The organism is Butyrivibrio hungatei DSM 14810 (assembly GCF_900143205.1).
GTDB classification, from domain to species: domain Bacteria; phylum Bacillota; class Clostridia; order Lachnospirales; family Lachnospiraceae; genus Butyrivibrio; species Butyrivibrio hungatei.
Window position 1 is genome coordinate 1 of sequence record NZ_FRDH01000016.1, and the last position, 57,671, is coordinate 57,671.

At 41.2% G+C, this 57,671-nt stretch carries 47 protein-coding genes, 6 tRNA genes and 1 rRNA gene (1 of these 54 running past the window's edge); 51 read left to right on the top strand and 3 right to left on the bottom strand.

The features are described 5' to 3' along the window. The 19 genes from BUA02_RS14715 to BUA02_RS14805 all read left to right on the top strand — a co-directional run. Positions 1-291, top strand: a 23S ribosomal RNA gene (locus BUA02_RS14715); the annotation flags it as partial. 67 nt (positions 292-358) lie between these two features. Next, a tRNA-Asp gene (locus tag BUA02_RS14720) sits at positions 359-432 on the top strand. Positions 433-464: 32 nt separating this feature from the next. Continuing rightward, positions 465-537, top strand: a tRNA-Val gene (locus BUA02_RS14725). Between the two features lie 30 nt (positions 538-567). Further along, positions 568-640: transfer RNA gene (locus tag BUA02_RS14730), tRNA-Thr, on the top strand. Between the two features lie 6 nt (positions 641-646). After that, positions 647-728: transfer RNA gene (locus BUA02_RS14735), tRNA-Tyr, on the top strand. A 63-nt stretch (positions 729-791) separates the two neighbouring features. Next, positions 792-865, top strand: a tRNA-Met gene (locus BUA02_RS14740). A 6-nt stretch (positions 866-871) separates the two neighbouring features. Further along, positions 872-944: transfer RNA gene (locus tag BUA02_RS14745), tRNA-Phe, on the top strand. Between the two features lie 145 nt (positions 945-1,089). Continuing rightward, positions 1,090-1,683: an HD domain-containing protein gene (locus BUA02_RS14750; protein WP_242946520.1), complete on the top strand. Its 594-nt coding sequence runs from the start codon at positions 1,090-1,092 to the stop codon at positions 1,681-1,683. Positions 1,684-1,705: 22 nt separating this feature from the next. Further along, on the top strand, positions 1,706-3,109 hold the full coding sequence (locus BUA02_RS14755; protein WP_178297680.1) for an aminotransferase class I/II-fold pyridoxal phosphate-dependent enzyme: 1,404 nt from the start codon (positions 1,706-1,708) through the stop codon (positions 3,107-3,109). After that, entirely contained in the window at positions 3,091-4,500 is a 1,410-nt protein-coding gene (gene pyk, locus BUA02_RS14760; protein WP_072705535.1) for a pyruvate kinase, read from the top strand. The genes BUA02_RS14755 and pyk overlap by 19 nt, the downstream gene beginning before the upstream one ends. 8 nt (positions 4,501-4,508) lie before the next feature. Beyond that, on the top strand, positions 4,509-5,102 hold the full coding sequence (locus BUA02_RS14765) for a nucleoside/nucleotide kinase family protein (RefSeq protein ID WP_072705537.1): 594 nt from the start codon (positions 4,509-4,511) through the stop codon (positions 5,100-5,102). Between the two features lie 51 nt (positions 5,103-5,153). Then, the gene (locus tag BUA02_RS14770; protein ID WP_071174932.1) at positions 5,154-5,594 is read left to right on the top strand and encodes a YaaR family protein; all 441 of its coding nucleotides are present in this window, start codon (positions 5,154-5,156) and stop codon (positions 5,592-5,594) included. 10 nt (positions 5,595-5,604) lie between these two features. After that, complete coding sequence (locus BUA02_RS14775; protein ID WP_071174933.1) at positions 5,605-6,651, top strand: DNA polymerase III subunit; 1,047 nt, start codon at positions 5,605-5,607, stop codon at positions 6,649-6,651. Beyond that, positions 6,648-7,586 carry a PSP1 domain-containing protein gene (locus tag BUA02_RS14780; RefSeq protein WP_072705539.1) on the top strand — a complete coding sequence of 313 codons (939 nt, stop codon included), beginning with the start codon at positions 6,648-6,650 and terminating at the stop codon, positions 7,584-7,586. The genes BUA02_RS14775 and BUA02_RS14780 overlap by 4 nt, the downstream gene beginning before the upstream one ends. Continuing rightward, entirely contained in the window at positions 7,573-8,316 is a 744-nt protein-coding gene (locus tag BUA02_RS14785) for a tRNA1(Val) (adenine(37)-N6)-methyltransferase (protein ID WP_330393353.1), read from the top strand. The genes BUA02_RS14780 and BUA02_RS14785 overlap by 14 nt, the downstream gene beginning before the upstream one ends. After that, positions 8,316-9,167, top strand: a complete 852-nt coding sequence (rsmI, locus tag BUA02_RS14790) for a 16S rRNA (cytidine(1402)-2'-O)-methyltransferase (RefSeq protein WP_071174935.1) — start codon at positions 8,316-8,318, stop codon at positions 9,165-9,167. Before BUA02_RS14785 ends, rsmI begins: the two co-directional genes overlap by 1 nt. Positions 9,168-9,181: 14 nt before the next feature. Continuing rightward, positions 9,182-10,498: a glycoside hydrolase family 27 protein gene (locus BUA02_RS14795; RefSeq protein WP_072705541.1), complete on the top strand. Its 1,317-nt coding sequence runs from the start codon at positions 9,182-9,184 to the stop codon at positions 10,496-10,498. Positions 10,499-10,667: 169 nt separating this feature from the next. Further along, complete coding sequence (gene pckA / locus BUA02_RS14800) at positions 10,668-12,281, top strand: phosphoenolpyruvate carboxykinase (ATP) (protein ID WP_072705543.1); 1,614 nt, start codon at positions 10,668-10,670, stop codon at positions 12,279-12,281. Between the two features lie 57 nt (positions 12,282-12,338). Next, on the top strand, positions 12,339-12,995 hold the full coding sequence (locus BUA02_RS14805) for a hypothetical protein (protein ID WP_072705545.1): 657 nt from the start codon (positions 12,339-12,341) through the stop codon (positions 12,993-12,995). 50 nt (positions 12,996-13,045) lie between these two features. On the opposite strand, the gene BUA02_RS14810 is transcribed toward BUA02_RS14805, so the two are convergent. Further along, positions 13,046-14,413, bottom strand: coding sequence for an MFS transporter (locus BUA02_RS14810; protein WP_072705547.1), 1,368 nt, complete (start codon positions 14,411-14,413; stop codon positions 13,046-13,048). A gap of 128 nt (positions 14,414-14,541) precedes the next feature. Here BUA02_RS14810 and BUA02_RS14815 point away from each other — a divergent pair, with 128 nt between their 5' ends. The 3 genes from BUA02_RS14815 to BUA02_RS14825 all read left to right on the top strand — a co-directional run bounded on the left by BUA02_RS14815 (position 14,542) and on the right by BUA02_RS14825 (position 20,419). Beyond that, on the top strand, positions 14,542-17,703 hold the full coding sequence (locus tag BUA02_RS14815; RefSeq protein WP_072705549.1) for an alpha-mannosidase: 3,162 nt from the start codon (positions 14,542-14,544) through the stop codon (positions 17,701-17,703). 63 nt (positions 17,704-17,766) lie between these two features. Then, on the top strand, positions 17,767-18,558 hold the full coding sequence (locus BUA02_RS14820; protein ID WP_072705551.1) for a hypothetical protein: 792 nt from the start codon (positions 17,767-17,769) through the stop codon (positions 18,556-18,558). Positions 18,559-18,730: 172 nt separating this feature from the next. Next, on the top strand, positions 18,731-20,419 hold the full coding sequence (locus tag BUA02_RS14825; protein ID WP_072705553.1) for a CehA/McbA family metallohydrolase: 1,689 nt from the start codon (positions 18,731-18,733) through the stop codon (positions 20,417-20,419). Here BUA02_RS14825 and BUA02_RS14830 read toward each other — a convergent pair. Continuing rightward, the gene (locus BUA02_RS14830) at positions 20,406-21,311 is read right to left on the bottom strand and encodes a helix-turn-helix domain-containing protein (protein ID WP_071177375.1); all 906 of its coding nucleotides are present in this window, start codon (positions 21,309-21,311) and stop codon (positions 20,406-20,408) included. The genes BUA02_RS14825 and BUA02_RS14830 overlap by 14 nt on opposite strands. Positions 21,312-21,346: 35 nt before the next feature. On the opposite strand from BUA02_RS14830, the gene bglB reads away from it, so the two are divergent. The 19 genes from bglB to nagB all read left to right on the top strand — a co-directional run bounded on the left by bglB (position 21,347) and on the right by nagB (position 44,575). Next, positions 21,347-22,438 (top strand): beta-galactosidase BglB, encoded by a 1,092-nt coding sequence (gene bglB / locus BUA02_RS14835; protein ID WP_072705555.1) that lies wholly within the window; start codon positions 21,347-21,349, stop codon positions 22,436-22,438. A 16-nt stretch (positions 22,439-22,454) separates the two neighbouring features. Continuing rightward, entirely contained in the window at positions 22,455-23,381 is a 927-nt protein-coding gene (locus tag BUA02_RS14840; protein WP_072705557.1) for an ROK family protein, read from the top strand. A gap of 16 nt (positions 23,382-23,397) precedes the next feature. Continuing rightward, on the top strand, positions 23,398-25,062 hold the full coding sequence (locus BUA02_RS14845) for a hypothetical protein (protein WP_072705559.1): 1,665 nt from the start codon (positions 23,398-23,400) through the stop codon (positions 25,060-25,062). A gap of 46 nt (positions 25,063-25,108) precedes the next feature. After that, positions 25,109-26,125, top strand: a complete 1,017-nt coding sequence (gene iolC / locus BUA02_RS14850) for a 5-dehydro-2-deoxygluconokinase (RefSeq protein WP_072705561.1) — start codon at positions 25,109-25,111, stop codon at positions 26,123-26,125. A gap of 180 nt (positions 26,126-26,305) precedes the next feature. Continuing rightward, the gene (iolD, locus tag BUA02_RS14855; RefSeq protein ID WP_072705563.1) at positions 26,306-28,237 is read left to right on the top strand and encodes a 3D-(3,5/4)-trihydroxycyclohexane-1,2-dione acylhydrolase (decyclizing); all 1,932 of its coding nucleotides are present in this window, start codon (positions 26,306-26,308) and stop codon (positions 28,235-28,237) included. Positions 28,238-28,265: 28 nt separating this feature from the next. Continuing rightward, positions 28,266-29,045, top strand: coding sequence for a 5-deoxy-glucuronate isomerase (locus tag BUA02_RS14860; protein WP_072705608.1), 780 nt, complete (start codon positions 28,266-28,268; stop codon positions 29,043-29,045). Between the two features lie 32 nt (positions 29,046-29,077). Continuing rightward, positions 29,078-29,974: a myo-inosose-2 dehydratase gene (gene iolE, locus BUA02_RS14865; protein WP_072705565.1), complete on the top strand. Its 897-nt coding sequence runs from the start codon at positions 29,078-29,080 to the stop codon at positions 29,972-29,974. A gap of 294 nt (positions 29,975-30,268) precedes the next feature. Next, positions 30,269-31,279: an inositol 2-dehydrogenase gene (iolG, locus tag BUA02_RS14870; RefSeq protein WP_072705567.1), complete on the top strand. Its 1,011-nt coding sequence runs from the start codon at positions 30,269-30,271 to the stop codon at positions 31,277-31,279. Positions 31,280-31,293: 14 nt separating this feature from the next. Continuing rightward, entirely contained in the window at positions 31,294-32,448 is a 1,155-nt protein-coding gene (locus BUA02_RS14875; RefSeq protein WP_072705569.1) for an iron-containing alcohol dehydrogenase, read from the top strand. 131 nt (positions 32,449-32,579) lie between these two features. After that, entirely contained in the window at positions 32,580-34,655 is a 2,076-nt protein-coding gene (locus tag BUA02_RS14880; RefSeq protein ID WP_072705571.1) for an ABC transporter substrate-binding protein, read from the top strand. A gap of 104 nt (positions 34,656-34,759) precedes the next feature. Beyond that, entirely contained in the window at positions 34,760-35,848 is a 1,089-nt protein-coding gene (locus tag BUA02_RS14885; protein ID WP_071174953.1) for an ABC transporter permease, read from the top strand. Further along, on the top strand, positions 35,848-36,966 hold the full coding sequence (locus BUA02_RS14890) for an ABC transporter permease (protein ID WP_072705573.1): 1,119 nt from the start codon (positions 35,848-35,850) through the stop codon (positions 36,964-36,966). Before BUA02_RS14885 ends, BUA02_RS14890 begins: the two co-directional genes overlap by 1 nt. Positions 36,967-36,979: 13 nt before the next feature. Further along, positions 36,980-38,071, top strand: coding sequence for an ABC transporter ATP-binding protein (locus tag BUA02_RS14895; protein ID WP_071177376.1), 1,092 nt, complete (start codon positions 36,980-36,982; stop codon positions 38,069-38,071). Continuing rightward, complete coding sequence (locus BUA02_RS14900) at positions 38,058-39,065, top strand: ABC transporter ATP-binding protein (protein ID WP_072705575.1); 1,008 nt, start codon at positions 38,058-38,060, stop codon at positions 39,063-39,065. Before BUA02_RS14895 ends, BUA02_RS14900 begins: the two co-directional genes overlap by 14 nt. Before the next feature lie 258 nt (positions 39,066-39,323). Beyond that, a complete protein-coding gene (locus BUA02_RS14905; protein WP_071174956.1) occupies positions 39,324-40,241 on the top strand; it encodes an ABC transporter permease in 918 nt (305 codons plus the stop codon). Beyond that, a complete protein-coding gene (locus BUA02_RS14910) occupies positions 40,241-41,107 on the top strand; it encodes a carbohydrate ABC transporter permease (RefSeq protein ID WP_071174957.1) in 867 nt (288 codons plus the stop codon). The genes BUA02_RS14905 and BUA02_RS14910 overlap by 1 nt, the downstream gene beginning before the upstream one ends. Before the next feature lie 109 nt (positions 41,108-41,216). After that, entirely contained in the window at positions 41,217-42,836 is a 1,620-nt protein-coding gene (locus tag BUA02_RS14915; protein ID WP_072705577.1) for an extracellular solute-binding protein, read from the top strand. A gap of 138 nt (positions 42,837-42,974) precedes the next feature. Then, positions 42,975-43,853 carry an ROK family protein gene (locus tag BUA02_RS14920; RefSeq protein WP_072705579.1) on the top strand — a complete coding sequence of 293 codons (879 nt, stop codon included), beginning with the start codon at positions 42,975-42,977 and terminating at the stop codon, positions 43,851-43,853. Further along, the gene (gene nagB, locus BUA02_RS14925; protein WP_072705581.1) at positions 43,850-44,575 is read left to right on the top strand and encodes a glucosamine-6-phosphate deaminase; all 726 of its coding nucleotides are present in this window, start codon (positions 43,850-43,852) and stop codon (positions 44,573-44,575) included. The genes BUA02_RS14920 and nagB overlap by 4 nt, the downstream gene beginning before the upstream one ends. 74 nt (positions 44,576-44,649) lie before the next feature. Here the strand turns inward: nagB and BUA02_RS14930 are convergent, their stop codons facing one another. After that, positions 44,650-46,260 (bottom strand): CTP synthase, encoded by a 1,611-nt coding sequence (locus tag BUA02_RS14930; protein WP_072705582.1) that lies wholly within the window; start codon positions 46,258-46,260, stop codon positions 44,650-44,652. A 243-nt stretch (positions 46,261-46,503) separates the two neighbouring features. Here BUA02_RS14930 and ftsH point away from each other — a divergent pair, with 243 nt between their 5' ends. The 10 genes from ftsH to BUA02_RS14980 form a co-directional block, all read left to right on the top strand. Beyond that, the gene (gene ftsH / locus BUA02_RS14935) at positions 46,504-48,702 is read left to right on the top strand and encodes an ATP-dependent zinc metalloprotease FtsH (protein ID WP_072705584.1); all 2,199 of its coding nucleotides are present in this window, start codon (positions 46,504-46,506) and stop codon (positions 48,700-48,702) included. Between the two features lie 65 nt (positions 48,703-48,767). After that, complete coding sequence (gene uvrC / locus BUA02_RS14940) at positions 48,768-50,636, top strand: excinuclease ABC subunit UvrC (protein ID WP_072705586.1); 1,869 nt, start codon at positions 48,768-48,770, stop codon at positions 50,634-50,636. 55 nt (positions 50,637-50,691) lie between these two features. Beyond that, on the top strand, positions 50,692-51,639 hold the full coding sequence (hprK, locus tag BUA02_RS14945) for an HPr(Ser) kinase/phosphatase (RefSeq protein ID WP_071174964.1): 948 nt from the start codon (positions 50,692-50,694) through the stop codon (positions 51,637-51,639). 24 nt (positions 51,640-51,663) lie between these two features. After that, the gene (locus tag BUA02_RS14950; protein ID WP_072705588.1) at positions 51,664-52,599 is read left to right on the top strand and encodes an ROK family glucokinase; all 936 of its coding nucleotides are present in this window, start codon (positions 51,664-51,666) and stop codon (positions 52,597-52,599) included. A gap of 22 nt (positions 52,600-52,621) precedes the next feature. Then, positions 52,622-53,536, top strand: a complete 915-nt coding sequence (gene murB / locus BUA02_RS14955; protein WP_242946521.1) for a UDP-N-acetylmuramate dehydrogenase — start codon at positions 52,622-52,624, stop codon at positions 53,534-53,536. A gap of 215 nt (positions 53,537-53,751) precedes the next feature. Next, positions 53,752-54,627: an RNase adapter RapZ gene (rapZ, locus tag BUA02_RS14960; protein WP_071174967.1), complete on the top strand. Its 876-nt coding sequence runs from the start codon at positions 53,752-53,754 to the stop codon at positions 54,625-54,627. 15 nt (positions 54,628-54,642) lie between these two features. Beyond that, positions 54,643-55,566, top strand: coding sequence for a DNA-binding protein WhiA (gene whiA, locus BUA02_RS14965; protein WP_071174968.1), 924 nt, complete (start codon positions 54,643-54,645; stop codon positions 55,564-55,566). 12 nt (positions 55,567-55,578) lie between these two features. After that, entirely contained in the window at positions 55,579-55,839 is a 261-nt protein-coding gene (locus tag BUA02_RS14970; protein ID WP_071174969.1) for an HPr family phosphocarrier protein, read from the top strand. A gap of 294 nt (positions 55,840-56,133) precedes the next feature. Beyond that, complete coding sequence (locus BUA02_RS14975; protein WP_072705592.1) at positions 56,134-57,039, top strand: GNAT family N-acetyltransferase; 906 nt, start codon at positions 56,134-56,136, stop codon at positions 57,037-57,039. Between the two features lie 109 nt (positions 57,040-57,148). After that, positions 57,149-57,671, top strand: partial view of a Na/Pi cotransporter family protein gene (locus BUA02_RS14980; protein WP_072705594.1) — the start only. The gene runs 1,271 nt beyond the window's last position; 523 of the gene's 1,794 nt are visible here — the first part of the coding sequence; it begins with the start codon at positions 57,149-57,151; its stop codon lies off the right edge, out of view.

Genomic DNA, 57,671 nt, shown 5'->3' on the forward strand with positions numbered 1-57,671 from the left:
TCCCTATCCGGCGCGGGCGTAGGATATCTGAGAGGAGCTGTCCTTAGTACGAGAGGACCGGGATGGACGGACCGCTGGTGTATCAGCTGCATCGCCAGATGCATAAGGCTGGGTAGCCACGTCCGGAAGGGATAAACGCTGAAGGCATCTAAGCGTGAAGCCCCCCTCAAGATGAGATATCCCTGCTTCGGCAGTAAGACCCCTTGGAGAGTACGAGGTTAGATAGGCACAAGGTGTAAGCACGGTAACGTGTTCAGCTGATGTGTACTAATAGGTCGAGGGCTTATCCAAAACGCAAGTATAGGAAAATGGATTTAGATATCAGTGTTCGGTTTTGAAGGTACAAAACTTCAGTAATGGCCCGGTGGCTCAGCTGGTTAGAGCGCCGCCCTGTCACGGCGGAGGTCAGGGGTTCGAACCCCCTTCGGGTCGCTCAACTTCATATTGTTTGGTTTACTTAGAACGGGATCTTAGCTCAGCTGGGAGAGCATCTGCCTTACAAGCAGAGGGTCACAGGTTCGAGCCCTGTAGGTCCCATTTTTTCTACTAAACACAATTCGTGTGTAAGCCGATGTGGCTCAATTGGCAGAGCAGCTGATTTGTAATCAGCAGGTTAACGGTTCGAGTCCGCTCATCGGCTCTATATGGATGGCTTCCCGAGTGGCCAAAGGGGACAGACTGTAAATCTGCTGCAAATTGCTTCGGTGGTTCGAATCCACCGCCATCCATTTTTTTATTGCAAAAATGCAATAATCAAATAGGATTCGTACGGTGGTGCGGATTTATAATGACGCGGGGTGGAGCAGTCTGGAAGCTCGTCGGGCTCATAACCCGAAGGTCATAGGTTCAAATCCTGTCCCCGCTACTCTATGCCTAGATAGCTCAGTTGGTAGAGCAGAGGACTGAAAATCCTCGTGTCGTTGGTTCGATTCCGACTCTAGGCATCTTTTTTATTAATTCTTTACTCAGTAGGCGGAATTGTTTACTGAGTTTTTTTATGTTTTTTATACATTTTCCCTTGTTCTGTGGTAATATTATAAAAATTAGTCCACGTGGTGCTCAAAGCCACATAAGTAAAGGTAAAGAGTTATGATGCATTTAACTGGAGAAGATAAGAAGATTATCAAACAGGTCTTAGATATTAAAGACTATGATCCTGATACATTTGATCCAAGGATCTTAGATGAACTTGAGGAAGATGAAGAGTATCGTGGTATTCTTCATAAGCATGGGGCAGAGGTTCTTGGTTCTAAGAGCTATCAGAGATTAAAGACTTACATTCAGCATGGCAATGTAACAGTATTCGAGCATAGTATTCACGTTGCACTTTGTGCACTAAAGTTAAATAGAAAGCTTAAAGTAGGCTGTAAGGAAAGAGCATTGATAAGAGGAGCTCTTTTACATGACTATTTCTTGTATGATTGGCATGATAGTGATGCACCTGGAAATATACATCCAAAACTTCACGGATTTTATCATCCTGGTATAGCACTTAGAAATGCTTGCAGAGACTTTAAGTTATCACCAAGAGAAAAAGATATCATTGAGAAGCACATGTGGCCACTTACAATAAGACCGCCTCGTTGCAGAGAGGCATGGATAGTGTGTTTAGCAGATAAATATGCGTCTACGCTTGAAACATTGAAGCTTAAGAAAGGAAAGATTAAAGTTAACTATGCCTGATCTTTACCAGGAGTTAATTAGTTTGGCTGAAAGTGATATGTATCCCTTTCATATGCCAGGTCATAAAAGAAACTGCTTAAGCACCCCATTAGAGGGTGCTTTTCGTTGTGATATAACAGAAATAGATGGCTTTGATAATCTGCACGATGAGGACGGCATTATTCTTCAGGCAGAGGAAAGAGCTAACAGTCTTTATGGTGCTGATAAGACATATTTTCTTGTAAATGGTAGTACAAGTGGTGTTCTTTCAGCTGTTTCGTCAGCTGTTCATAAAGGAGGCACTGTATTAGCCGCAAGGGCTAGTCATAAATCTTTTTATCATGCAGCATATCTCAGAGATCTAGATATTCATTACTTACCCGATAATACAGAAAAAGAATTAAATATACCTGGAAGATATAGTGCTAAGGACGTTGAAAAGTGCTTAACAGATGATGTAGAGGCTGTATTTATAACTTCTCCAACCTATGAAGGCAAATGTTCAGATATTAGAGGAATAGCTGAGGCATGTCATAGAAGGGGAATTGCACTTATTGTTGATGAAGCTCATGGTGCGCACTTTGGCTTTGGAAAAGAATACACTGATGCAGAGGGTGGGTTTAATGCCTTACCTAATAGTGCTGTTTCAGAGGGAGCTGATCTGGTAATCCATAGCACTCATAAGACGCTTCCTTCAATGACTCAGACAGCACTTATTCATGTTCAGGGAAATATTGTTGATAAGGGACTTCTTAAGAGATTTTTAAGGATATATCAGTCTAGTAGCCCTTCATATGTACTTATGTCTTCAATTGATCTATGCATGAAGGAAATGGAAGAAAAGGGAGACGAATTCGTTAGAAATCTCCTTAAGTATAGAAACAAGATTCAGGAAGAAACTGCGTCTAATCAGCTGGTAAAAGTACTAGGGCATGATTACAATGAAGACGCCGCTAAAGTGCTGATTTCTGTAAAAGATACTTCAATGACAGGACAGCAGTTATATGATATACTTCGTGAGGAATATGCTTTACAGCTTGAAATGGCAGGCGAAAAATTTGCACTTGCTATTATTTCAGGCTGGGATACAGAAGAAGGTATAGATAGACTGATCAGGGCTATTAATGACCTAGAAAAAAAGGCTGTTAAGGAAGAAGCAAGCTCTAAATATAGGAAACTTGTGATGCCTTCTAAGGCTATGAAATTGAGTAAGGCCTGGGATAGCGAAAAAGAAGTTATCAAAATAGATGAAGCCGCAGGACATATAGCAGGTGAATTCATCAATCTGTATCCACCGGGAACACCGATAATTGCGCCTGGTGAAGTTTTTTCAAAAGAAATATTAGATACCATTAAGACTTATTTGGGTGAAGGCCTTAATGTTCAGGGGATTGTAGAGGATAATAAAGGAAATAAGGAAGGAATTATATGCGTAAGACAAAAATAATTTGTACTATTGGACCAGCAAGTGAGAGCGAGGAAAAGCTTCGCGAGATAATGCTTGCAGGTATGAACGTAGCTCGTTTTAACTTTTCACATGGATCACACGAGGAACATAAGAGAAAATATGACAGGATCAAGAAGCTTCGTGATGAGCTTGATCTTCCTGTTGCAGTTATGCTTGATACAAAGGGACCAGAGATTCGTTTAAAGGATTTTGAAGCTGGCAAAATTGAGCTTCAGGCAGGACAGAAGTTTACACTTACTTCTAGAGATGTTTTGGGAACACAGTCAGAAGTGGCTATTACATATAAGGAACTTACAAACGATTGCAAGAAGGGAATGACTATCCTTATCGATGATGGTCTCATTGAACTTGTAGTTGATGAAGTAACAGATACAGATATTGTCTGCACAGTAGTAAATGGTGGACCAGTTTCAGACAAAAAAGGAGTTAATGTTCCTGGAGCAGAGCTCACAATGCCATATTTAAGTGAGCAGGATAAGAGCGATATTATTTTCGGTTGTGAGCAGGGATTTGATTTTGTAGCAGCATCTTTTGTCAGAAACAAGGAAGATGTTGAGGCTATTCGTGAGCTCTTAAATGAAAAGAATAGCCAGATGAAGATAATTGCTAAGATTGAGAGTACACAGGGTATCAATAACCTTGAAGAGATATTAGATACAGCTGATGGAATCATGGTAGCAAGAGGTGATCTTGGTGTAGAAGTTCCATTTGAAGATGTACCAGTAGTTCAGAAGGAAATGATCAAGCTTGCAGAAGCAAAGGGAAAGTATGTTATTACAGCAACTCAGATGCTTGATTCTATGATCCATCATCCACGTCCAACACGTGCGGAAGTAACAGACGTAGCAAACGCTATATATGATGGAACAACAGCTATCATGCTTTCAGGAGAGACAGCTTCTGGTGATTATCCAGTTGAAGCCGTAAAGACAATGGCTCGTATTGCTGAGCGTACAGAGGCTGATATCGATTATGTTGGAAGACTTCACAAGAGAGACTATGTCCCAAGCGATATCACAACAGCTATTTCACATGCTACATGTAATATTGCAGCAGAAGTCAATGCTGATGCAATCCTTACAGTTACTATGTCTGGATTTACAGCAAGCATGGTATCTAGATACAAACCAAATTGCCAGATCATTGCATGCACAGTCAATCCAACAGTTTGCAGACAGGCAAATCTTATGTGGGGCACAATACCACTTCATATCAGACAGGAAGACACAGCTGATGAGCTTTTCAGGGAAGCTATCAATGCTGCTAAGAATGCAGGATATCTCAAGGCAGGAGATAAAGTTGTATTAACAGCAGGAGTTCCACTTGGAATACCAGGTAGAACAAATATGATAAGAGTAGAGGAATTATAAGGGGTAAAATGGGAAGAATATTTCTTTTGATGGGAAAGAGTACCTCTGGTAAAGATACGATTTACCGAGAACTTATAAAGAACGAGGAACTCAAGCTAAATAAGGTAATTCCATATACAACACGTCCTATGAGAGATGGGGAGACTGACGGAGTTCAGTATTTCTTCAAGGATGAGCAGGAATACCAGAATCTTAAGAAAAGCGGCAAGATAATAGAAGAAAGAACCTATCACACAAATTATGGCGAATGGAGATATTTCACTGTAGATGATGGTCAGATCGATCTATCTGCTGGAAATTATCTGGTGATAGGAACTTTGGAATCGTATTGCTACATTAGAGATTATTTTGGAAAAGAAAATGTGATTCCGCTTTTGATCGACGTAGACGCCAAGATAAGACTTCAAAGAGCTATGCACAGAGAGGACAAGCAGGAACATCCTAAATATGATGAAATGTGCAGACGCTTTTTGGCTGATGAAGAAGACTTCAGTGAAGACAAGATTGCTCAGGCAATGGTGCAAGACAGATTCAAGAATAATGGCAAAATAGACGATTGTATTAATGAAATAACTAGGTACATTATTCAGAAAATAGGATAAAATAAGTATAGGCGTCAAGTGACATAACGACATGGTTTGAGGGGTCAAATTATGGATATAAAGATCAATAATGTCGTACAGCCGACACAAACTGCAGCACCTGAGCAGGTCCAAGAGGCGAATGGAGATTTTAAGTTTGTTCTAACCAGCAAGCTGGAAGACACAAATCTTGCAGAGCGTCTCAATTTGATGATGCAGGATATTGTCCAGCAGGGTGAGAGAATATCCAAGAGAAATGACATCAAGGATATGCAGCGCTACAGAGTGCTTATAAAAGATTTTTTAAATGAAGTTGTCACAAGATCTCACGCCTTTTCAAGAGAGAATTTCCTTGATAGAAAGGGAAGACATAGAGTTTATGGAATCATCAGGCAAGTAGATGATGAGCTCGATGCTCTTGCTAAGGAACTTGTTAAAGATGAGAAGGACAATATTGGGATACTGGCCAAGATAGGTCAGATTGAAGGACTTTTGTTGGATATTTTTACTTAAGGGGAACGAAATGGCGGATTTTTCCGATATCATAGATCAAGTTCAGATGAAAGAGCACATGCAGAATGCGCTCAAGACAGATAAGGTGTCACATGCCTACATCATATCTGGTGAGAATGGTTCGGGAAAAGAGTTTATCGCACGTATATTTGCAAAAGCACTTCAATGCGAGAACAGACAGGACAAAAAAGGCTTTATCGATGGATGTGATGAATGTCCATCCTGTGTGAAAGCCTTAAGCGGAAGTCATCCAGATATCATTACTATTGGACATGAGAAACCAGGAAGTATTGGTGTTGATGATATAAGACATGGTCTTAGAGATGATGTAGTCATCAAGCCATATGAGAGCAAGTACAAGGTCTATATTATTCCAGAGGGCGAAAAAATGACTCCGGCAGCACAAAATGCGCTGCTTAAGACATTAGAGGAGCCACCTTCATACATTGTTATCATAATTCTTACTAATAATATCAATGCATTTCTCCCAACAATCATAAGTAGATGTATTGTTCTTCCTATGAAGCCAGCACAGGATGATTCTATCAAGAAATACCTGATGGAAGAATGTCATGTAGTGGATTACAAGGCTATGCTCTGCGCTTCTTTTGCAAGGGGAAATGTAGGCAAGGCCATAGATCTGGCTTCAAATGAGAAGTTTGAAAATCTAAAAGATAGTACAATTGAGCTGTTTGCAAAGCTTAAAAACCTTGAGATCCATGATATGATGGACCGGGTTCATGAAATACTTGCACCTTCTGATGAAGAAGATAAAGCAAGCAAAAAGAATATTGACCCCAAAAGTCTTGAAGACTTTATGGATGTTTTTATATTCTTATTTAGAGATATGCTGGTTTACAAAGCCACAGAGAACGAGGATCACTTGATTTTCTCTGATAAGATATCGTATATTAGAAGTGTTACAGAAAAATGTGATTATGAACAGATCGATCAGATGCTAAAGAATCTAGAGATAGCGAAAAATCGTATAGGTTCAAATGTTAATATAGATCTTGCATTGGAGCTTATGCTTCTTGCAATTAAGGAGAATTTATGACAAAAGTAATCGGCGTCAGATTTAGAACTGCCGGAAAGATATATTTCTTTTCACCAGGTAAGTATGTGATCAAAAAAGGCGATCACGTTATTGTAGAGACAGCTAGAGGTGTTGAATACGGAACAGTAGTAGGCGAGCCAAAAGAGGTTGAGGATGACGAGGTGGTTAAGCCACTTAAGCCAGTTCTCAGAACAGCCAGCACCAAAGATGATGAACAGGAGAAGGCTAACAGAGAGAAAGAAAAAGAAGCTTTCAGAGTTTGCCTTGAAAAGATCAAGAAGCATAATCTTGATATGAAGCTCATAGATGCAGAGTACACATTTGATAATAATAAGATCCTTTTCTACTTTACTGCTGATGGACGAATCGACTTTAGAGAATTGGTAAAAGACCTTGCGGCAGTATTCAAGACAAGGATCGAGCTTAGGCAGATTGGTGTTAGAGATGAGACCAAGATCATAGGTGGTTACGGAATCTGCGGCAGACCACTTTGCTGTCACTCTTATCTTTCAGATTTTGTGCCGGTATCAATCAAAATGGCCAAGGAGCAGAGCCTTTCACTTAATCCAACTAAGATTTCAGGTGTATGTGGAAGACTTATGTGCTGCCTCAAGAACGAAGAAGATGTTTATGAAGAGCTCAATCGCAAGATGCCTAGCGTTGGAGATATCTGTAAGGCCAATGACGGACTTGAAGGTGAGGTTTCAAGCGTAAATATCTTGAGACAGACTCTCAGAATCCTTGTAGATGTTGATGATGAGAAGGAAGTTCACGAGTACAAGCTCGAAGAGATAGAACAGATCAAAAAGAAACCAAAGAAAAAGAACCAAAACGGTGGCAAGAAAAATTCTCAAGAAGACGCTGAGATGAAAGAGCTTGAAAAACTTGAGAAGATCGAGAAACAGGAAGGAAAGTCAAAGCTTGGGGACAATTGATCTTAAAAGCGGAGAAAGACTGGATGATCTGCAGAGAAACGGATATAGGATCATACAGGATCCAGAAAAATTCTGTTTTGGTATGGATGCAGTTCTTTTGACAGGGTTTGCAACTGTTCCGGATGGTGGCAGTATGCTGGATTTGGGAACAGGAACAGGAATAATACCTATACTTATGGCAGCCAAGACCAAGGCAGATAGGATTGTAGGTCTTGAAATACAGGAAGAAAGCTCCGAGATGGCTGGTAGAAGTGTGATTCTAAATGACCTGCAGAACCGTGTAGAGATCATTCATGGAGATATTAAGGAGGCAGGCGATTTATTCGAGGCTGCCTCTTTTGATGTAGTAACATGCAATCCGCCATATATGATAGGTGGGCATGGCCTTAAAAATCCTGATGGACCTAAGGCCATAGCAAGACACGAGATATTATGCGATTTAGAGGATGTGGTTAAGGCAGCAGCAAGATGCCTTAAGCCTGGAGGCAAGTTCTATATGGTACACAGACCATTTAGGCTGTCAGAGATCATTGTCTTGATGCATGATTACAGGGTGGAGCCAAAAAGGATGAGGTTAGTATATCCTTTTGCCGATAAAGAGCCAAACATGGTCCTGATAGAAGGCGTTAGAGGCGGAAAGTCCAGAATGACAGTGGAAGCACCGCTTGTAGTCTATGAAAGTCAGGGCAAGTACACACAGGAAATATATGAGATATACGGGTATAAATAATGCAGGGAAAGTTATATTTGTGCGCAACTCCCATCGGAAATCTTGATGATATGACTTTTAGAGTATTAGAGACTCTAAGAAGTGTTGATCTGATAGCCGCTGAGGACACGAGAAACAGCATAAAACTGCTAAATCATTTCGATATCCACACTGAAATGACTAGCTATCATGAGTACAATAAATACGATAAGGCCAAGTGGCTTATCGAGAAAATGCTTGAGGGAACGAATGTTGCTCTCATAACTGATGCAGGAACACCAGCTATTTCAGATCCGGGAGAGGTTCTTGTCGCTGAATGTCACAAAAGCGGTATTACTGTAACATCACTTCCGGGACCAGCTGCTTGTATTACAGCGCTTACGCTTTCTGGTCTTCCAACCAGAAGATTTTGTTTTGAAGGTTTTTTACCATCTCTTGAAGACAAAAAAGATAGAAAAAGAATTCTTGAAGATTTGAAAGATGAGAGCAGGACTATGATTATATACGAGGCTCCTCATCACTTAAAACAGGTTCTAAATGACTTGTATGAAACGCTGGGAAATAGAAGAATTTCCATATGTAGGGAGCTTACCAAGAAATTTGAAGAGGTTAACCCTACAACATTGGAAGATGCCATCTCTTTTTATGGAGAAAATGAGCCAAGAGGCGAATATGTACTAGTTATCGAGGGGAAGAGCCTTAAGGAGCAGGACGAGGAAAAGAGATTATCCTGGCAGGAGATGAGCATTGAAGAGCATATGAAGTTTTATGAGGATGCGGGGGTTCCTCATAAAGACGCCATGAAGAAGGTTGCAGCCGACAGAGGAGTCGGAAAAAGAGAAATATATAAGGCACTATTAGAGAATGACTGAAGTTGGAGGTTTTTATGGGAGACAAGTATTATGTAGCAAAAAGGCCACCTATGGGATGGAACAGTTGGGATTGTTACGGAGCAAGCGTTACTGAAGAGATTCTTCTTGGAAATGCGCAGTATATGGCAGAGAATCTGGAAAGATTTGGCTGGGAGTACATCATCTGTGACATTCAGTGGTATGAACCACTGGCTGATAGCCATGAATATCACAAATTTACTGAGCTGGAGATGGATGAACATTCAAGACTTATTCCAGCGGTTAACAGATTTCCATCATCAGCTGGTGGAAAAGGCTTTAAGCCAATAGCAGACAAGATCCATGATATGGGGCTTAAGTTTGGTATTCACATCATGAGAGGTATTCCAAGACAGGCAGTTCACAGAAACACACCAATTTTGGGAACAGACGCTACAGCAAGACAGATTGCACATCCAGCATCTATCTGTCTGTGGAACACTGATATGTACGGCGTTGATGCCAAGGCAGAGGGGGCGCAGGAATATTACAACTCACTGTTTAAAATGTATGCAGAGTGGGGTGTAGACTACGTAAAGGTAGACGATATCGCAAGAGTAGATTGTGGACCAGATGCGCCAGGAGCAGGATTTAGCGAGATTGAACTCATCAAGAACGCAATTGAAAACTGCGGAAGAGAGATGGTTCTTAGCCTTTCACCAGGACCAGCAAGGGTTGAGCAGAAAGACTTCCTTCTTACTAATGCAAACATGTGGAGAATGACAGACGATTTCTGGGATAAGTGGGAACACTTATATGGAATGTTTGAAAGATGTCATGCATGGCAGGGTATTGGATGCAAGGATCATTGGCCAGATTGTGATATGCTTCCACTTGGACATCTGTGCGTTTGCAATAACGAGAATGGAAAACAGGGGCATTACACACATTTCACCCATGATGAACAGAAGATTCTCATGACACTTTGGTGTATATTCAGATCTCCACTTATGTTTGGTGGTGAGATGAGAGATAATGACGAGTTCACAAAGAGTCTTTTGACCAATGAAAAGCTTCTGAACATGCACAAAAACGGAAGAAAAGCCAGACAGGTTGAAAGAAAAGATGATGTTGTAGCATGGAAGAGCATCTCAAAAGATGAAAAGATCTACATTGCAATTTTCAATATCAGCGACTCAAAAAGAAAGTACAAGCTTAAATTAAAAGATTTTGGACTTCCAAAGAGTAAAAAGTATGACGCTATAGAAATTTGGACCAACGTTTCCGAAACTTTGGAAAATGGAAAGAGGTTTGAGCTGGCGCCACACACAGTTGTTTGCTACGAAATCGAAGCGTCAGAAATGTTAAAATAATGCTAGGTTTTAACAGGAATTTTATAGATATTTTCTGTCAAAAATCTTGTTAAAAGTTTGACTTTGTAGTATAAAAGAAGTATCGGGCGCAGAATTCCCGTTTGATAATATTGAAACTGCGAATCACGTATTCGTAACAAAAAAATATTAAAGAAAAGAGGATAGCAAAATGGCAAATATCGATTTAAGCCAGTATGGCATCACAGGTGTAAAAGAAGTTGTTTACAATCCTTCATATGAAGACCTTTTCAAAGATGAGATTGATCCAAGTCTTACAGGTTATGATAAGGGTGTAGAGACAGAGCTTGGTGCTGTTAATGTTATGACAGGTATCTATACAGGTCGTTCACCTAAAGATAAGTTCATCGTTGAGGATGAGAAGTCAAAGGATACAGTATGGTGGACATCTGAGGAATATCCTAACGATAACCACAGAGCATCACAGGCTGCTTGGGATGCTTGTAAGAAGCTCGCTGTAGAAGAGCTTTCAAACAAGAAGCTTTATGTAATCGATGGTTTCTGCGGAGCAAATGCTGATACACGTCTTGCAGTACGTTTCATCGTAGAGGTTGCTTGGCAGGCTCACTTCGTAAAGAACATGTTTATCCGTCCTACAGCTGAGGAAGAGGCTAACTTCAAGCCTGATTTCGTTGTTTACAACGCTTCTAAGGCTAAGGTTGAGAACTATAAGGAGCTCGGACTTAACTCTGAGACAGCAGTTCTTTTCAACGTAACAAGCAAGGAGCAGGTAATCCTTAATACTTGGTACGGTGGAGAGATGAAGAAGGGTCTCTTCTCAATGCAGAACTACTTCCTTCCACTTCAGGGCATGGCATCAATGCACTGCTCAGCTAACACAGATATGGAAGGTAAGCACACAGCTATCTTCTTCGGTCTTTCAGGAACAGGTAAGACAACTCTTTCAACAGATCCTAAGAGACTTCTCATCGGTGATGACGAGCACGGTTGGGATGACAACGGTGTATTCAACCTTGAAGGTGGTTGCTATGCTAAGGTTATCGGCCTTGATAAAGAGTCTGAGCCAGATATCTACAACGCAATCAAGAGAAATGCTCTTCTTGAGAACGTAACAGTAGATGCTAACGGTAAGATTGACTTTGATGACAAGAGCGTTACAGAGAACACTCGTGTATCATATCCTATCGAGTTCATCGACAAGATTGCTCAGAAGGTAAATAAAGTTTCTGCTGGTCCAGATGCTGAGAACGTAATCTTCCTTTCAGCTGATGCTTTCGGAGTACTTCCTCCTGTATCAATCCTTACACCAGAGCAGACACAGTACTACTTCCTTTCAGGATTCACAGCTAAGCTTGCTGGAACAGAGAGAGGAATCACAGAGCCTACACCTACATTCTCAGCTTGCTTCGGTCAGGCATTCCTTGAGCTTCATCCTACAAAGTACGCTCAGGAGCTTGTTAAGAAGATGCAGAAGTCAGGAGCAAAGGCTTACCTTGTTAACACAGGTTGGAACGGAACAGGTAAGAGAATCTCTATCAAGGATACACGTGGTATCATCGATGCTATCCTTAACGGTGATGTTCTTAAGGCAGAGACCAAGAAGATCCCTTACTTCGATTTCGAAGTTCCTACATCTCTTCCAGGAGTTGATCCTACAATTCTTGATCCTAGAGATACATATGCAAATGCATCTGAGTGGGAAGAGAAGGCAAAAGACCTTGCAGCTAGATTCCAGAAGAACTTTGTTAAGTACACAGGAAACGAAGCAGGTAAGGCACTTGTATCAGCTGGTCCTCAGCTTTGATAATTTAAACATTCAAGGGCTGTCACGAAAGTGGCAGCTCTTTTTATAGGGGCGGTTATGGAAAACATATTTGAATATGCACCAATAATCTATATGGATAAAAAAGAGCCAATAAGTATCAAAAAAGTTGGCTATCGCATATATGAAAAAGACGGAGAAAGAAGCGATTCTTTTAACAGATCTTTTGATTTCCAGAATCACAAAGGAACTGTAAAAGTTATAGAATATGCGTATTATCTGGACTACGACATTCAGCACTTATATGACCTTGAGCACATCTGGATCTATCTTGATAAAGAAGGAAAAGTCGTAGGAGCAGAAGGAAGCTATCACGGAAGATTTTTAAATGCGATCCTCTTTGATGTCACAGGCTTTGCAGAAAAGGGCAAGAGAATTAAAATGTACTCTCAGCCAGGAAAACACGCAATGCTAGCAGCCCCTAGACTGATGTTTTTGTATCCTGAACTGTACGAAAGCTGTCAGAGACTTGCTGGAATCAGTGGTCTGGATGCCCCAGAGAGATACCTAACAGATATCCACATCACAGAAGAAGAGAATCAAAAGGTTATCAAATACATAAGAGATAACTTCTCTTTTGTTCCATCAATGGAATTTGAAGAATATGTAATTTCAGAAGATGACTACATGCCATGGAATGAGCTTGCAGAGAAGATTCCAGAATTTATTCAGAAGCAATTAGATATAATTCTTTGAATTAAAAAGCCTACTCACAAAAGTGAGTAGGTTTTTTGGTTCAACACTTATTAAAATTCATCAGAACCCTTAAGTTCTTTTATCTTAGAAAGGATCATCTTTTCGTTATAGGCAAAGAATATGCATGCGCCGATAAAGCAGCAGATAAAGGCAACAACTGCAGTTGTGCGGTAGCTTTGCTTGGTCTCGGCAACAGTAACAGAAGTGAAAGTTACAAGGGCAAGAGCCTGGCCAAGTTTAAAGGCAAAGGTTCTGGCAGCAAAGAACATACCGCTTCTATCTTCGCCTGTCTCTAATCTTGTAAGCTCAGCAACATCTGCAACGCAGGCTTGAGGAAGGATTCCAAGTATTGCCATTGGAATGGCAGCAGTTACTGCGATGATAAATCCCCACTGAAGTCCCTTTCCACAGAAAGAAGTAATTGCAAATACGCAGCAATATGAAAAGAATCCAAAGATGATAAGGCTCTTTTTGCCAATCTTTTTTGCAAGGATGTTAACTACAGGATACAGAAGAACACTGATAAATGTCATGGTCGCTGTCAAAAGGAATGTCCAAGTATCCTCAATCTCCATAAGCTTGGTCTCGTAGAAGGCAAGACCAGTCTGGAAAAGAGTAAGTGCAAAGAAATAGATAACATCGCTGTAGACAAATCGTCTAAATTGTCCATTTGAAAAAGTCTTTGCCAGAGACTTGAAAGGCTTGGTATCGCTAGGCTTGCTGTCAATGTAATCGCGCTCCTTGATGTAGAAAGCAGGAATCATCATTGAGATACAAGCGATGGCAGCCATGATAGCTACTGCAAGTCTGATACCGCCCTTTTGTCCTGCCAAAGAAGTAAGAGCTCCAGCGAGGTTTGGTAAGAGGAATGAAATACTCTGACCAACGATAAATGTAAATGAGATATAAGTTGAAACATTTATCCTATGCTGCTGTGTATCTCCAAGCTCCGCGATCAGCGCATTGTATGGAGTGCAGAACATAGTCATAAACAAATAGAAAACAAGTAATAGTATAAAAAGAACAAGATCATTAACTACGATATTTCCAGTTTGTGGGAGAACGAAGAGACCTATTGTGCAGAGGGCAAAAGGAATTGCCATTGCACGAAGGAAAGGAATTCGTCTTCCTTTTTTGTTGGTACATCTGTCAGACCAGCCAGCAACAAGAGGATCAGTGATTGCGTCAAAGATTCTGCCGGCTGCAAGAACAAGACCAAATAAAGTAAGTTTAAAAATGATAGGATTTTGCGTAATTCCCGAAGTAAAAATTCCTGTGTTTGGATTTTGTGCATCAGGGCTACCCGTGTAGTAATAGACCATCCAGTTAGATACGACACCAGATAAAAGGCTCCATCCAAACTGTCCTAAAGCAAAGATCCAGAGTAATTTGTTAGTGATAGGCTTTAACTGTTTCATGTCAAAAATCCTTTCTATTTTATAAAAACTATTATACACCAAACCAGTTTCCAATAATATTTCTATTTCTTTTTTGAAGAAAAAGGTTATTATGTTTTTATGTAAAAAATTAAGGCAGGAAACTTTTAATGGGAAATTTGGAGAAGTACAACAAGATCAAAGCTACGCTTGAAAAACTGGAAAAAGACCTTTTTTCAAACGTAACACCAATTGGAGAAGTAATGACAGATGAGGGGCTCAAGATATTGCCTGTTCCTTATGGCAAAAGAGAGTCACTCTTTGATGATTCATTAGATTGGAAAACATTTGAACCAGGTGGAGTGTGGGGAGAACCAGATAAACACTATTGCTTCAAGGTGACAGTAAACATTCCAGACTCTTTTGAGGGAAAAGAAGTATTATTCTTCATGTCTACAGGAGCAGAAGATATCTGGAACACCAACAATCCACAGATGCTTGTTTATATAAATGGGGTAAGACGCTGTGGTATGGACATGAACCACAACAGTCTCACAATATATGACAAAGAAGACTGGAAAAATAAGAAAGACAGAACTGTAGAGATCAGAATATATGCATATTCCAATCTTGATAAAAACGAAAACTATCTAAGCCTTACACTTGCAACCAGAAACGAAGAAGTGCAGAAATTATACTTCGACATGAAAGTCCCATTCGAGGCAATACAGGCCATGCTTGGGATTCCGTCATCCAAGCGTGAATCAGTCCTTGATACAACTGCGGGCGCGTTTGAGGAACAGAATAAAAACGTGGAGATTACTGAGGGAACATTTACAGGGTTATCCACAAAGCTATCCACAACTGGGGAAAACTCAGTGGAAATAATTTTAAATCAGCTGTTCAAAGCCAGTAATTTACTGGGTGTGGACTATGTGGAAAATGCAGACGCGGCAATCAACAATTGTGGAAAACTCATCGAGAGTTCCGATTATCTCAGGGCTAATCTATATGGCATTGTGGATAACTCAGTAACAGTCAAGAGCACAGGACATACCCATATTGATGTTGCCTGGAAATGGCAGATCAGACAGACTAGAGAGAAGGTAATCCGCAGCTACTCTACTGTTATGGAACTTATGAAAAAATATCCTGAGTATAAGTTCATGGCTAGTACTCCACAGATGTTTGAGTTTGTAAAAGAGGAAGAGCCGGAACTTTTCAAAGAGATAAAAGAAAAGGTAAAAGAAGGTCGCTTTGAGCCAGAAGGAGCTATGTGGCTGGAGGCAGATTGTAACCTCACATCAGGAGAATCCCTTGTAAGACAGATCCTTTACGGAAAAGAATATTTCAAAAAAGAATTTGATGTGGATAGTAAGATACTTTGGCTTCCAGACGTATTTGGTTATAGCGGAGCACTCCCACAGATCCTCAAAAAGAGTGGAGTTAAGGCATTCATGACAACGAAGCTTGCCTGGAATGATACTAACAGAATGCCAAATGATCTTTTCATCTGGGAAGGAATCGACGGCAGCAGCATTCCAACCTACATCATCACAGCATGTGACTATGACAAGGCTGTCGAAGCCAATGAAACAGGAAAGATCCTGAATTACACATACAATGGAAGGCAGAATGCATCTCAGGTAATGGGAACATGGGAAGCCTTCAGGGAAAAAGACATAACAGATACAGTTCTCGAAGTGTACGGCTACGGTGACGGTGGCGGCGGCCCAACATGGGAAATGCTTGAGATGGACAGACGCCTTCACATGGGAATTCCTGGAATCCCAAAGACGGAGCAGGGGCTGGTGTCAGAGTTCTTTGAAGATCTCCTTGATAGGATCAAGGATAATAGCGACGTTCCTACATGGAAGGACGAGCTCTATCTTGAGTACCATAGAGGAACCTATACTTCTATCGGCAAGAACAAAAAGAATAATAGAAGATCAGAGTATCTCCTTGCAGAAGCAGAGCTTCTTTCAGTCTATGCCTACCTTAAGGGGCAGGCTTATCCAGCAGATCAGATAAAAGAACTGTGGAAAAAAGTAATGCTCAATCAGTTCCACGATATACTTCCAGGATCATCAATTGAGGAAGTGTACATTGATTCTGATAAAGACTACGCTGAGATCAAGTCAGCCGCTGAGAAGATCGTAGCTGACGCAGTAGAAAAAAGCGGGTTAACATCTGACAAAAAGTGGATAAGCTCTTCAGAAAAAGATTCAACTGTGGAAAAGAAGCTTATGCTTACAGAAACTGGCGATGAGACAGTAGTAGAAAACAAGTATTACATCATATCTTTTGACAAAAATGGTGAGATCTACAGTCTCTTTGACAAAGAGATAGGAAAAGAGCTGAGGCATAGCGAGAAAGAACCCCTTAACAGACTTATCGCTTTTGAAGATAAGCCAAAAGAGTATGATTGCTGGAATATTGATGACACTTTTGAAGATGTTTCATGGAATATAACAGGCCTTGATAGCATCATAGCTAGAAAGGAAAGTGGAAAAGTAATCATCTCTATTTCAAGAACCTTCAGGGATTCAAAGATAAACCAGGATATTGTAGTTTATGCTGATAGCAGAAGGATCGATTTTGTTACAAAGGCTGACTGGCATGAGCACCAGACTTTATTAAAGGCAGCATTTCCTGTAGATGTTCAGACAGACAAGATAACCTGCGAAATCCAGTACGGAAACATAGAGAGAAACTTAAAGAGAGAAACTAGCTGGGATAAAGCAAAGTTTGAGTGCTGCGCTCATAAGTGGATAGATATGTCAACCAAGGCGGGAGAAAGCTACGGCGTTGCAATCCTAAATGACAGCAAATATGGCTATGATTCCAAAGAAAACCTCATGAGACTTACACTTATTAAATCAGGAATCTTCCCTAACCCTAACGCAGATCAGGGACAGCACGAGTTCACCTATTCTCTTTTCCCACACCTGGGTGATTACAGGCAGGGGCACGTAATAGAAGAGGCTAGAGCACTCAATGAGGAGAGCCACTATTCTCAGGCAAAAGAGCTTGTGGAAGCCGTAAGAAACAGAATCTTCGAACTCAAAGACTCAGAAGGTGTCTATGTTGAGGCTGTTAAACTTGCAGAAAGTGGTGATGGCATCATAGTAAGACTCTATGAAGGACATGGAAGGAGCGCAGAAGTGACTGCAGCTGTATTGAAAGAATTTGATATAGTTCCTAGGGAAGTTTATGAGTGCGATCTCCTTGAAAACCGCATAGACACAGGTATCACATATGATGCCATGACAAAAGAAATGAAATTCGGATTAGAAAAGTTTGAAATTAAGACAATAAAAATTTTGCTTTGACCGTAAAATACGCTATAATATATTAAGAAAAAGTTAACCGGGGTGAATAATTGGGGGTTTACCATGGCACTAAATATTTCAGAAGTAGTAAGTGCAGTTAATAAATATCTGTATTCAATCTCTGATGTAGCTAAGGCTACATCAGATTCTTCAAAGACCGCAAAAGCCGGTGGAGAATCCATATTTCAAAAATACTTAAATAATGCAACGGAAAATGCGGTAGCTTCTGATGACACACAGGCAGCAGAGGTTGTCGCAGCAGTAGCTGCTGATCCTAAGACAGGTGCAGCTGCGACACCTACAGTACAGACTGATGATTTAAGCCAGAAGATAAATAGTGTTTTTGATAATATGAATCTTGAATCCAAGATACTTAGTAACTTAGAATCAAAATCTGTGGATATTAAGTCAGAGATCACCAAAAACATTGCATCTCATACAGTGGATGTTAAGGCAGAGCTTGTTGATAATATGGCAAGTCACAACAGGCTTAATGAGATTCGAGAAGAGGCGGTCAAAGAAGTATCACCATCAACCACATCAACTGATGGAGATGCTTCATCAAATTTCAACGCTTATAACGGGCTTCTTGGTTCAGGAGCATTAAAGGAACTTGCAGATTCATCATACTTTACATCCAATCTGGTTCAGAGTTCCATAACAAATGCGGATGATCTAACGAGCAAGAAAGATGCTGGAAACATGACAATAGCGGATTTAAATACTAATTCACTTTTGTCAAATACGCTAGGCAATTCCTTCTCAGCACTAGATTCAAACGACTATACATCGGCTCTTATAAACTCTTATAAAAATAATAGCTCATCTAATGCATTGTTTGATTTTACTGTTTAAGAGCATCACAAAAAATGCAATATTTTTTATGATTAAACATAAAAATCGCGTAGATAATGCACATAATTGACACTAAAATGTATGATATGGAGATATGGTAGGACTCTATGTCATACATTTTTCTTTTTATAACACCTTGGCAGTTCTATTTGTCAGGAGGAATAGATATAGCATGAGTAAAGAAACAAAGTTTTTATCAATTGCAATAGGTCTTTTACAGGGTAAGCTCGCTGAGGAAAGCGTTGACGATCCAGTAGTAAAAGAAATGAATGCAGACAGGCTCTATGAATTTACCAGGTTTGCTGTTACAAACTTTGGAGGTAAGATTTCAAAGAGAACCAATAATGTTGATTACGATGCCAAGAACGACAGAAACAGATTCCATAGAAATGGAATTCTTGAAGGCGCTACTGATCTTGGTAGTTTGATCGTAGAGACAAGATGCGACGGAGTAGGAACACCTGCTCAGGTCAAGCTCTTCAAACTTCTTGAAGGCGAGACACCAGAAACATTTAATAGGGTTAATGGTAAGATCACAATGATCCGTGATATGACTGGATTTGACGGTGTTCTTTCCAGAAAGCTTTCGGAAGGGACATATGTAGTTGAGATCTCAAAAGGTAGTGAGTATGAGATCATCACAGACAGCCTTGAGATCAAGACTGGTGAATATACCAAGAAGCTTTATGACCTCAACAGATTCTACAATCTTTCAAAAGAAGGCTGGATCGCAGGAGACCTTCATCATCACAGCGTTTATTCAAGCCCTGTTTACGCAGGAGATGACGATGTAGTTGAGACTCCACAGGAAATAGCAAATTCAATGATGGCCATGGGACTTGAGTACGGCGCACTTAGTGATCACCACAACGTCCTGAACCATGAAGCATGGAAGGCTGGGAAAAGAGATAACTTCACACCTATAGTGTCCAAGGAAATTTCAACTTCCAACGGACATGTTATGGCTATGGGTGTAGATGAAGATGTAATCTACGACATTCCACAGGGTGATCGTAGAACAGACGAGTTCCTGAGAAATGAATTCAGACGTGTTACAACACAGATCAAGGAGCTGGGCGGACTTCCACAGATCAACCATCCTAGAGATCTGTCAGTTTCAATATCCTGGAATCCAAATTTTTATGATATGATCGATATCTTTGAGACCATGGAGATTTGGAATGGATCTAACCCAATGATGGCCGGAAGCACCAATGATCTGGCTTACAAGCTGTGGCTTACACTTATGCAAAGAGGATTGCTTCTTCCGGCAACAACGGGAAGTGATACACATAATATAGCTGCAGATGATTATCACATTCTATTCGATCAGATCATGGATACAGTTGATATCATCAAGGCTTCAGAAAAAGAGCTCGAAGAAAAATATAAAGATGAGCTCCACGTATTTAAGCTTATTACAGAGAGTCTTTTACCTATCCTTGAAAAATGGGCTGAGACAAACCTCACAAGCGGCGGAGTCAGAACCTATATCAATATCGAAGGTGAAAGAAATCAGGAAAATGTCTTAAAGACATTAAAGAGTGGTCATAGCTTTTTGACCAACGGACCAATCCTGATCCCAACTGTAAATGGCAAAAAGCCTGGTGAGAAGCTTGAAAAGTCAGGAAAACTTGATATTGATATTAAGCTCCTTGCTAACACAGAGCTTAAGAAACTCCTTATCTGTACTGAGAATGGAACATTTAAGGAGATAGATTTAAAAGCAAACAAAGAAAAAGGCTTCTATGACTACAGCATGCACATAAGTGAAGATGTAGAAGAAGCCAAGTATGTATTCTTTATTGCTAAGAGCGATTGTACAAACCTTGCTATCAGCAATCCTGTTATTTGTTGTTAGTGATCGCGGTCTGTCTGTACTGTCTGGGACTTGTTCCTGCAACCTTATTAAAGATTCGGTTGAATTGTGAGAAAGATGCAAAACCGCATTCTTCTGAAATAACAGAAATCTTCTCATTGGATGAAACAAGCCTGTACTGTGCGTTCTTGATCCTGGTAAGCTGAATGTAGTTGGAGAGGTTGAAGCCTGTAACCTGCTTGAACTCTCGTGACAAATAGCTAGGGCTCACAAAGAACTGATCAGACAGCGAGTTAAGTGAAATATCTTCACTGAAATGGTTATGAATGTAGGATGAGATCTCATACATCTTTTGCTCGATGGAGCTGTAGCTCTGATCATTGGTGTAGAGATTCTTGTCCTTTAAATCATAAAGAGTATAAAGAAATTCCTGGAACTTAGTGTGAATATAAAATTCATCTGCAGGATTTCCGTAATACTGGTGCTCTTTAGAAAATACAAAGAGCGAATTCAAGATGCTTATAAGTTTTTGCCTGTCTTCAAGGCTAAATCTGAAGATTGGAACTTCATTGTTGAAAGGACTGAGAATTTTCTCATAAGCTTCGGCAGTATCTGGATTATGAAGCTCATACATAAAGTCAATAATGATTCTCTTGCTGGGCTCGCCCTTGTAATACACAGATTTGTGCATGACAGAAGGCGCCAGTAACACAATGTCTCCCATGTGGATATTGTAAGGAGTTCCCTCGATAAGGTGGGTTGCGTTAGGCGCAAGCAGTATCATCATCTCGTAATATGGATGCAGATGCTGGAATTCCATATTGATAGAGGCATCCCTCTTATCATAATCAATGTAATAAAAGATGTTGTTAGGGATGTTGTTGATGATTATATAATGATTGTCTTCATAAAAAATACTGTCATCTATAAGCATGTGATTAGTATATATGAAAAAAAGAGAGGTAGCAAATGAAAGTCGATAATGAATTAATAACAAATACTCTGAAGGTTCTGGCAGATAGTTTCCAGAAATTCCTCTATGAGGATGATGAGTTCTTTTTGGAAAATATGAAATCCAAGAATCTTGCTGGAGATGATGTATCAAGATACCAGCACTGGGAGTGGACTCAGGGAGTAGGACTTTACGGACTTTTGCAGCTCTTTGAAGAGACAGGAAATCAGAATTACTACGACTTCCTTGATAAGTTCTATGATAAGGAGATCTCACTTGGACTTCCTGCAAAGAACATTAATACGACAGCTCCACTTTTGACATTGTCATTTTTGTTAAAAGAAAAAGAGAATGCTGAATATAGAAAAGTATGTCATGAGTGGGCAGAGGCCATCATGAAAGATTTCGTAAGAACAAAAGAAGGCGGCTTCACTCATAGAACATCTGACAGTGAGAATAACGAAGAGCTATGGGATGATACACTGTTTATGACAGTTATGTTCCTTGCTAGTATGGGCGAGATCGAAGACAACGATGAGTACAGGGAAGAAGCTAGGTATCAGTTCCTTCTTCACATCAAGTATCTTACAGACCGCAAGACAGGACTTCTTTTCCATGGATGGACCTTCAACGGAAATCACAACTTCGCAGAAGCTCTTTGGGGCAGAGGAAATTGCTGGTTTACAATGGCAATTCCAGAGTACCTTTCAATTGCTGATGTAAAGGGAGCAGACAGAAGGTTCCTTATCGGTGCTTTGGAGCGCCAGGTAGAAGCTCTTGAGAAATACCAGGATGAGAGCGGAATGTGGCATACACTTGTAGATGATCCAACATCATATGTTGAGACAAGTGCTACATGTGGATTTGCCTACGGAATATTAAAGTCAGTTAGAATGGGACTTATTGATCCTAAGTATAAAGAGGTTGGACTTAAGGCACTTGATGCAGTACTTGCAAACATTGCAGAAGATGGAACAGTCAATCAGGTATCCTACGGAACACCAATGGGTAGAGAGTCCAAAGACTTTTATAAGACCATCGAAATTAAGCCAATGCCATACGGTCAGGCACTCGCAATGCTATTCTTGTTGGAAGCATTGAAAGCGTGAATTATTGAGGTGTGAGATGTACAGAGTTGGAGTGGATGTAGGTGGAACCAATATTGCCATAGGAATCGTGGATGAAACCTATAAGATCGTGGACAAGACTGGTGTTAAGACATCAGAAGCTAGTAGTCCAGAAGAGATGATCAAAGCCATAGCAACAACTGTAACGGAGTTGATTGCTAGGAATGGTTTAAATGAATCAGAAATCGAATCCATCGGTGTTGGCGTTCCGGGAACGGCGGAGCTTGATACAGGCAAGATCATGTATGCTAATAACCTGGGATTTGAGGATGTTCCCTTTTTACCAGAGCTTCAGAAGGCACTTGGCAAGGAGCTTGGAAGTGTTACTTGTTTTGACAATGATGCTAATGCAGCGGCAATTGGTGAGTACATTACAGGCGGATATGATGCAAAAAATTTTGTGATGGTCACTCTTGGTACCGGAATCGGCGGCGGGATCATCATTGATGGCAAGGTTGTGAGAGGTATCAATTACGCGGCAGCAGAGATCGGACACATGACAATAAATGTGGAAGGCGTAGATTGTAACTGCGGAAGACGAGGATGCTTTGAAAACTACGCATCAGCCACAGCCCTTATAAATCAGGCAAAAGAAGCTATGCAGGTAGATGACATGGATGGCGAGAAATTCTTTGGTCTTGTAAGAAAAAAGAATGAAACAGCGCTCAAAGTCCTGGACCAGTTTACAACATATCTTTCCGAAGGGCTTATAGACATAATAAACATCCTGCAGCCGGAAGTACTTGTTTTAAGCGGCGGTATTACAAGGGCAGCAGATTTTTTTATTGAACAGGTGAGAGATAAGGTCAGCAAAGGCGTATATTCAAGAACCAGCAAAAAGAATACATTCATTACTGTGGCTAGAGGAATCGCAGACGCAGGAGATGTAGGAATAGTAGGAGCAGCACTAATTAGCAAAGGTTGAATAAAAGAGGCATATTATGGAAAAACATTATCAGATTATTTTAAAGGACACAGAAGAAAGAGTATATGAGTCCATGCGTCAGCAGATCATGGATGAGAATAATCCTAACCAGGGAGCATTTCTTGATGATGATCATATCTTGGATGCAAAGTTCACCATCTATAGAACAGCTTCTATGATAGCTCTTTACTGCAATAGCGACAGTGAGCTTTATAGAAGTCAGGAGCTTTTGAAGAGGATCAGACTTGGCTTTAAGTTCGCCAGGAAGATGCAGCATGAAAGCGGACTTTATGACTATGTAACATGTAACTTCAATTCCGCTCCAGATACAGCTTTTTCAATCAAGAAGCTCATGCCGTTTTTCTTTTACCTTAGAGATATCGTAGGAGATAAAAGAACTGCTGAAGAAAATGAGATGTTCGAGACAATGAATGAGATCATTGAGAAGGCAGCTCACGGTATCATGACTGGTGGCTTCCATACTCCAAATCATAGATGGGCAATTGCTTCAACACTTATGGAATGTGCCAAGATCTATGACAATGATGACATGAGAGCCTGTGCAAACAGATATCTTGCAGAAGGAATCGATTGCAATGAAGACGGAGAGTTTGCAGAGAAGTCAGCAGGTAACTATAACAGAGTAAATAATGACGCTATGATCACACTTGCTGAGGCAACAGGTGATTCTTCCTATGAAGATTATGCAGTTAGAAACCTTCACATGATGCTTCATTACTGGGAACCAGACGGATCAGTTTATACAGCCAACTCAACAAGATTTGATAAGGACCGTCTCTCATATCCTACAGATTATTACACTGAATATATGCTCATGGGTCAGCGTCACAACGTGCCTGAGTTCTATGAGATGTGCAACAGCATTATAGATATCTGTCAGTCCAAGAATCTCTTAGCTCCTGACTGCCTCATTTATTTTATGTGGTATCCAGAATGGAGGACGATCGAGCACGATGGACTTTACAGCAATCCTGATTACCACGTATTTTATAAAAACTCAGGTATCGCCAGAAATAAATCTGGAAGATATACATATACAACCATGAGCGGCAAGTCAAACTTCCTTTATTTCCACAACGGAAGCATCAAGCTTGAGATGAAGGTTGCAGGAAGCTTTTGTGAACACAGAGCCTTCAAGGCAGATACCATCGAGGAAATTCCTGGGGGAGTACACCTTCACCAGACAATGCATGGTTGGTATTACCTGCCATGGAGCGCAGACAAGATTCCAGAGACCAACGACTGGTGGCAGATGGACAATGCAAACAGAGACAAGAAGATGGGACCAGACATGGATATTGATGTTTGGGTAACAGAGTCTTCTGAAAAAGATGGAATCGATGTAAGGGTTAAGACAAGCGGTGTTGATGGAGATCCTTGGAGAATCGAGCTTGCATTTACCGGAGCAACATTCATTGAAAATGATCATCTTGCTATGCACCTTTCAGGCAACGAAGCTCTCACAGTAAAAGATGGAAACGTAGAGCTTTCAAACAGCAAGGATACACTTGTTATTGGACCAGCCTTTGGAACTCACAGATTCATGGAGGGTAAAGAGGACTCTGAGCTGAGAAATGCAGGCGCATCAACAGTTTACTTTACTGATTACACAGGATTTGATCATACTATCACAATTAGAAATAAAAGAAGTCAGTTCTAAATTATCTACATAATAATGTATTGGGGAATACAAAGGGGATAGTAACATGAAGTATTTAGAATTTGATAGCACAAGGAAGATGGACATAGTTTTTCTTGGAAGGATCGCAATTGATTTCAATCCGGTAGACTATTTTCATCCATTAGAAGAATGCACAACATTCAAGAAGTACGTCGGTGGATCACCGGCTAACACTTCAATTGGTGTCACAAGACACGGCCTTAAGGCAGGCTTTTTTGCAAAGGTATCTGATGACCAGTTCGGAAATTTCGTAGTGAATTTCATGAACAAAGAAGGCGTGGATACATCCCACATCACAAGATGTACAAATGGCGAGAAGCTTGGTCTGACATTTACAGAGATACTCTCACCAACAGAGAGCAGTATCCTCATGTACAGAAATGATATTGCAGATCTTCAGCTTTCAGTTGAGGATATAGATGAAGACTATATCAAAAACAGTAAGGCACTCCTGATCTCAGGAACATCCCTTGCTGAGAGCCCTTCAAGAGAAGCTGCTTTGAAGGCAGTTATGCTTGCCAAGAAAAATGGCACGAGAGTCATTTTTGATGTGGACTACAGAGCTTACAACTGGAAAAATGACGACGAGATCTCAATCTACTATGCAGCAGTTGCAAAAGAAGCAGATATCATCATGGGTTCAAGAGAGGAGTTTGACCTCACCCAAAAGCTTATTATGCCAGGCTTGAACGATGAAGAGACAGCAAAGTACTGGTTCTCACAAAATGCCAAGATCGTTTTGATCAAACATGGTAAAGAAGGCTCAACTGCCTATACGAAGGACGGCGAAAAGTATTCAATAAAGCCATTCCCGGTAAAAGCACTTAAGGGATTTGGCGGCGGAGATGGATACGCATCAGCTTTCCTCTATGGAATATTCTCAGGCTGGGACATGATCGATTGCCTTGAATTTGGTAGCGCAGAGGCATCAATGATGGTCAAGAGCCACTCTTGTTCAGAGGAACTTCCAACGACAGAAGAAGTCAGGAAATTCATAGAAGAAGAGAAAAAAGAATATGGTGAAATGATTGCAAGAGTTTGATGACAAAAAATGCAATCTTTTTATGAAGTCGTCATAAAAAGCGCGTAGAATATGCACAACAATAAAAATAAAATGTATGGTATAGGGTAACAATTACGCTCTATATCGTACATTTTTTGTTTTGGGAAATTACAAGGAGCGTGATCAAGGGGTATAGCAAATTTAATATAGGAGAAGGTCATGGAGAAAACTATAAAGCTTACAACAGCTCAAGCGCTGGTTAAGTTTCTTGACCAGCAGTATGTTTCCTTTGATGGTAAGGAGACAAAGTTTGTAGAGGGGATATTTACAATCTTTGGTCACGGTATCGCTGTAGGACTTGGGGAAGCCTTAGACAGTGATCCGGGAAAGCTTAAGGTCTTTCAGGGCAGAAATGAGCAGGGGATGTGTCATACCGCCTGCGCATTTGCCAAGCAGCATAACCGCAGAAAGATCATCGCTTGTTCATCCAGTGTAGGTCCAGGTGCCGCAAATATGGTAACTGCCTGCGCAGATGCGACAGTCAATCATATTCCACTTTTAGTATTTCCAGCAGATACATTCGCATCAAGACAGCCAGATCCTGTTCTTCAGCAGCTTGAAGTAGAGGGTTCACTGGCAGTAACGACAAATGATGCATTTAAGCCAGTCTGCAAATATTGGGACAGGATAAACAGACCTGAACAACTCATGACAGCAATGATAAGCGCCATGAGAGTTTTGACAGATCCTGCAGAGACGGGTGCAGTATGCATTTCGCTTCCACAGGATATCGAAGGCGAGGCCTATGACTATCCGGAGTACTTCTTTAAAAAGCGAGTTCACAAGATCGTTCGCCAGGTAGCAGCTTCAGAAGAGATAGAAGATATTGTTTTAAAGATCTCTAAGGCAAAAAAACCACTGGTAATAGTTGGCGGAGGCGCTAAATATTCAGAGGCTGGCGAGACAATAGAGAAGTTCTGCAGCTCTTTTAACATCCCGTTTGGTGAGACTCAGTCTGGAAAGAGCGCTTGCAAGTCATCTGATCCTATGTGCCTTGGAGGAATCGGTGTAACAGGTACAGCTGCTGCAAATCAGATTGCCAAAAAAGCAGATCTTATCATAGCTCTTGGCACAAGGCTTTCTGACTTTACAACGGGGTCAAAGAGACAGTTCAAGCAGGGAGTATCGGTTGTTACCATAAACGTAAACCGCTTTGACGCATACAAGATGGATGCAACAAAGGCTGTTGGTGATCTGAAAGAAACTCTTACATTGGTTACAGCAGAGCTCAAGAAAAAGAAATATAAGAGCGCATATAAAGATGAAATAAAGACTGCAAAACAAAATTGGTCAAAGGAAATGAAAAAACTTGCAGGCATTGTTTATACAGGCGATAAGTTCAAACCAATGATCGAAGCAAGGGATCCTAGGACACTTCCTGAGTTCCATAAATTAACAGGAGCTACATTGACACAGACAGCTGCTATAGCTGCAGTCAGACGAAATATTGATGCAAATGCAAACATTGTTACAGCTGGCGGATCGCTTCCTAGCGATCTTCAGAGAATGTGGACTACTGACGAGAGAGGCGCTTACCATGCAGAGTATGGCTATTCATGTATGGGATATGAGGTGGCAGGAGCGCTTGGAGTCAAGATGGCTGAGCCCAAGAAGGAAGTCTATACATTTCTTGGAGATGGAAGCTTTTTGATGCTCCATAGTGAGATCGCAACAGCAATGCAGGAAAAAGCCAAGATCAATATCTTAGTATTTGATAATTGCGGATTTGGATGTATCAACAATCTGGAAATGACCCATGGTATTGGATCAATGGCAACCGAGTTCAGGTATAGAGACCGAAATGGAAAGCTGGCCGGAGATCTTATTCCTATCGATTATGCCATGATCGGTAAGGGATACGGACTTAAGACTTACACAGTAAGAACTGTGGAAGAGCTGGAGGAAGCAGTAAAAGATTCTAAAAAGCAGAAAGTATCTACTCTCATAGACCTAAAGGTAATGCCAAAGACCATGACTGATGGTTACGATTCATGGTGGGATGTAGGTCTTGCAGCAGTATCTACAAGTAAGAGTGTAAGGGCCTGCCGCAAAGATGTAGAAGAAGGTAGAGCGGATGCTCGTAAATACTAATAAAACTTTTTTAGAGAAGGGGAAAGCTATGGGAAAGGTTTTTGGTTATCCTGAGTTTGATGACAAGGGCGAAAAGATCCTGACGACTTATGATAACGACTATAAAGACATGATGATGGACATCAGAGTATTCCGTATGTCCGAGGGCCAGGTAAAAGAATTTGTGAAGCCCAAAGAGGAGATGGCAGTTCTTTTGCTAAAGGGAAAACTAAAGTATTCCTGGAACGGTCAGGAAAAGGAAGTGTACAGAAAAGACGTCTTCACAGACGGGCTCTATGCGCTTCATGTTTGTAAAAACACCAGGGTTACAGTTACAGCAGAAAGTGATGCAGAGATCCTTGTTCAGTGCACTGACAATGAAAAGGAATTTGATGCTAAGTTCTATGATCCAGAGAACACGCCGTGGATCTACTCTTGCAAGGACAAGTTCGGGGGAACTGCAAAAAGAAGAGTGAGCACCGCCTTTGATCATGAGACAGCACCTTACTCAAACATGGTTCTTGGAGAGGTTTTAAATGACCCGGGAAACTGGTCAGGATACATACCACACACACATCCACAGCCAGAGACCTATTATTTCCTATTCGACAGACCGGAGGGGTTCGGTGCAAGCTTCGTAGGAGATGAGGTTTTCAAGAGCGTTGACGGTAGCTTTTCAGCAATTCCAGGTGGAAAGGTCCATCCACAGTCCTGCGCACCAGGATTTCAGATGTACACCTGCTGGATGATCAGACATCTGCCAGGAAATCCATGGACCGACAGGATTGATGATGAGAGATACACTTGGCTGTATGACTACAAGGGGTAAAAGACTACATAGACAACAAAGGGGAGAAAGTAATGTTAGATAGTAAGAAGGTATCACTGGGCATCGCGCCTATTGGCTGGACCAATGACGACATGCCAGATCTGGGAAAAGAAAACACATTTCAGCAGTGCATCAGCGAGATGGCACTTGCAGGCTTTAAGGGCTGCGAAGTAGGAAGCAAGTATCCAAAGGATGCAGAAGAACTAAAGAAGGCACTTGATCTAAGGGGTATTCAGGTGTGCAATCAGTGGTTCTCCTCATTTCTTTTGACAAAGCCATATGAAGAGGTGGAAAAAGAGTTTGTGGAACAGCTTAATTTCCTGAAAGCTCTCGGAGCTAAGGTAATAGGCGCTTCAGAGCAGAGCTATTCAACTCAGGGCAAATTAGACCAGCCAATATTTGAAGGCAAATATGTCATGAATGACAAGGAGTGGGACAGACTTGTAGATGGACTCAACCGTCTCGGCAAGGTTGCCAAGGATAATGGAATGATCCTCACATATCACCATCATATGGGTACTGTAGTCCAGACAGAAGAAGAGATCGATAGATTCATGCGCATGGTAGATCCAGACCTTGTCTATCTCTTGTTCGATTCAGGACATCTGTCATTTGCAGGAATTGATCCAGAGCCAATCCTTGCTAAGTATGCAAAGAGAGTTAAGCATGTACATTTAAAAGACATAAGAACAGCTAAAGTTAATGAGGCAAGAGAGAACAAGTGGAGCTTCCTAAAAGGCGTACGAGAGGGAGTATTTACCGTACCTGGAGATGGTGACGTGAATTTTGCTCCACTATTCAGAATATTGGAAGCAACGAATTACGAAGGATGGGTAGTTGTAGAAGCAGAGCAAGACCCTGCAAAAGCTAATCCGTTTGAGTATGCGCTTAAAGCTCGTAAGTACATTAGCGAAAAAACTGGGTTATAAATTATAGGGTATTTAGTAGAAAACGTAGGGGTAGATATTTAGAAATAGCAAGAAATATTTACATTTTAAGAAATTTAATAATGACAGAAGTATGAGGTGAGGATAGGAACTGCCAAAAGTAATAAGCAACTTTGAGAGCCTTTGTGCTCGTCGGTACTTATGCCGCGTTTTTTGTGGCATTAGTACCGTTACGAAGCACAACGGAGCGGAAGCGTCCTCAAAGTGATTATTATTTTGGCAGTTAGTATCCTCCCCATACTTCGTCCGGTATCAAAAAACGTAAAGGGGAAAAATATGGTTACAGTAGGAATTATTGGGGCAGGAAGAATTGGAAAGGTGCATGTGCAGAGTATTACAAATAATGTACCTGGTGCAAAGATCAAAACACTGGCAGATCCATTTATGAATGATGAAACTGCTAAGTGGGCGGAAAGCATGGGAATAGAGAAGGTAACAAAAGATTATAAGGACATCATCAATGATCCTGAGATCCAGGCAGTACTCATCTGCTCATCAACTGATACTCATGCGCCTATTTCTATAGAGGCAATAAACGCAGGAAAGCATGTCTTTTGCGAAAAGCCCATAGATCATGATGTAAACAAGATCCATGAAGTCATTGATGCATTAAAAGGCAAGAACCTCAAGTATCAGGTAGGCTTCAACAGAAGATTCGACCATAACTTTAGGGCAGTACAGGCAGCAGTTGCAGCTGGCAAAGTTGGAGATCCTCAGATCATCAAGATCACATCAAGAGATCCTGAACCACCTTCACCAGCATATGTTGCAGTATCTGGTGGAATGTTCATGGATATGACAATTCATGACTTTGATATGGCCAGATTCCTTGCAGGATGCGATGCAGAAGAAGTATATGTTCAGTCGGCAGTTTTGGTGGATCCGGAGATTGGTAAGGCTGGCGATGTAGATACAGCCGTTATCACCATCAAAATGAAAAACGGAGCTCTTGTAGTAATTGATAACTGCAGAAAGTCAGTATATGGCTATGATCAGAGAGCAGAAGTATTTGGTTCAAAGGGAATGGCAGCAATCACTAACGACGCCCAGTCAAATGTGACAGTGTCAAATCAGGATGGGGTAACAGGAGAAAAGCCTCTTTTCTTCTTCCTTGAAAGATATATGCAGGCTTATTCAGATGAGATCAAGTCCTTTATTGATGCAGTTGAGAATGATACAGAGACAGCTGTTGGCATTGAAGATGGTCTTAAACCAGTACTTATGGCAATGGCAGCAAATCTTTCTGTAAAAGAACACAGACCAGTAAAGCTTTCAGAGGTCGAGTAAGGGGGAAGTAACTAATGGCTAAAGAGTTTATTGTTCCGGGGAAGATAGTTACTGGAAAAGGAAGTATAAAAGAAGTCGGATCATATGTAGAAGGTTTTGGTAAAAAAGCTCTCATAGTATGTGATCAGATAACTGAAAAGCTTGGCAAAGTGAAGATCATCACAGATGCACTAAATAAAAAAGGAATTTCTTTTGCGATATATGATGATTTCCTGGGGGAGCCAACGAATGTGATGATAGAGGTTGCTCTGTCGATCTACAGAAACGAGGCTTGCGATTTTCTTGTGGGAATAGGCGGTGGAAGTGCTCTTGATATTATGAAGGCAGTTGCGGCAATGGATGCCAATACTGGCAAGATATCGGATTATATGGGAAAAGAAATATCTGGCATCAAAGCTAAGATGGTAGCAATCCCGACAACAGCTGGAACAGGCTCTGAGGCAACACAGTTTACCATCATTTCTGATGTGGATACAGGTGTAAAAATGCTTCTAAAGGGAGCGCAGCTCATGCCAGATGTTGCAATAATTGACCCAGAGCTGACTATGACACTGCCTCCTAAGATGACTGCGTCAACAGGTCTTGATGCGCTTACACATGCGGTTGAAGCCTATACATCAAGAAAGGCGCAGGCACTTACAGACACCTTGGCAATATCTGCAATAAAAAGAATATTTCATTACCTTCCGCTTGCATATCATGACAATGGCAGTGATGTGGCTAGAACACAGATGTCTATTGCAGCTTTGGAGGCTGGAATAGCCTTTAACAATTCCAGTGTAACGCTGGTTCATGGAATGAGCCGTCCTATCGGAGCTCTTTTCCACGTGCCACATGGAATCTCTAACGCAATGCTTCTTAGTGTTTGTCTTGAGTATGCAAAGGAAGGGGCTAAGGACAGATTTGCCGATATGGCAAGAGCAATAGGGGCAGCAAGTGATAAAGATTCAGATGAACAGGCAGCAGATAACTTTATGATTGAGATTAAAAAAATCTGCAATGTTTGTCACATACCAACACTTGAGGGATATGGCATAAACCGTGATGAATTCTACGCTCAGATCGATAAGATGGCCGAAGATGCGATGATAAGCGGAAGCCCATCAAACACAGTTAGAGAACTGGATGTAGAGGTGCTAAAAGACCTTTATCGCAAATTATACAAGTGAAAATAATAAAAATAACAAAAAATGCAATGTTTTTTGAAAATAAGCAAAAAAAATAAACTATTTTACCTTATCACGGTTTGATAATATGTTAATATCATAATGTATTGGTGATATTACCAAAGGAGGAACTTATGAGAAAGAAGAATTCTAGATTATTATCTATGGTTCTTGCAGCAGCAACATCAATGACGATGTTAGCAGGTTGTGGGGGAGCAGCTACTCCTAATGAATCTGGGGTAGATACTAACACATCAACAGAGCAGGCAGGAACAGAAGCTACAACAGAAGAAGTATCACAGGTAGAGGTTAACCTTGGAAGCTATTCTGAAGCTCCAATGCTTGCTGATCAGGTATCAGCAGGAACACTCCCAGCAGTTGAGGAGAGAATCCCAGACGCTGATAACGTTTTTGTTGAAACTGTAGATGCAACTGGTGCACACCTTGAAATCGGTAATTACGGCGGGGTTATCAATCTTGCAGGTGCTGGCGGCGGATGGGGATTATCCAGACCAACACTTGAGTCTATTATCCGTTACAACACAGACGGATCTTATTATCCAAACGTAATCAAGGCTTTTGATCACAACGATGACTACACAGAGTGGACATTCCACTTAAGAGAAGGAATGAAGTGGTCTGATGGAGAGCCATTCACAGCAGATGATATTACATTCTGGTATTACATGTGCCATCTTTCAAACTTTGATAGCAAGAAGAACGGATGGCCAGCTCTTAAAGAAGAAGTTGACGGCGAAGATGCTTGGGCAAAGCTTACAAAAGTTGATGATTACACAGTAACATGGACATTTGTAAATCCTAAGTACCCAGCAGACTTCATTGAGAACGGCGACTTCAAGTGGTGCTGGGCTCCAGCTCACTACTTAAGCGATCTCATTCCTGATTCAGAGGATTTCCCTTATGTAGAGAATGAGTATTGGCAGTCAACAGGACTTTCTGAAGAGGAAGTACTTGCAAACGCTCAGAAGAAGGGCATCGATGCAGCAACAGTTAAGGATCTTGGTAAAGCAGTTTCTTACAACTTCTGGAACACATCAGGACTTCCAACACTTAACTCTTTCGTTCTTTCAACTGTTCCAGGTAACAGCTCAAAAGACGATACACTTTGCATCATGGATCGTAACCCATACTTCTGGAAAGTCGATGCAGCAGGCAATCAGCTTCCTTATGTTGATGCACTTCACTTCAACACAACTTCAGAAGATGGACAGGATCTTCTTATGTTCCGTTCAGGCGAGATCGATATCATTACAATCGCTATGAAGGACATTTCAGCAACACTTGGTGATCTTGGCGATGCAGCTGAGCTTCGTGAGTGGGGCACAACAAACTGGGGTAGTTACCAGATCACATTTAACTACACAAACACAGACGAGAACTATGCAACACTTTTTGCTAACCCAGATTTCCGTGAAGCTATGTCAATCTGCGTAGATAGAAAACAGGTTTCAGAGCTTCTTTCAGACGGATTCCTTGAGCCAGGCCAGGCAGCTCCAGCTGAAGGCAACATCGGATACGATGAAGAGTGGGCAACAAAGTGGACAGAATATGATGTAGACAAGGCTAAGAGCCTTCTTGAAGGATGTGGACTTGTAATGGGATCAGACGGATTCTATGATTTCGCAGATGGATCAGACTTCATGCTTACATTCCTTGCATATGACGGCGGTGCTGATGAATCATATCCAGTATTTGAACAGTACTACAAAGCAGTTGGTATCAACTGTGCACTTAAGAACCTTGAAGTAGCAGCATTTGATGAGCAGATCGATAACAATGACTGGGTTGCAGTAATGGGACCTCACACAGCTATCGGTGGTGCTTCACTTAAAGATAGAGCAGCTCCATTCGTTCCTATCGCTCAGTCATCAGAGTGGTATGGTGAGTATGGTACATACTACCAGACAAAGGGCGCTCAGGGTGTTGAGCCTACAGGCGACATGGCTAAGCTTGTTGAGATCTATGACAAGTGGCGTTCAACATCTGATGAAGCAGAAAGAGACGCTTATCAGGAACAGATCTATCAGATCCACAAGGATAACCTCTGGTCACTTGCTTATCTTAAGGCAGAAAACTCATATGAGCTCATTAACTCAAAGATTAAGAACTATGCAGATAACCTTGTATGGGCTGACTGCTATCAGTATGCTAACATGACTCACTATGAGGTGCTTTTCAAAGCTGAGTAATATTATCAACACTAATTGAATTGGTAAGTATTTCCGGGGGCGCGAAAGGTTTTTAAAACGCCCTCGGATTTTTTGAGAAAGGGACAGTTCTGATGGAGGAAAAAATGGCTAAAAAGAGCTTTGTTGGTAATCTGAAGGCCTTTTTTGAGAAAGACCTTGTTCAGTACATCGTTAAACGTGTACTCATGTTTATTCCTACATTGCTTCTTATTTCAATTCTTGTTTTCTTCGTTATACAGCTTCCTCCGGGAGACTATGTATCAGCACATATCGCTGCTCTGGCCACAGAAGGTGAGCTGGTAGACGCAGATTACGCGGCATCAATGAGAGAAGACTATGGTCTTGATCTGCCAGTATGGCAGCAGTATATCAAATGGGTAAAAGATATCATCTGGACACCATCTGATACACCTTATTACAGACTTTATCACTCACACCACAACTGGAAGTACTCATTTGCATATGGTCGTGATGTTTGGAGCGTAGTAAATGACAGATTAGGATTAACTATTGGCGTTACTTTCATTATCATGTTGTTCCAGTATCTGGTATCAATACCTATAGCAGTATACGCCAGCACCCATCAGTATTCGGTGGGCGATTACATATCGGCCATCATAGGATTTTTGGGTACGGCTATTCCTAACTTTATTTTGGCTATTGTACTTATGTATTTATCTTATAGATGGACAGGCAACGCTAACGTAGGTCTGTTCACACAGGAAATGCTCAAGAACGGTGTTCACCTCTACAACTTTGGCGATTTCATGAAGAGAATGATCATTCCTATCGTCGTAATCGGTACAAGTGGAACTTGCGGTATTATCCGTTCAGTCAGAGCGCAGATGCTTGATGAAGTTGCTAGACAGTACACATTAACAGCAAGAGCTAAGGGTGTACCAGAAGGCAAGATCATTATGAAGTACTGCTTCAGAGCAGCTATCAACCCAACTGTTTCAGGTCTTGGCGGAGTATTATCAAGTCTTTTCTCTGGCTCAACTGTAACAGCTATGGTATTAAACATGCAGATTCAGGGACCTGTACTTTACAAGGCACTTCAGTCTCAGGACATGTACCTTGCAGGTGCTATCGTTATGATTCAGGCAGTATTGGTCGTAATCGGTGTACTTTTATCAGATATTGCACTTGCTTTCCTTGATCCAAGAATTCGTTATTCAGGAGGTAATAGATAATGACAAAGCGCACAAAGTCAAAAGACGATTATTATCTTGCCTCCCAGTGGACCTTGATGGCAAGAAAGCTCAAGAAACACAAACTGGCACAGGTTTCATTCTTTATTTTAGCAATACTTTATATTGCAGCTCTTTTTGCTGATTTCCTTGCTCCATATTCACTTGATGAATTTGATGGACTTTACAGAAACTCAGCACCAACAGCGATCTATACAATCTACGATGGCCAGAATGTAGGACCTCACGTATACAAACTTGCCAAGCAGATTGATAAAAAAACATTTGAAGTAAGCCTTCAGCCAGATCTATCAGAGTATTACAAGATCCGATGGTTTGTACATGGCTCTGAGTACAAGATCTTAGGACTATTCCCTTGTGATCTTCACCTTTTTGGTGTAGGCGAAGGATCAAATGGCGGAACGGGAGCTAAGTTATTCCTCTTCGGAGCGGATTCACTTGGACGAGATATTTTCTCAAGAGTACTTCTTGGCGCAAGAATCTCGCTTTCAATCCCATTTGCCAGCGCGATCATAAGTTTCTTCCTTGGAATTGCGATTGGATCAATTTCAGGTTACTTTGGTGGAGCCATCGATATGGTAATACAGCGTATTATCGAGGTTATCGGTGCTGTACCTCAGATTCCTCTTTGGATGGCACTTTCAGCAGCTATCCCAGCCGGAATCTCAACAATTAAGATGTACTTCTACATGACAATCATTCTTTCATTTATTAACTGGACTGGAATGGCTCGAGTTGTTCGAGGCAAGTTCCTCTCTCTCAAGAATGAAGATTATGTAATGGCTGCCAGAATATCAGGTGTATCAACCTGGAAGATCATCTGGAAGCACCTCGTTCCTGGATTCATGAGTTACCTTATCGTATCACTTACTCTTGGAATTCCTGGATCGATCGTAGGTGAGACTTCTATGTCATACCTTGGACTTGGTATTAAGTCCCCTGCAACCAGCTGGGGTGTACTTCTTCAGGAAGCAAGCTCAGTTACTGACGTAGCAGCTAACCCACACAAGCTTATTCCAATTATCTTTGTAACAATCACAGTTTTGGCATTCAACTTCCTTGGAGACGGAATGCGAGATGCAGCTGATCCATACAAATAATCAGGAGGAATTTATGGAAAAGGAAAATATTATAGAAGTAAAAGACCTCCATGTTGATATAAAGATGATGGAAGGCACTCTTACACCTGTAAGAGGCGTAAACTTCGAAATAAAGCGCGGCGAGACACTTGGTCTTGTTGGAGAATCAGGTTGCGGTAAGTCAATTACATGTAAATCTATTCTTGCTATCAATGACAAAAAGTGTATTCCAAGCGGTGAAATCATGTTTAAAAATGAGGATGGAACAGAAGTAGATATCCTCAAGATGAATCCTAAGGGAAAAGAGATCCGTAATATCAGAGGAAAGCAGATTTCCATGATCTTCCAGGAGCCAATGGTAGCTTTTTCTCCAATGTACACAATTGGTAACCAGATCACTGAAGCAACTCTTTTGCATATTACAAAGGACAAGAAAAAGGCTAAAGAGATCTCTCTTGAAGTAATGAGAAAGGTTGGTATCGCCAACGTAGAAAAGAGATACAATCAGTATCCTCATGAGTTTTCAGGCGGTATGCTACAAAGAGCACTTATAGCTATGGCTCTTGTATGTAATCCAAAGCTCCTCATTGCTGATGAGCCTACTACAGCTCTTGATGTTACAATTCAGGCGCAGATCCTTGAGCTTATGAAAGAACTTCAGAAAGAGTTCAACATGGCTATCCTCTTCATTACACATGACCTTGGCGTTGTTGCCAGAATGTGTGACAGAGTAGCTGTTATGTATCTTGGAAAAGTCGTTGAGACTGGTGATTCCAAGACAATATATGCAAACCCTCAGCATCCTTACACAAGAGGTCTTATGGGCTCTGTTCATAAGATTGGTGGAAATAAGGAAGAGAGACTTTTCTCTATCGAGGGTACTGTACCTCTTGCCATGAATCTTCCAAAGCAGTGTGGATTCTATGACAGATGTGATTGCAGAATTGAAGGCCTTTGCGACAAGGCTGAGCCTGAGCTTGTAGAGACTGAGCCGGGACACAAGATTGCATGCTTTGCTTGCAACAATCCTGCTTGTCAGGCACATAGAAAAGAGGTAGAGGAGAGACTTGCAAAAGAAGCCTCAGAACCTGCACCAGAAGGAGGAAAGAAGCGTGGAAAAGGGTAATATTTTAGAAGTAAAACATCTTCACAAGCGTTTTACCTCCAAGAACGTAACAGTTAAGGCTGTTACAGATGTTTCTTTTAGCGTAAGAGAAGGCGAGACTATCGGTATCGTTGGTGAGTCAGGCTGTGGTAAGACAACACTTGGACGTTGTATCGTAAGAGCTTATGATGCATCTGAAGGTGAAGTAATGTACCGCACAGAGTCTGGCGAAGAGCTCGACTTCCTCAAAGTAGACAAAAAGAAGATGAAAGGAATCCGTAAAGAGATTCAGATGATCTTCCAGGATCCATATTCATCACTTGATCCTAGAATGACAGTACTGGACATCATCAAGGAGCCACTTAAGGCTAACTTCCCTAAGATGCCAGAAAGCGAAATGGATCAGAAGGCTAAGGACATGGCTGAGAAGGTAGGCCTTAATCCAGCTTACCTCATGAGATATCCACATGCGTTCTCTGGTGGACAGAGACAGCGTATCGGAATCGCAAGAGCACTTGTTCTTAATCCTAAGATCATTGTTTGTGACGAGGCTGTATCAGCCCTTGACGTTTCTATCCAGGCCCAGGTTATCAATCTGTTAAAAGACCTTCAGAAAGAAATGAAGCTCACATACATCTTCATTTCACATGACCTTTCTGTAGTTGAGCATATCTCTGACAGAGTAGGTGTTATGTACCTTGGTAAGATGGTAGAGTATGGCGAAACAGAGCAGATCTTCTCACATCCAAAGCATCCATATACAGAAGCTTTGATGTCAGCAGTTCCTGTCGCTGATCCTAACTTCCAGCAGGAGAGAATTCCTCTTAGAGGAGAGATTCCAAACCCTGCAAATCCACCAAGTGGATGTTACTTCCACACAAGATGCAGATTCTGTGATGAGAAGTGCAAAGAGATCACACCTGAGTACGCTCAGTATGAGCCAGGACACTTCGCAGCATGTATCAAAGCAGGTGAGTTAAAGCTTAGAGGCTTTGAATATACAGAAAATAAATAATCGATCCTAGAGCGGATGTAGGTCGCAAAATGACCATACATCCGCTTCTTAATTTATAAAAAGACTGAATATTTGACTAAAATGTAAAATGACAAAAAATGCAATGATTAATCAAGTATAGGGCAAAATCAATGTAGTTTCTTGTTGGTGACATAGGTAAAATAAGTATATATAATGATAAAGAGAACAACGATTATCATTATAGCGTTTGTGATGTGGGGGATATCACATTTTGAGTTATTGGGAAGAGAGGGTTATATGGACAAGAAAAAGAGAGGAAAGGTCAGGGTATATCTAAGAAACAACTGGCAGTTGTACCTGATGCTCATTATTCCTGTAGTGTATATGGTCTTGTTTAAGTACAAGCCAATGCTCGGTGTAATTGTAGCTTTCAAGAAATTCAATGTTTTTAAAGGTATTTGGGATAGCCCATGGATAGGACTTGCAAACTTCAAAGAAGCTTTTACTTCGAAAGACTTCTGGAGTGCGCTTAAGAACACTTTGATACTTAATATCGGTGATCTTATCATAGGTTTTCCATTTCCAATATTCCTTGCGATATTTTTAAACGAGCTAAGAAGTGAAAGGATCAGAAAGACTACTCAGACTCTTTTGTACCTTCCAAACTTCCTTTCCTGGGTTATCATCTCAGGAATCGTTACACAGCTCTTTTCAAATTCAGGACTTGTAAACAACGTTATCACGTCACTGGGGGGTGAGAGTGTATCGTTCCTAAGTAACTCGTTCCTGTGGAGATTTGTGTACTGGGTAATGGGTGTATGGCAGGGAGCAGGATATTCACTTATCGTTTATCTGGCAGCTCTTATGGCTGCAGATGCTTCCCTTGGAGAAGCTGCTTATATCGATGGAGCAACCAGACTTCAGAGAATATGGCATGTAACTATTCCACAGATTTCATCAACTATTACAGTTCTTTTGATCATGCAGATCGGAAAACTTGTTAATATCAGCTTTGACAGACCATACATGATGGGCAATACCCTTGTCAGGGATGCGTCAGATGTTATCAGTACTTACGTGTATTCCGTAGGTCTTGCGGCAGGAAGATTCGACTTTGCTACAGCAGTCGGTCTGTTCCAGACAGTAGTTGGAATTATCTTAGTATTTTCAGCTAATGCTGTTATCAAAAAAATGGGACAGGAGGGAATCATGTAATGAGCGCTATCAACAGTAAAAACGAACGACTATTCCAGTTTTTCTGGACAGCATTCTTCATTCTTATAACTTGCATTGCCATGATTCCTATACTTCGCGTTTTGGCAGTTTCACTTAGTGGTAAGAATGCAATCCTTGCAGGAAAGGTATTTATCCTCCCTGTAGACATCAATATAGAAGCTTATACAAGAGCACTTCAGAGCGGAAGCTTTGTAAATGCCTTCTGGTATTCAATCGTACTGATGCTTGCATCAACAGTAATAAATCTAGTAATGACAGTGCTTGCAGCATATCCTCTTTCAAAGAAGGGACTTGTTGGTGGCAAGATCGTAATGACACTCTTCGTTCTTACAATGTATCTTCACCCAGGTGTTATTCCTGAGTACCTGAACGTAAGAGACTTCAAGATGATAGACACTGTGTGGGCACTTATTGTACCAGGCGCCCTTAGTGCATACAACATGATCATCATGTGTAACGCTTTTAAAGGTATTGACGCAGCTATCTACGACGCAGCCAAGATCGATGGTTGCAGTGAAGCAAGATGTCTTTTAAGCGTAGTTCTTCCATTGGTATATCCAACAATGGCGACACTTGGATTATTCTACGCAGTAGGAAGATGGAACGGAATCAGCGATGTTTTGTACTATATCAATTCCTCCAAGTATTTTACAGTGCAGATGGTACTTAAGCAGTTCGTTGAATCCATCAACGTTTCAGTCGAGGAAGGTCTTCAGACTAACCTCGTGGCAGAGAACATTAAGGCAGCAAGTATTGTTATTTCAATGCTTCCAATGCTGATCGTATATCCTTTCGTTCAGAAGTTCTTTACAAAAGGAATCATGGTCGGAGCGGTAAAAGGCTGAGAGGTCTTGCTGAGGTAGTTTCGAAGCGAGAGCAGAACTTCCTTGGCGAGCGAAGTGAATCTAACTCTCATAGAGTTCAGATATTTTTTTCTTACAAAGGAGGATTACAATGAAAAAGAAACTATTGGCAACAGTGCTTAGTGCTTGCATGGTTATGGGCGTGCTCGCAGGCTGCGGAAACAGTAAAGCGCCAGCTGACACAAACGGTACTCAGACAGCTGATTCTACTTCGGATTCAGGCTCAGCAGACACTGCGGCAGAAGATCTTAAGGGCGACGAAGTAGACATCACAGTAATGGTTTGGGACAGGGGTAATGCTGCACCAAACACAACTACTGAGGACAACGCGCTTACTCAGTGGATCCAGAAACAGATGAAGGATCTTTACAACATTAACGTTACTTACGTTTCTGTTCCAAGATCTGAGTCAGATGACAAAGTTAATATCATGATGTCTGGTGGAACAGCACCTAACATTGTATTTACTTATTCACAGGATCTTTTCTATAACTACGCATCAAGCGGAGCATTAAAAGACCTTTCATCACTCTATCAGCAGTATGGCTCAAATATTCAGCAGTATTGCGGTGAAGCTCAGAACGGTATCGGTGATCTTGGTGATCAGAAGTTTGCTGTTATGAAGCAGAGAGGAACAGAGAATGCTCGTCACACAGCTTATATCCGTAAGGATTGGCTTGATCAGCTTGGTATGGATGTTCCTAAGACAAAAGAAGAGCTTGGCAAATATCTCTATGCTGTTAAGGATGCTGGACTTGGCACACCTTGGGCAATGAGCGGACGTTCAGATACAGAGAAGATGTATCTCAACTTCGTTGGTTCATATGTAACTCTTACAGATGACAAGATGGCTTACACCTATGCTGAGTCATACATGGCTGTAGCTCCTGGAGCAAAGGATGGTCTCAAGCAGCTCAATGAGTGGTATAACGATGGACTTATTACACAGGACTTCCCAACAGATACAGATGAGAGCGTATTCCTTGCAGATGTAGCTAATGGTAAGGTTGGTTTCGTCCTTGATGATACAACACACATCTGGGATTCTACTGCAGTCCTCAACACAACACTTGGTGCAGAGGATGCATCATTTATTCCAGTACAGTGCTTCGATCTTCCAGATGGATCATATAGAACACCTTTCGAGTACAGATATGCAATGTTCGTAATGATCCCAGAAGAGACAACAAACGATGAGCAGGCAGCAGCTTGCATGAAGTACCTCAACTGGCTTGCAGATCCAGCAAATGCAGTTCAGGTTCGTTACACACCAGAGCTTACATATGATGAGCTTGGCGTAGCAAATGAACCTTCAACAGCTGACAAGGAAGCTAAGGGATATCCTGGAACATGTGATGACCTTTGCATCATGAACCTCAACTTTGACTGGGTTAACGACTACGAGACAATGTCTAAGTCACAGTATGCTGCACAGGAACAGGATTGGGCTTCAGTAGAGTGGTATGAGAATTACTATGATGTTTGCGCAAACGGAAAGTATCGCTTCCCTATCTACGGATACATTTCAGATGAGCAGGCAACATACGGAACAGATATCAAGAACAAGATGCTCACATTTGTTTACAATTGTATCTGCGCACCTTCAGACCAGTTCGAAACTGTATATCAGAAGGGCTACGATGAGCTTGTAAATTCAGGACTTCAGAAGATTCTTGATGCAAGAGCAGCATATTACGATTCAGTAAACTGAAATAACTATTAAAAAGGTTTTTAATAAGGCTGGGGGCTGCCATTAGGCGGCCCTCTTTAGCGCCTTATCTGATTGATTAGCAATTTGTTAATTTATATAATCTTCTTATAGGAAGATATATAAATTTGGAGGAGAATTATGAGATTCGGAGCACTTGAGGCAGGCGGCACCAAAATGATCGTAGCGATCGGTGACGAAAACGGCAAAATATTGGAGAGAGCATCTTTTCCTACTAAGACACCAGAGGAAACTATGCCTCAGATGATCGACTTTTTTAAGGATAAAGAAATTGAGAGCCTTGGAATAGCATGTTTTGGTCCAATCGACTTAAACAAGGATTCTAAGACTTATGGATATATCACATCTACACCAAAGCTTGACTGGAAGAACTATGACATTGTGGGTGCATTCAAAAAAGCTTTGAATGTGCCTGTTGGATTTGATACAGACGTTAACGGATCCCTTTTAGGTGAGATTACATGGGGATGCGCAAAAGATAAAACAGACGCCCTGTACCTTACCATTGGAACGGGTATAGGTGGAGGAGTCATGACAAATGGAAAGCTTCTCCATGGAATGCTTCATCCAGAACTTGGACATATCAGACTTGCCAAGGTTCCTGGAGATAATTATGCCGGAAAATGCCCTTATCACGGAACATGCTTTGAAGGCTTGGCAGCAGGCCCGGCTATCGAAGAGAGATGGGGCAAGAAAGCAGTTGAACTTGCAGATAGAGATGAAGTTTGGGAGCTTGAGAGCGAATACATTGCTCAAGCACTGTCTTCATTTATTCTGACACTTAGTCCGCAGATTATTATCCTTGGTGGCGGAGTAATGCATCAGATGCAGCTCTTTCCACTGATAAGAGAAAAAGTTGTTAAACAGCTTAATGGATATTTAAATACAAAAGAATTAGAGAACATGGATAAATACATCGTTCCAGCAAGTTTAAATGACGACCAGGGAATCATGGGTGCAGTGAAGCTGGCTATCGATGTTAAAGGAGAAATAAAATGAGAATTATCAAAGTAAGAGATTATCAGGACATGAGTAGAAAGGCAGCAAACGTTATCTCAGCACAGATAATACTTAAGCCAGACAGCGTGTTAGGACTTGCAACAGGATCTACTCCTCTTGGATTATATGAAAAGCTCGTTGAGTGGTACGGCAAGGGAGACCTTGATTTTGCTAAGGTTAAGACAGTTAACCTTGATGAGTATGTAGGTCTTTCAGCTGACAATGATCAGAGTTATAGATACTTTATGAACAAGAACCTCTTTTCAAAGGTAAACATTGATCCAAAGAATGTAAATATTCCTGATGGTACAAACCAAGACGCAGAGGCAGAATGTGAGCGTTATGAGAAGGTTATAGAGAGTCTTGGGGGAATTGATATTCAGCTCCTTGGAATTGGAAATAACGGTCATATCGGCTTCAATGAGCCAGCTGAGACGTTTATGATGAAGACACACAGAGTTGACCTTACAGAGAGCACTATAGAGGCTAATAAGAGATTCTTTGAGGATGTGTCTATGGTTCCTAGACAGGCTTACACAATGGGAATCGGAACCATCATGAAAGCCAAGAAGATCGTTATGGTAGCAAGCGGAAAGACAAAAGCACCAATCATTAAGGAGGCTTTCACAGGAGAGATCACTCCAAGAGTACCTGCTTCAGTTCTTCAGCTTCATCAGGACTTCACACTTATTGCAGATGAGGAAGCTCTTTCACTTATGTAATATAAAATAAAGATTTTAAAGCATAATTAAAGCGCAGCCGGATGGCCGGTTGCGCTTTATTTGTCGTTATAAGATCATCTCTTGTACTCATGCTCAAGTGAAGCCTTGATGAAACCTGAGAAAAGAGGATGTGGTCTGTTAGGACGGGACTTAAGCTCTGGATGAGCCTGTGTAGCCATGTGGAAGTCGTTTGAAGGAAGCTCGATCATTTCTACAATTCTTCCATCTGGAGACATACCGCAAAGCTTCATGCCGTTCTGAACGAGAACTGTTCTGTAGTCGTTGTTAACCTCGTATCTGTGACGATGACGCTCAGTGATATCTGTTGAACCAAAGAGCTCGTAAGCCTTTGACTCTTTATCAAGTACACAAGGATATGAACCAAGACGTAATGTACCACCGATGTCCTCAACACCATTCTGATCTGGTAAAAGAGCTATCATAGGATGTGTTGTGTTAGGATCGAATTCGATTGAGTGAGCATCCTTGTAACCGATAACATCTCTTGCAAACTCAATGATAGCAAGCTGCATACCAAGGCAAAGACCAAGGAATGGAACATTATTTTCACGAGCATATTTAATAGAAGAGATCATACCTTCGATACCACGATCACCGAATCCACCAGGAACAATGATACCGTCTACATCTGAAAGATAAGAAGCAACGTTTTCATCATTAACTTCTTCTGAATCAACCCACTTAATATCTACAGCAGTCTGATTTGAAATACCGCCGTGCTTGAGAGCTTCTACAACACTGATGTATGCGTCATGGAGCTGAGTGTATTTACCAACAAGTGCAACCTTAACTTCGTGCTTAAGGGAGTAAAGTGTATCAACCATTGCCTTCCAGTCTGTAAGGTCTGGCTCTGGGCAATCAAGTTCAAGACATTCACAAGCTACCTGAGCCAAATGCTCTTTTTCCATTGCAAGAGGAGCCTCATAGAGGTATTCAAGGTCAAGGTTGTTAAGAACGTGGCTGCTAGGAACATTACAGAAAAGAGCTATCTTGTCCTTGGTATCCTGGTCAAGCTCGATCTCTGTACGACATACGATAACATCTGGCTGAAGACCCATTCCCTGCATAGTCTTAACTGCTGACTGTGTAGGCTTGGTCTTGATCTCTTCTGAGCAACGAAGGTAAGGAATAAGAGATACAAGGATGAGCATTGCATTCTCGCGTCCTACTTCATGCTGGAACTGTCTGATAGCCTCAAGGAATGGCTGTGATTCAATGTCTCCGACTGTTCCACCAACCTCGATGATGGCAATACGTGTCTCATCATCTGTGAAGTTTCTGTAGAATTTACTCTTTATCTCGTTTGTGATGTGAGGAATAACCTGTACTGTACGTCCGCCATAGTCACCACGGCGCTCTTTCTGAAGAACTGACCAGTATATCTTACCGGTAGTTACGTTAGAATTTTTATCAAGATTCTCGTCAATAAATCTTTCATAGTGACCAAGATCGAGGTCAGTTTCAGTACCATCTTCAGTTACGAAAACTTCTCCGTGCTGAACAGGGTTCATAGTACCTGGATCGATATTGATATAAGGATCAAACTTCTGCATTGTAACCTTGTAACCTCTGGCCTTTAAGAGTCTACCGAGTGATGCGGCAGTGATTCCCTTACCAAGTCCAGATACAACTCCACCAGTTACAAAGATATACTTTACAGCCATTTAAATTTCCTCCTGAATATTGACGAGATAATATAGTTACTATTAATAAACACAAGCCATAATTATATAATTAAGCTTGAAGAAAATCTAGTTAAAAAATGAAGAAAATTGATTTAATAATTGAAATGTTGAAATATTGGATTGCACTCTATATAATAGTACAATATGAGTGTTATAATAAGCTAACTTATTATATCACGAACAGGTTGTAGTATCACGTAAATAAAGATTGGAATTTAAGATATGGATAATAATCAGAATCAGAGAAATAATAACCCTCTTGGAGGGGATAACAATTCTCCAAGAAGACAAAACATAATATTACTTTTGGTAGCAGCTTTGGTAACTATGATATGTATGACATATTTTCTCAAAGCGTTTTCTGATGATACCAACAGAGAGATTACTTACAGCGAGTTCCTTCAGATGGTTGACGATGGCAAGGTTGATAGCATTGTCATAGAGAGTGACAGGATTGATATTTATCCGGTTGATTCAAAAAAGGAAAATCAGAGTCCAAGCTATTACTACTTCACAGGAAACAATACAGTAACTTATTACACAGGTAAGGCTGAGGAGGACACAGACCTCACTAAGAGAATGCTCGAAGCTGGCGTTGATGTCAGTAGCGAGGTTCCTGACAACTCAGGTCTTATCCTTGCCTTCATTATTCAATATGTAGCACCAATTCTTTTACTGTGGCTTATCCTTTCATTTGTATTTAGAAAGATGAGCAAAGGCGGCGGACCACTTAGTGTTGGTAAGAGCAATGCTAAGGTTTATGTTCAGAAGGAGACAGGAGTAACCTTCAAGGATGTAGCTGGTGAGGATGAGGCAAAAGAGTCTTTGGTAGAAGTTGTAGACTTCCTTCATAATCCAGCCAAGTATTCCAAGATCGGTGCTAAGCTTCCAAAGGGTGCACTTTTAGTAGGCCCTCCAGGAACAGGTAAGACACTTCTTGCCAAGGCCGTAGCAGGTGAAGCACATGTTCCATTTTATTCACTTGCAGGTTCAGACTTTATCGAACTTTATGTAGGTGTAGGTGCCAGCCGAGTTAGAGATCTCTTTAGTGAAGCCAGCAAGAATGCACCTTGTATCATATTCATTGATGAGATCGATGCCATCGGACGTAGCCGTGACAACAAATACGGCGGTGGCAATGAAGAAAGAGAACAGACTCTTAACCAGCTTCTCTCTGAGATGGATGGTTTTGATTCATCAAAGGGTGTTCTTATTCTTGGAGCTACTAACAGACCTGAGATCCTTGATAAAGCGCTTCTTCGTCCAGGTCGTTTCGACAGAAGAATCATCGTTGATAAGCCTGACCTCAAGGGCAGAGAAGAGATCCTCAAGGTTCATTCCAAAGATGTCAAGATGGACGAGACAGTTGACCTTAAGGAACTTGCACTTGCTACAGGCGGATGCGTTGGTTCAGATCTTGCAAACATGATCAACGAGGCAGCCATCATTGCTGTTAAGGAAGGTAGAGAGTTCGTTAGTCAGAAAGACCTGATGGAAGCCTTCGAGCAGGTTATCGCAGGTAAGGAAAAGAAAGATTCAATCCTCAGCAAAGAGGAAAGAAAGCTTGTCAGCTACCACGAAGTTGGTCATGCTCTCGTAAGCGCAGTTCTTTCTAATACAGAGCCAGTTCAGAAGATCACAATTGTTCCTAGAACAAAAGGATCATTAGGATATGTTCTTCATCTTCCAGAAGATGAGAATCAGCTTAGGACCAAGGATGAGCTCCTTGAGAGAATCATCGTTTCACTTGGTGGACGTGCTGCAGAGGAACTTGTATTTAATACAGTTACAACAGGCGCAGCGCAGGATATCGATGATGCAACTGCAGTGGCAAGAAATATGATCACACTCTATGGTATGAGCGACAGATTCGGACTTATGCAGCTTGAATCTATCCAGAACAGATACCTCGATGGTAACAGAGTTCTTCAGTGCAGCGATGAGACAGCAACTCTTATTGATGAGGAAGTTAAGAAGCTTCTTGCTGAGTGCTACGAGAAAGCCAAGAAGATCGTTGGTGAACACCTCGACACTATGGACAAGATAGCACAGTTCCTTATTGAAAAAGAGACCATCACAGGCGCAGAGTTCATGAAGATCTACCGTGAGGCTGAGAACCTTCCTGAACCTACAGAAGAGGAGAAAGAAGCGGCCAAGGCTAAGAGACTTTACGCTACTAGAGCTGAGTCAGCTAAGGTTGGAGAGAACGTTCCAGTCAAGAAAAAGAATGAGGAAGCTCCTAAGGAAGAAGACCCTAAGGAAGAAACTCCTGCAGATGGACCTTTATTCAAAGAGACAGAGTCGATATTCACAACACCTGTTCAGAATGAAGAAACTAAAGATAATGATGAGAATCAGGACGATCAGCCAAATGTAGGCGGCGGTACATTCTCACATGTTCCAAATGACTTCGATAAATAATATAATGTAACTAAGACCAAACCAAATATGCTATTTGTGTTTGGTCTTTTATATCTAGAGAAAAAATGAGTAATTTTGATATAAAAGAGGAACTCAAAAAACTTCCTAATAAACCAGGAGTTTATATCATGCGTGATGAGAATGACACCATCATGTATGTGGGCAAAGCCATAAACCTTCACAATCGTGTAAGGTCTTATTTTCGTGCCAACATTGGAAGAGGCCCTCAGATAGACCAGATGGTGAAGCAGATTGCCAGATTTGAATATATCGTGACAGACTCAGAACTTGAAGCCCTGGTTCTTGAGAACAATCTGATAAAAGAGAATTCTCCTAGATACAACACTCTTTTAAAGGATGATAAGACCTATCCTTATATTAAGGTGACAGTATCAGAGGAATATCCAAGAGTTCTTTTCTCAAGACTTATGAAAAAGGATAAGTCCAGGTACTTCGGCCCATTTACCAGCGCGGCAGCAGTTAAGGATACCATTGATCTTATCAATAAGATCTACGGTCTTAGGACCTGTAACAGATCTTTGCCAAAAGAGATCGGAGCAGACAGACCATGTCTTAACTACCATATGAAGCAGTGCTGTGGTCCGTGTACAGGCAATGTTACTAAGGAAGAATACAGAGAAAGAATCGATAAGGCCCTGGAATTTTTAAACGGAAATTATGGCGTTATCATGAAGGATCTGCAGCAAAAGATGGAGGCGGCATCTGAAGAGCTTGATTTTGAATCTGCCGCTAAGTACAGAGATCTTTTGGCAAGTGTGAGAGTTGTTGCCCAGAAGCAGAAGATGACTGATTCTTCAATGGAGGATAAAGATATCGTAGCTATAGCTTCTGACGATAAGGACGCAGTAGTTCAGGTGTTTTTTGTAAGAGATGGAAGGCTCATAGGTCGAGAGCATTTCTATATGACTCATGTATCTGAGAATCCATCGGGAGAGATACTCCAGAACTTTGTTAAGCAGTTCTATGCAGGAACCCCATTTATTCCAAGGGAGTTGATCTTACCAGAGCCAATTGAGGATATGGAGATAATAGTACAGTGGCTATCTCAGAGAAAGGGCAGCAGGGTGTATATATCTGTTCCTGAGAGAGGTCAAAAAGAAAAACTCATGGAGCTTGCAACTCAGAACGCAGAGCTTGTTCTTTCTAAAGATAAAGAGAGGATAAAGCGCGAAGAGGGAAGGACCATTGGAGCAGTAAAAGAAATAGAAAAGCTTCTTGGGCTTAAAGGGCTTAACAGAATGGAAGCCTTTGATATATCTAATATAAGCGGCTTTGCAAATGTTGGTTCCATGGTGGTCTACGAAAAGGGTAAGCCCAAAAAGAGCGACTATAGAAAGTTCAGGATAAAGTCTGTGGCAGGACCTGATGATTATGCCTGCATGCATGAAGTTTTAACACGAAGACTTCTTCATGGAATCGAAGAAAAGCACGAACTTGAAGTAAGAGATATAGACGCCCAGTATGGAAGTTTTACCAAGTTTCCAGATCTGATACTGATGGATGGTGGAAGAGGGCAGGTCAATATCTGCCTGCAGGTGCTTGATGAACTGGGAATCCATATTCCTGTCTGCGGTATGGTCAAAGATGATAACCACAGGACACGAGGTCTTTATTACAACAACGTGGAGCTTCCTATAGATACGAGATCAGAAGGATTTAAGCTAATCACAAGGATTCAGGATGAGGCTCACAGATTTGCTATCGAATATCACAGATCACTTCGTAGCAAGGCCCAGGTCAAGAGTTCACTTGATGATATTCCGGGAATTGGACCAGCGCGTAGAAAGGCTCTTATGAAGGGCTTTAAATCCATTGAAGATATTAAAAACGCTTCTGTTGAGGAGCTTGCTGCAATACCTGAAATTCCTGAAAATATTGCGCAGCAGATATATGACTTTTTTCATATTCTATGATATTATTTAGCCGTGTGAGTATGCACATTAACATGAAAAATTTGGAGGGGAACAAATGGCGAGTGTTAGTCTTAAAACTATCATTGAAAGAATGAAACTCGAGAATCTGACACCTGAACTTGACATCAAGAAGATCAGGATCAGCCAGCCGGATATCAACAGACCTGCTCTTCAGCTTGCTGGATATTTCGAGCACTTTGAGGCAACAAGACTACAGGTAATTGGCTTCGTAGAATACACGTATATGGAATCTTTTTCAGATGACGAAAGAGAAAAGATGTACAGAGAATTTCTCTCGTTCGATATTCCTGGTGTAGTATTCTGTAGGGAACTTGCGCCAGATCCTCTTTTCATAAAGATCGCTATGGAAGAGAAGGTTCCAGTGCTGATGACCAAGAAGTCAACATCATCATTCATGGCTGAGATCATCAGATGGCTTAATGTTAAGCTTGCTCCATGTATTTCTATTCACGGCGTATTAGTTGATGTATATGGTGTCGGCGTTCTGATCACTGGTGAGAGTGGAATCGGTAAATCTGAGACTGCTATCGAGCTCATCAAGAGAGGACATCGTCTTGTATCTGATGATGTCGTTGAGCTTAGAAGAGTCAGCGAAGAGACACTTATTGGAACAGCGCCTGATATTACCAAGCATTTCATTGAGATGAGAGGTGTTGGTATCATCGATGTCAAGTCACTTTACGGTGCATCAAGCGTTAGAGAGACACAGACCATTGACCTTGTTATCAAGCTTGAAGATTGGGACAAGGACAAGGAGTATGACAGACTTGGTCTTGAGGAAGAGTACACAGAGTATCTTGGCAACAAGGTAGTTTGCCATCGTATTCCTATTCGTCCAGGTAGAAACCTTGCTGTTATCTGTGAATCAGCGGCAGTTAACCACAGACAGAAGGCTATGGGCTACAACGCAGCTCAGGAGCTTTATAATAGAGTTCAGAATTCACTTGCAAAAAGACGCGGTGAAGATGATGACGATGAATAATAACTAATAGAAAGAGGTTTTGTTATGGCTAGATATGTATTTGGCGCAGATGTAGGGGGAACAACTGCAAAGATCGGTCTTTTGACTGAGACTGGTGAGAAACTGGATTTCTGGGAGATCCCAACAAGAACAGAAAACCATGGAGAAATGATCTTAACTGATGTTGCAGAAGCAATCAGAAATAAGATGAAGGAAAGAAACATTGATGATTCAGATGTGATCGGTGCTGGTGTTGGTGTTCCTGGTGCTGTCAATGTTGATGGACTTTGCTATCAGGCAGTTAACCTTGGTTGGGAGAACTACAACGTAGTTAATGAATTCCATTCAAAGTTAAAGCTTCCAGTTAAAGCTGGTAACGATGCTAATGTAGCTGCTCTTGGAGAAGCTTGGAAGGGCGGTGGACAGGGCTATCCTAACATGCTCCTTGTAACACTTGGAACTGGTGTTGGTGGGGGTATCATCAACGAAGGCAAGATCCTTACAGGTGCTAAGGGCTCTGGCGGAGAGATCGGACATATTCATCTTGTAGATGATGAAGTAGATGCTTGCGGATGTGGCAATCACGGATGCTTTGAGCAGTATGCATCTGCTACAGGCGCTATGAGAATTGCCAAGAGAATGCTTGCTGCCAGCAGTGAAGACAGCGTTCTTAGAAATGGTGATTTCGAATGCAAAGACGTATTTGACGCAGCCAAGAAGGGTGATGCTCTTGCTGTTAAGATCGCAGAGCAGTACGGATATTATCTTGGAAAAGGTATCGCTATCACAGCAAGTGTAGTTAACCCTGAGATCATCGTACTCGGTGGTGGCGTATCCAAGGCTGGTGAGATGCTCTTTGATCTTCTCATGCCAAGCTTTAAGAAATACGTATTCCCAGGCTGTGCATCAGCTAAGTTTGCGCTTGCAAAACTTGGAAATGACGCAGGCGTTTATGGCGCTGCCAAGATGATGATACAGTAATAGATATAAAGGATGTAACAATTTGAATAGCAGTTTGATAGAAGCTATGAGACAGATCGTCTCAGCGGATAATTTATTAATTAATGAACCTATGAGCAGGCACACTACATTTAGAACTGGTGGGCCTGCCTGCTTGTTTTTGAGACCAGAAAATCAGGACCAGTTAAAAAAGGTCATGGATTTTGTAAGACGCCTTGGAACTGATTATTTCGTACTTGGCAATGGTAGTAATCTTCTGGTTTCTGATGAAGGCTATGATGGAGTGATCATCTCCCTTAGCAAATTTAACAAAGTAGAATTAAAAGGATCAAATCAGATTTATGTAGAAGCAGGTGCTATGAATTCCGGCATCGCTTCTTTTGCAAGAGATAACGCACTCACAGGTTTTGAGTTTGCAGCGGGAATTCCGGGAACCATCGGTGGAGCAATGATCATGAACGCTGGTGCCTACGGCGGAGAAATGGCTCAGGTTGTAACTGAGGTCACAGTTCTTTCTCCAGAAGGCGAGATCATGGTTCTTGATAACAGCACTATGGAATTTGGCTATCGTACAAGTGCCATCAAGAATAAAGGCTTTATAGTCTTATCAGTTCTATTAACCCTCAAAAGAGGAAAAGAAGAAGAAATAACAGCTCAGATGAAAGAACTTGCCGAGAAACGTCGCGATAAGCAACCTCTCGAATATCCAAGTGCAGGTTCAACCTTCAAACGTCCTGAAGGCTACTTTGCCGGCAAACTCATTGAAGACGCAGGCCTTCGCGGATTCTCCGTCGGCGACGCCCAAGTCTCCGAGAAACACTGCGGTTTCGTAGTTAATAAAGGGTCAGCCACATCTACAGATATTTATAACTTGATAAAAGAAGTTCAAAAGGTTGTCTATGAAAAAGCTAATGTTAGACTCGAGCCTGAAGTTATAATATTGGGTAAATTTAGTTAAGATAAGTTTAAACCGTTAGTTTTTGATAATATATTTTGTTTATTTATTGAGATTGGCGTGTGCTGGTATATTTTTCATGAGACAGCGTTAAAAAACGTTGGCACTTAGGTGCTGTATTTTAGCACCTTAGTACCATTACGTTTTTTACCGAGCGAAAGCGTCTGTCGAATGTAAAATATACCAGCACACGCCCCCCAAAAAAGAAAGGGAACACTATGAGGTTTGTGATTGTTACGGGAATGAGTGGCGGCGGTAAGTCTACAGCCATACATATGCTTGAAGATGCAGGTTTCTACTGCGTTGATAATCTGCCTGTTTCTCTTATTGAGAAATTTGCAGAACTCATCACAATGCCTGATAGTGAGATCAATAAAGTCGTCCTCGGTATAGATGCAAGAGCTGGTCAGCAATTTGAAGAAGTTGCTGGAATGATCGATTCCCTCAAGGAAAGGGGCATCCCTGTAGAGGTCCTCTACATGGACGCCAGCGATCAGGTTCTTATCAAAAGATATAAGGAAACCCGAAGGATCCATCCTATGAACGTCAACTCTGTTGGCGACAGGATCGAGGATGGCATCGCCAAGGAAAGAAACGTTCTAGCAGAAGTAAAAAAGAGAGCTGATTACGTTATTGATTCATCTCAGCTTCTTACCAGAGAACTCAAGGAAGAATTAGACAGGATCTTTGTAAAGAATGAAGAGTACAATTCACTTATGATCACAATTCTTTCATTTGGGTTTAAGTATGGTATTCCTTATGACGCAGATCTTGTTTTTGATGTGAGATTTTTACCAAATCCATTTTATATTGATGAACTCAAGCATCAGACAGGTAATGACAAAGGAGTTCAGGATTACGTTAAGAGCTTTCCTGCATGCGGTGAATTCGTTGATAAGCTTGAAGATATGCTCAAGTTCCTTATTCCTGGATATGTTCAGGAAGGCAAGTATCAACTTGTTGTTGCCATTGGCTGTACCGGCGGCCAGCATAGAAGTGTGACTATTGCAAATGAGCTTTATGACAGGCTCAAAGCTTCAAAAGGTAACTATGGACTTAAGATTTTCCACAGGGATGTCAAGCAGGCTAAATAGCAGGTAAGGTGAGATATGTCTTTTTCATCAGAGGTTAAAGAGGAGCTGGCTAAGCGAATCGGAAGCTCCAGACACTGTCAACTGGCAGAACTTGCTGCTATCATAAGTAGCGCAGGATATATCGAGATAAAAGACGGCATAGCAACAGCGCTATACCTACAAACCGATAACCAGTTGGTGGTCAGAAAGTTCTTTACATTAATAAAAAAAGCATTTAATATAGGAAATGGTATTTCGTCAAGTGCCCATGATAACAAGCCTGTGATAGACGACGTGGGACTGATAGATTCTTGCCTTAAGGCTATCAAAATGATAGACGGTGATGGCAGGATTCGTGACATAAACGAAGGAACAAATCCAATTGTAACCAGAAATTCGTGTTGCAAGAGAGCGTTTATTAGAGATTCGTTTTTATGTCTTGGATCCATCAGTGATCCAAACAAGGGATACCATTTAGAATTTGTATGTGATTATGAGGCTGAGGCCACATTTTTACAGGAACTCATTGAGAGTTTTGATATAGAAGCCAGAATAGTTCGCCGCAAAAAATATTACGTCCTCTATATCAAGGAGGGTGCTGGAATAGTAGACCTGCTTAATATAATGGAAGCGCCAGTTAGTCTCATGAATCTGGAGAATCTCAGGATCGTCAAAGAGATGAGGAACTCCATCAATAGAAGAGTTAACTGCGAGGTTGCCAATATTACCAAGACCGTTAATGCAGCTACCAAGCAGATAGAGGATATTACATATATAAGGGACCATTATGGTTTTAATAAACTGCAGGAGAGCCTTCGCGAGATGGCGGAGATCAGACTTGAGCATCCAGATGCAACACTTTTGGAGCTTGGAAAGTTCTTGGATCCACCTGTTGGTAAGTCAGGAGTTAATCATCGACTTAGGAAACTAAGCGAACTTGCGGATAAGTTAAGATCCTAAAGGAGGGGAATTATGTTAACAAAATCTATCGAAATCAAGTTACCTAGAGGCCTTGAGGCTAGACCAGTTGCTGAGCTTGTACAGCTCGCTAGCAAATATGAGAGCACAGTACATATCGAGGCTCAGTCCAAGAAAGTAAACGCTAAGAGCATTATGGGAATGATGACACTTAATATCGCTTCTGGCGAGCTTGTTACTGTTATCGCTGATGGAACAGATGAAGAGAATGCTGTAGCTGATATGGAGAAGTTCCTTCAGGGAAGCCACAAATAATAGAAAGAAATAGAAATAATTGAATAAATAAAAAAAGTCCTATAAAAGGGAGGATGCCAGGTAAGCTACCCTTACCTGGCATATTATGAAAAAGTTTTTTATTTGGTATTGTCTTAACTCATCTGACACTATTATAATAACAAGCCAATATGTCCAAAAGATGATTTGAAGTAACCATTCTTTTAATTAATTGTAAACAAATTATGAACGCCCACATGTCGCTAAAATGATGTGATGAGCTTTTTTTATGCCCAAAACCCGCATATATGGTATACTTTTCTTGAGGTGGCAATTGTGCTTAATTCAATCTTTTTTATCTATGAGAATGAGATCATAGTTCCTTTAGTTCAGGACGAATCAGCCTATGTGGTGGAACAGGGCTATTCATCTGCTGTATTCGAGGCATCTAAGTTTCCAGAAAACGATTATACATCACACAAAAAGACTGTTCTGATCGCTACAGATTCACAAGCTAAGGCAAAAGAGCTCTCGGAAAAAGGCTTTTATGTCATAGGAATAGCTCATGCAGAGAATACTTCTTACGAATTCAAGGGACTTAAATATATTTTTACAGATATTTCCGAGGTGGATATAGACTCTTTTGTTAAGGCATATCAGAGATATGCTGGCGAACCCTGGGAAATTCTTAAGACAGAGAGACTTGTTGTAAGGGAGACAACCCTAGAAGATGTAGATGAATTCTACAGACTTTATGCTGATCCGGAAATAACACGCTATATGGAAGGTCTTTTTGAGAATCCTGAAGATGAAAAGAGATATCAAAAGGACTACATTGATAAAGTATATGGACTTATGGGCTTTGGAGTGTGGACGGTTGTCAGAAGGTCAGATGGTGTCGTTGTTGGAAGGGCAGGATACTCTGTAAGGAATGGCTTTGACGATATAGAGCTTGGCTTTTTAATTGGAAAAGAGTACCAGAGACAGGGCTATGCCATGGAAGTTTGCTCGGCAATCCTTGATTATGGCAAGGCTGTCTTGCAGCTTGATAAGGTACAGACTTTAGTCAAGGCGGAGAATAAAGTCTCCATACACATATGTGAGAAATTAGGATTTGAGCAGACAGATACTGTAGAAGTTGAAGAGAACATCTATGGTCAGGAATATAATGCAGGTCAGAAAGTGCCATTTAACGAGTGTCGACACGGGACATACGTCAGAATGATCAAATTATTATGGTAATTTTTAGGTTCTTCCTATAATATATATTTGTAGTTTATAGGAAGGATGATTGAATAGGTACGAAGCGTCGTATGGAACGCTTAGAGGAGCGGTATCTATCGGAGGTATTATGAGTTCATTAGAATTATTTAGTCTTGTAGCGGGCCTTGTTGGTGGCCTTGCAATGTTCCTTTACGGAATGAATGTTATGAGTGGAGGCCTTACAAAGGCAGCAGGCGGCAAGTTAGAGAGCGTACTTGCCAAGGTAACCGAACATCCAATCATAGCTTATGTTTTTGGTGTTGCAGTAACTGCTATAGTTCAGTCTTCATCAGCATCTACTGTCATGGTAGTTGGTCTTGTAAATTCAGGTATCATGACTCTTAGACAGGCAGTAAACATTATTCTTGGTGCCAACCTCGGTACTACATTTACTGCATGGCTTCTTTCACTTAACGCGATCAGTAGTGACAATTTCTTTATAAATCTTCTTAAGCCCAAGTCATTTACACCATTTTTGGCTATCATTGGCATTGGTCTTTATATGTTTTCCAAGAGTGAAAAAAAGAAGAATGTAGGAACTATCCTTCTTGGATTTTCTGTTCTTATGTTTGGTATGAGCAGCATGTCAGATGCAGTCTCACCACTTAAGG

Excerpts from the sequence above, each read along its gene's own strand:
- whiA (WP_071174968.1), top strand. The coding sequence starts at position 54,643 with ATGTCTTTTTCATCAGAGGTTAAAGAGGAGCTGGCTAAGCGAATCGGA.
- BUA02_RS14810 (WP_072705547.1), bottom strand. The coding sequence starts at position 14,413 with ATGAAACAGTTAAAGCCTATCACTAACAAATTACTCTGGATCTTTGCT.
- hprK (WP_071174964.1), top strand. The coding sequence starts at position 50,692 with ATGGCGAGTGTTAGTCTTAAAACTATCATTGAAAGAATGAAACTCGAG.
- BUA02_RS14840 (WP_072705557.1), top strand. The coding sequence starts at position 22,455 with ATGTACAGAGTTGGAGTGGATGTAGGTGGAACCAATATTGCCATAGGA.
- iolC (WP_072705561.1), top strand. The coding sequence starts at position 25,109 with ATGAAGTATTTAGAATTTGATAGCACAAGGAAGATGGACATAGTTTTT.
- rsmI (WP_071174935.1), top strand. The coding sequence starts at position 8,316 with ATGCAGGGAAAGTTATATTTGTGCGCAACTCCCATCGGAAATCTTGAT.
- BUA02_RS14920 (WP_072705579.1), top strand. The coding sequence starts at position 42,975 with ATGAGATTCGGAGCACTTGAGGCAGGCGGCACCAAAATGATCGTAGCG.
- BUA02_RS14815 (WP_072705549.1), top strand. The coding sequence starts at position 14,542 with ATGGGAAATTTGGAGAAGTACAACAAGATCAAAGCTACGCTTGAAAAA.
- BUA02_RS14780 (WP_072705539.1), top strand. The coding sequence starts at position 6,648 with ATGACAAAAGTAATCGGCGTCAGATTTAGAACTGCCGGAAAGATATAT.
- BUA02_RS14880 (WP_072705571.1), top strand. The coding sequence starts at position 32,580 with ATGAGAAAGAAGAATTCTAGATTATTATCTATGGTTCTTGCAGCAGCA.
- BUA02_RS14795 (WP_072705541.1), top strand. The coding sequence starts at position 9,182 with ATGGGAGACAAGTATTATGTAGCAAAAAGGCCACCTATGGGATGGAAC.
- iolG (WP_072705567.1), top strand. The coding sequence starts at position 30,269 with ATGGTTACAGTAGGAATTATTGGGGCAGGAAGAATTGGAAAGGTGCAT.
- BUA02_RS14970 (WP_071174969.1), top strand. The coding sequence starts at position 55,579 with ATGTTAACAAAATCTATCGAAATCAAGTTACCTAGAGGCCTTGAGGCT.
- iolD (WP_072705563.1), top strand. The coding sequence starts at position 26,306 with ATGGAGAAAACTATAAAGCTTACAACAGCTCAAGCGCTGGTTAAGTTT.
- BUA02_RS14830 (WP_071177375.1), bottom strand. The coding sequence starts at position 21,311 with ATGCTTATAGATGACAGTATTTTTTATGAAGACAATCATTATATAATC.
- BUA02_RS14890 (WP_072705573.1), top strand. The coding sequence starts at position 35,848 with ATGACAAAGCGCACAAAGTCAAAAGACGATTATTATCTTGCCTCCCAG.
- BUA02_RS14820 (WP_072705551.1), top strand. The coding sequence starts at position 17,767 with ATGGCACTAAATATTTCAGAAGTAGTAAGTGCAGTTAATAAATATCTG.
- bglB (WP_072705555.1), top strand. The coding sequence starts at position 21,347 with ATGAAAGTCGATAATGAATTAATAACAAATACTCTGAAGGTTCTGGCA.
- rapZ (WP_071174967.1), top strand. The coding sequence starts at position 53,752 with ATGAGGTTTGTGATTGTTACGGGAATGAGTGGCGGCGGTAAGTCTACA.
- BUA02_RS14915 (WP_072705577.1), top strand. The coding sequence starts at position 41,217 with ATGAAAAAGAAACTATTGGCAACAGTGCTTAGTGCTTGCATGGTTATG.
- ftsH (WP_072705584.1), top strand. The coding sequence starts at position 46,504 with ATGGATAATAATCAGAATCAGAGAAATAATAACCCTCTTGGAGGGGAT.
- BUA02_RS14775 (WP_071174933.1), top strand. The coding sequence starts at position 5,605 with ATGGCGGATTTTTCCGATATCATAGATCAAGTTCAGATGAAAGAGCAC.
- pyk (WP_072705535.1), top strand. The coding sequence starts at position 3,091 with ATGCGTAAGACAAAAATAATTTGTACTATTGGACCAGCAAGTGAGAGC.
- BUA02_RS14910 (WP_071174957.1), top strand. The coding sequence starts at position 40,241 with ATGAGCGCTATCAACAGTAAAAACGAACGACTATTCCAGTTTTTCTGG.
- BUA02_RS14770 (WP_071174932.1), top strand. The coding sequence starts at position 5,154 with ATGGATATAAAGATCAATAATGTCGTACAGCCGACACAAACTGCAGCA.
- BUA02_RS14805 (WP_072705545.1), top strand. The coding sequence starts at position 12,339 with ATGGAAAACATATTTGAATATGCACCAATAATCTATATGGATAAAAAA.
- BUA02_RS14750 (WP_242946520.1), top strand. The coding sequence starts at position 1,090 with ATGATGCATTTAACTGGAGAAGATAAGAAGATTATCAAACAGGTCTTA.
- BUA02_RS14950 (WP_072705588.1), top strand. The coding sequence starts at position 51,664 with ATGGCTAGATATGTATTTGGCGCAGATGTAGGGGGAACAACTGCAAAG.
- BUA02_RS14825 (WP_072705553.1), top strand. The coding sequence starts at position 18,731 with ATGAGTAAAGAAACAAAGTTTTTATCAATTGCAATAGGTCTTTTACAG.
- BUA02_RS14895 (WP_071177376.1), top strand. The coding sequence starts at position 36,980 with ATGGAAAAGGAAAATATTATAGAAGTAAAAGACCTCCATGTTGATATA.
- BUA02_RS14930 (WP_072705582.1), bottom strand. The coding sequence starts at position 46,260 with ATGGCTGTAAAGTATATCTTTGTAACTGGTGGAGTTGTATCTGGACTT.
- BUA02_RS14885 (WP_071174953.1), top strand. The coding sequence starts at position 34,760 with ATGGCTAAAAAGAGCTTTGTTGGTAATCTGAAGGCCTTTTTTGAGAAA.
- nagB (WP_072705581.1), top strand. The coding sequence starts at position 43,850 with ATGAGAATTATCAAAGTAAGAGATTATCAGGACATGAGTAGAAAGGCA.
- BUA02_RS14860 (WP_072705608.1), top strand. The coding sequence starts at position 28,266 with ATGGGAAAGGTTTTTGGTTATCCTGAGTTTGATGACAAGGGCGAAAAG.
- BUA02_RS14765 (WP_072705537.1), top strand. The coding sequence starts at position 4,509 with ATGGGAAGAATATTTCTTTTGATGGGAAAGAGTACCTCTGGTAAAGAT.
- BUA02_RS14845 (WP_072705559.1), top strand. The coding sequence starts at position 23,398 with ATGGAAAAACATTATCAGATTATTTTAAAGGACACAGAAGAAAGAGTA.
- BUA02_RS14905 (WP_071174956.1), top strand. The coding sequence starts at position 39,324 with ATGGACAAGAAAAAGAGAGGAAAGGTCAGGGTATATCTAAGAAACAAC.
- pckA (WP_072705543.1), top strand. The coding sequence starts at position 10,668 with ATGGCAAATATCGATTTAAGCCAGTATGGCATCACAGGTGTAAAAGAA.
- BUA02_RS14875 (WP_072705569.1), top strand. The coding sequence starts at position 31,294 with ATGGCTAAAGAGTTTATTGTTCCGGGGAAGATAGTTACTGGAAAAGGA.
- uvrC (WP_072705586.1), top strand. The coding sequence starts at position 48,768 with ATGAGTAATTTTGATATAAAAGAGGAACTCAAAAAACTTCCTAATAAA.
- iolE (WP_072705565.1), top strand. The coding sequence starts at position 29,078 with ATGTTAGATAGTAAGAAGGTATCACTGGGCATCGCGCCTATTGGCTGG.